We start from the raw sequence: 56,252 nt of genomic DNA on the forward strand, positions 1-56,252 counted from the left end.
TATGCCTCAAAAGCATGGAATCACAAAGCAAGCATCATGGGAATCCTGAATCTGATCAGGGGCGACACGCTCTAGTGTTCAGCACCTGACACAGGAATCCCATTGGTGGGCAGGCTTGTGGTCAGGAGGCAAGTATTCCAAGTGGACATGTCAGATCACAGCAGTCCGCCCATTGCAGACGGTGGCAGATCAGCATCGTCTTCGCGTGACCTCCATGTAGACCTGCGCTTGCGAACGGCTCGTCAATCAAATGCAGCAACCGATCGCCCGCGAACCGCAGTCGCAACCCTGTCCATCTGGCCGGTTTGCAGCAGTCGTGACCCTGTCCGTCCGGTCAGTTTACAGCAGCCGTGCAACATGACCAAACTTAGCACCGATAATAAAATTCAGACCTGCGTATTTTTCTCAGCCTCAACATAGCAAAAATAATAAATCAAGGAACCCGTCATGATGGTCTCCAACCCCCATGCGCGCCGGCACTGGACGATGTTCAGAACCGCAGGGATTCTGTGTGCTCGAAATGCTCTGAAATGACATCTCAGTATCTCATATCGATACTGAACCTGGCCGGATTGATGGCGTTAATAGCCGTAGCCTTTTATGGGGCGTTCAAACTCACGCTCCACAGCATCGTTCAACAAATAACCTTTGGCTTGATCCTTGGTGGAGGTGCAATATTCGTTTCCCTTCAACCGATTATGCACGTGAGCGGGGTCCAAAACGATCCACGCAACATTTTTGTTGGCATTTCCGCGGCGATCTTTGGCCCGTGGGCTGGCCTCGTTACTTTTCTTATTGCTGCAGTCACCAGATATTATGAAGCAGCGCCATCGGCCAACGTGTGCGTTTTTTCGCTTTTTGTCGCTGGATGTGCAGGACTCGTCTGGAGGCATTATACGCGGAATTTGGTGCGCAAGCGTCAAGTGCACTTCATAATTCTTGGTTTGACCATCAGCCTGTCTTACCTCTCTACGTTCTTACTGCCTCGTGATCATTGGCTGGATATTTTCACCACAGCAGTTCCAATCTTGATTTTGACGAATGTAATAGGCGCGATGATTCTGGGTGGCTTGCTTGAACGTCACCACAACCAAGAAGAACGAGAGCGTGAACTGCTCAATCATGCTTTCTTAGATCCGTTGACTGGCGCGATGAACCGTCGCGCTTTTGAGAAGGAGTACGAGACCTCTATTTTGTCTCAGACATCTTCATGCATAGCATTCATAATTATTGACTTGGACGACTTCAAAAACGTCAACGATACTTACGGGCATACCGTTGGCGACAAAGTCTTGGTTGGCGTTTGCAAAATCCTTCAGCGCAGCATTCGTGATGGCGATCTTTCCGCCCGCTTTGGAGGAGACGAGTTTGTCCTCTGCCTGCCTGATATAAGTGTCGGCGATGTGGCACCGATACTGGATCGAATCCGCCGCTCCGTTTCCAAGTTTGGGAAAGAAGAATTCGATCTTGATTTGAATTTAACAGTGAGCATCGGCGTGAGCTGGCGTCGGAAGCCGCAGAGGTTGAGAGCTGCGTTCGAGTCTGCTGACAAATCATTGTACCAAGCCAAAGCGAATGGAAAGAACCAGTCAATGTCCGATGATAGAACCATTGTTGCGCGCGACGTGGTGAATGACGTCTAACAGGTATCGTCTGATCAATGGCTCCGTCACCGCGAGGACAGCGGCCTGATGGCGCTTCGGAGAAAACGGCGCGCCATTTCTGGCTGATTTTACGGCCATCGGGCCACCATGGCAGCGATTGGATGGAGCTCGCCTTGCTCGGCCTTGTGAGACCTTGCCCATCACGCCACAGACCTTACCGTCCCCGGCCCGGCGCATCACGAAGGGCGGATGGACACCAGAGGCGATCTGGGAAACTCTCGTCAGGCGCAGAGCGTTAGTATCCCTTGTCCCGGTCGACGAGGTGCAAAAACGGCTCGCCCGCCTCGCCGCGCCGGATGTTTTCGGCGATCACCCGCGCGGCCGAGGCCGGGCGCGTTTCGGACGCGATATGCGGTGTCACTGTGACATTGGGATGGGCCCAATAGGGGTGATCTTTGGGGAGGGGTTCGGTGCGGAACACGTCCAGCGTGGCCTGCGCGATCTGCCCGCTATCCAAAGCCGCCAACAAGGCTGCGTCGTCAATCAGCGACCCGCGCCCCGGATTTATAATAACCGCCCCTTGCGGCATCATCGCCAATGTTTCGGCGTTCAAAATGTTTGCAGTGTCTGGCGTGGAAGGCAGCAAAAGGATCACGATGGCGGCGTCTGCCAAGGCATCGTGCAGGCCCGTATCACCCGACAGGCAGGTGACGCCGTCGACAGTTTTGGGTGATCGGCTCCAGCCGGTGACGGAAAAGCCTAAATGCGCAAGCGCCTGTGCGCAGGCCTGTCCCAAGGCCCCAAGCCCAAGCACGGTAACCGGGCGGTCGCAGGCCAGCGGCGGTATATCCTTGCGCCATACCCCGTCCTGATTGAGCACATGCACATCAGTATTGAGATGATGGCGCAGGGTGTGTCCTGTGACCCATTCGACCATGCCCCGCGTCAGACCTTCGTCAACCATGCGTGCCAAGGGCTGTGTCAGGGTCGGGTTGTCAACCACGTCTTCCACACCGGCCCAAAGGTTGAGCACCGCTTTTGTGCGGGTGTAGTCGGTGAAATCCTGCACCTCGCTGTTAGGGGCATAAACGATGTAATCCACCTGATCGGCGGGCATATCCATCGCCAATCGTGCATCCACCCCGGCATCGGACAGGGCGTTTCTGAGGGGTGTTTCGTAAGCGTCCCACCGGTCGGGGCGGGCGGCGAATAATACATTGACGGACATCAGTCTCACCTTGGTTTGTGGATATGGGCGCTTTGAACCAGACCAAAGCCAATCATCAGAACCATCATGGCGGACCCGCCATAACTGACCAGTGGCAGCGGAACACCCACCACCGGCGCCAACCCCATGACCATCGACATGTTCACGGCTAAGAACAGGAAAAACGTGACTGCGATACCAAGGGTCAGCAAGGATGAAAACCTGTCGCGGTTGCTAAGGGCCGTTGCCACACAGAACACAAGGATCAGGGTGTAAAGCCCCAGCAAGGACACGCCGCCGATAAAGCCGAATTCCTCGGCCAGTGTGGTGAATATGAAATCGGTATGTTTTTCCGGCAGGAAGTTCAGCCGCGATTGCGTGCCCTGCATGAAGCCGCGCCCTGTCCAGCCGCCAGAGCCAAGGGCAATCTTGGATTGCGTGATATGATATCCGGCGCCCAGTGGGTCAGAGGATGGATCAAGAAAGGTGTCGATCCGGCGGTATTGGTAATTGGCCAGCAACTGCCAATCGGTGCCGCGACTTTGGAACACAGCCGTGACCAGCGAAATGCCAAAGGCGATGACAGCGGCGAAATACGCCCAATTCACCCCGGCCACGAACATCATGACCCCGCCGCCGGTGAGCAGCAGAATCGCAGTGCCAAGATCGGGCTGGCCCAACACAAGTGTGACTGGCAGCAGTATCATGGCAATCGGAACCATGACCCATACCGGCCGCGACACCCGGTTCATCGGCAACCAATCGTAATAGGCGGCCAGGATCATGATCAGGCTGATTTTCATAAGCTCTGATGGCTGAAGACGCATAAAGCCCAGATCAATCCAGCGTTGCGCCCCCATGCCGACGCTTCCGAAAAACTCGACAGCCAGCAGCAATAGCATCGACGTTGCATAGGCCAGAGCCGCCATGTTGCGCCAAAACCAGATTGGGATCATTGCGACGATCAACATCATCACAAAGCCAAGGATATAGCGTTTCATTTGCGGCTCGGCCCAAGGCGAAAACGATCCGCCCGCGACCGAATACAGCATCAAGAAGCCAACCCCGGCCACGGCTGTCAGCAAAAGGGCCAGTGGCCAGTTCAGGAACAAGATCTTGCGCAGCCCGGTGGGTGTGGTTTTGACTGTATATTCAAGATAGCTCATGCGCGGTCGCTTCCGTCACCGTCACGCGTGGGCCGGGCGCGGCGCAGGCGCTCTTGCTGCGATTGTATGCGGCCCCGGTCCTTTGCGGGATAGGCGCTGAGCGGGGGATCTTCGCCATAAAGCGCCTGCAGGGTGATATCGCGCGCAACCGGCGCGGCCGCGGTTGATCCGCCGCCGCCGTGTTCGACCACCACAGCCACGGCAATCTTGGGGGCATCAAAGGGGGCAAAGTTGACAAACAACGCGTGATCACGGCGTTCCCACGGCAAATCCGAATTACGGGTCACGCCGCGCGCACGCTCGGCGGCAGTAATGTTTCGAACTTGGCTGGTGCCGGTTTTGCCAGCCATGCGAAACGCGTCTTCGATGATGCGGCTGGAATAGGCGGTGCCCCGGCGGTTGTTCGATACCGCGTGCATGGCTTTGCGCACCTCGCGCAGATTGTTTTCACTCAGCCCAAGCTCGTCGCCATGGCCGTTTGGTTGTTCGACCCCGTCGATGGATTTGATCAGGCGGGGTGTGACGCTGCGGTTGGTGGCCAGCCGCGCCGTCATGATGGCCAGCTGAAGCGGTGATGTCAGAACAAAGCCCTGACCGATGGCCGCGTTCACGCTGTCGCCAATGACCCAGCTTTGGCTTTTGTTGATCAGCTTCCAGTCTTTGGTTGGTGTCAGTCCCGCCGCAACCGAGGTCAGCGGCAAGTCATGTTCAAGCCCCAGACCCAGACGGCGCGCCATATCGCTGATGTTCTCGATGCCGATCCGCAGCGCCATCTCATAGTAGTAGACATCGCAACTGTTGCGCAATGATTGGTGCAGATCGACATTGCCATGCCCGCCCCGTTTCCAACAGTGGAACCGGCGACCGCTGACTTCCAGATGGCCGGGGCAGTAGACGGTTTCACTTGGATCGACCAAACCGGCCTCGAGCGCGGCGAGGGCCGTGACCATCTTGAAGGTCGAGCCCGGCGGGTAGATGCCCTGAACCGCCTTGTTGGGCAGCGGGCGGTATTTGTTGTCCAATAGTGACTTGTATTCGTTGACCGAAATACCCCGCACAAACAGGTTCGGGTCAAAACTGGGAGACGAGGCACAGGCCAGCAAGTCGCCTGTTTCGCAGTCCATAACAACGGCGGCGGCGCTGTCCTCGGCCAGACGGGCATGGGCGTAGGATTGCAACTCGTTGTCGATGGTGATTTGCATGTCGGCCCCGGCTTGCCCCTCGCGGCGGTCCAGCTCGCGGATGACGCGCCCCGAGGCGTTGACCTCGATCCGTTTGTTGCCCGCCGTGCCGCGCAACACGTCTTCGCGTTGTGCCTCAAGCCCGATCTTGCCGATCTGAAAGCGTGGGATCAAAAGCAATTGGTCCGGCGCGTCTATGCGTTCAAGGTCGCGTTCGCTGACCGGCCCGACATAGCCGACCAGATGCGCATAGTCGGCCCCGCGCGGATAGCGCCGCGACAGGCCAACCTCGGGGGTGACCCCGGGCAGGGCGGGGGTGTTCGCCGCAACCCGACTGATATCGCCCCAACTGACGCGATCGGCCACTGTGACCGGGGTATCGCCGCGCAGGTCTTGCAGGTCACGGCGCGCACGGTCCAGCTCATCAGGGTCCAGTTCGACCAGCTTGGCCAGCCGCGCGATAACCGCGTCAACATCGCCTGCCTCTTCGCGGACCATGGTAATCCGGTAGCTTGGCACGTTTTCGGCCACAACAGCGCCGTTCCGGTCGAAGATACGCCCGCGCGCTGGTGGGATCAGGCGGATTTTGATCCGGTTTTCCTCGGCCAGCAGGCGAAATTGATCGGCTTGTTCGACCTGCATGAAGCGCATTCGCAGACCCAGCACACCGATAAAAGCCGCCTGTGCACCGCCAAGGATCAGGGCGCGCCGTGTGATCCGGCGCAGGCTGTCGGCATTGTCACGCGGCAAACGTTTCACGGGCGGCCTCCAAGTGCATCAACGTCACCCGGCGCAATTTTGCGGACCCGCGTCACCACCTGCGAGAACACCGCGACGATTGGATAGACCAACAGTGTCGCAACCAATTGCATGAGGCTAAGCCCAAGGGGCACCTGATCTACGAACAGCACTGCAAGAATAAGCCGATACCCAAGCGTCAGGGCAATCAGCGTTGTGGCCACGTTCAACCATTCCATGGCAAATGTCAGGTCTCTTAATCCGGCCTCGCGGGTGCGCAGGGTTTGGGATGCGATCACAACAAGCGCCGCCCACAAGCCGGGAGGCCGCTGAAACAGCAAATCCGCCAACAAAAACACACCCGCAATCAGCAATGGCGGCACATAATCGGGACGGCGCAAGACCCAAGCAAAGGTCAGGGCCAGCATGACATCCGGGCCGGCCCATCCGCGTGGAAGCGTATCAAGCGGTAAAAGGTGTAGAAAAATCAGAACCATGCACAGCATCAGGTACACGGCCCGCATGACCCATTTGTTTGGTGTTCGCAGCTCAGCCATTGCCGGCCTCGTTTGGAATCATGTTCTCGGGCGCGGGTTGGCCGGAACTGTCGGGCAATTCCTTGGGGGCGATCAAGCGGCCCGGCTGGTCCAGCTTTTCGGTGCTGTAGCTGCGCAGAACTCGCAGAAATTCCAGCCTTTCATAATCAGCCGAAAGCCTGACGCGCATACGCCCACCGGGTTTTTGGGCCACTTGACCCACCAATAGTCCAGCCGGAAAGACATTGCCGTCGCCCGAGGTCATAACCCGATCTCCGGGGCGGATGGTTTCAGGGGCTTCGATGAAATCCACAAACGGCGCGGCGGAATTGTCGCCGATCAACAGGGCGCGTTGACCCGCGGGTTGGATCGTCACCGGAACGCGGCTGGACGTGTCTGTCAGCAAAACCACCCGTGACGTGTTATTGCCAACGCCTGATATCCGCCCGACCAGCCCAAGCCCGTCCATCGCTGCCCAGCCATCCATGATGCCATCACGACTGCCCACGTTGATCAAAACCGATTGCCGAAAAGGCGAGCCGCTATCGGCCATGACAACGCCGGTGACATAGGTCAGGCGTGGGTCAAGCTGCACATTGTTCAAGTCCAGCAAGCGGGCGTTTTCCTGCTCCAATTGCAAAGCGGCTTCTTTCCACGCTTTCATTTGCTGCAATTCGCGGCGCAATTCCTGATTTTGTTGGTAGATGCGCTGATAGCTTTGGAAATCGCGCACGATGTTGACGGTCGCCGTCACCGGCGCCATTGCCCAGTCAAAGCTTGGCACGACGCGGTCAACCACTTGGGCGCGAAAGCGTTCCACCCGCGGGCTGTCGATCCGCCAAAGCAGGAACAGCCCAAGCAGGCACAACAGGACCACACCCAGCAACAACCGCTTAAGCGGGCCGGTAAAGTCCTCGGACTGTGCGCGGTCCTTTGCCAATCGTGTCCCCTTTTAGGAAAAGGGTGGTGGGTTCAGCTGTCGTAGTCAATCGCGTGGCGCAGCTGTTTTTCAAACTCCAACGCCTTGCCCGTGCCAAGGGCGACGCAATTCAGGCTGCCATCGGCAATTGAAACGGCCAGCCCGGTTTGTTCGCGCAGGGCAAGGTCCAGATCGCCCAACAGCGCCCCACCACCTGTCAGCATAACGCCACGATCGACGATATCGGCCGCCAGATCCGGCGGTGTCGCTTCCAATGCGGTCATGACCGCCTCGCAAATCGCCTGAACGGGTTCAGACAAGGCTTCGGCCACTTGGGCCTGACTTATTTCTGTTTCCTTGGGCACACCGTTCAACAGGTCGCGCCCCCGGATTTTCATCGAGGTGCCGCGCCCGTCATCGGGCATGCGCGCCGTCCCGATTGAGGTTTTGATGCGTTCGGCCGTCGCTTCGCCAACCAACAGGTTTTGCTGGCGGCGCAGGTAGTTGATGATCGCCTCGTCCATGCGGTCGCCGCCCACCCGGACCGAGCGCGCGTAAACGATATCGCCCAAAGACAGCACCGCCACTTCGGTTGTGCCGCCCCCGATATCCACCACCATCGACCCGGTCGGATCGGTGATCGGCATCCCCGCGCCGATGGCTGCGGCAATCGGTTCGGCAATCAGGCCCGCGCGCCGCGCGCCCGCCGACAACACCGATTGACGAATGGCGCGTTTTTCCACGGGTGTCGCCCCGTGCGGGACACAGACGATGATCTTGGGCTTGGAAAAGGTCGACCGCTTGTGCACTTTGCGAATGAAGTGCTTGATCATGGCTTCGGCGGTGTCGAAATCGGCGATGACCCCTTCGCGCATCGGGCGGATTGCCTCGATGCTGCCCGGTGTCCGGCCCAGCATCAGTTTGGCATCTTCGCCCACCGCCAGCACCTTTTTGATCCCGTCTTTGACGTGGTAGGCCACAACCGAGGGTTCCGACAGGATGATGCCGCGCCCTTTCACGTAGACCAGCGTATTCGCAGTCCCCAGATCAATGGCCATATCAGAAGAGAAAAGACCTGGGATGTTTTGAAAGATTGGCATTGGCGCATTCGTCCTGTCATCGAATAGATACTAGGGCCCGCGACTCGGGTGTCCGGACCAGATTTTCTTATAGAACGGGGCAACCACCGGTTAAAGGGCCACTTTCAACGGCTAAGCGCCAATCTGCCGGGATGAAAATGGTGCTGCTGGAGAGAATCGAACTCTCGACCTCTCCCTTACCAAGGGAGTGCTCTACCTCTGAGCTACAGCAGCACATCGTGGCGCGCTGATTAGACGCTTCTGTGCACCGGTGCAAGCGTAATCTGGACGCTTTTTTGCGCCTGCTGTAGAGAAGGGGCATGAAAGAAAAACAGCCCGGCAAAAAGCCCGACAAAAAGGCATCTGATCGCGAGGATCGTTTAAAGGCGGCCTTGAAGGCCAATCTTGCGCGCCGTAAGGCGCAAACGCGCGGTCGCACCCCAGATGATACGGCAGACCCCCCTGAGAACGAGGACTAGAGTAGATGGATTCGATTGTAGTGACGGGCAATGGCCCATTGAGGGGCCAAATTCCCATCGCGGGGGCCAAGAACGCCTGTCTGACGCTGATGCCAGCCACCTTGTTGAGCGAAGAACCGCTGACGCTGACCAACGCGCCGCGGCTGAGTGACATCAAGACCATGTCGGCTTTGTTGCAGTCACTGGGCGCCGAGGTGACGCAGTTGCAAGATGGTCAGGTTTTGGCCATGTCCAGCCATGCCTTGGACAATCACGTTGCCGATTATGAAATCGTGCGAAAGATGCGCGCGTCGATCCTTGTGCTAGGGCCGCTTCTGGCGCGTGATGGGCATGCGGTTGTGTCGCTTCCCGGCGGCTGCGCGATTGGCGCGCGTCCGGTCGATCTGCATTTGCGCGCGCTTGAGGCCATGGGCGCGGAGCTTGAGTTGAAAGACGGCTATGTGCACGCCAAGGCCCCCGGTGGCCTGAAGGGGGGCACGGTCGACTTTCCGCTTGTGTCGGTCGGGGCGACAGAAAACGCGCTGATGGCCGCGACATTGGCCAAGGGCACCACCGTTCTGAAAAACGCCGCGCGCGAGCCGGAAATCGTGGATTTGGCCGATTGCCTGCGGCGCATGGGCGCGCAGATTGATGGCGATGGGACAGACACAATCACCATTCAGGGCGTTGATCGTCTTGGCGGGGCGACCCATCCGGTGGTGACCGACCGCATTGAACTGGGCACCTACATGCTGGCCCCTGCGATTTGCGGTGGTGAAGTGGAATGCCTTGGCGGCCGGATTGATCTTGTCGGCGCGTTTTGCGAAAAACTCGACGCCGCCGGGATCGAGGTGACGGAAACCGACAAGGGCCTGAAGGTCGCGCGCCACAATGGCCGCGTTAAGGCCGTTGATGTCACGACCGAGCCGTTCCCCGGCTTCCCGACCGATTTGCAGGCCCAAATGATGGCCCTGATGTGCACTGCCGAGGGTGTCAGCGTGCTTGAGGAAAAGATTTTCGAGAACCGCTTCATGCACGCCCCCGAACTCATGCGGATGGGTGCCAAGATTGATGTGCACGGCGGCATCGCCAAAGTCACCGGCGTTGAGCGTCTGAAAGGGGCCCCCGTCATGGCGACCGACCTGCGCGCCAGCGTCTCGCTGATCCTTGCGGGGCTGGCGGCAGAGGGGGAAACTATTGTAAACCGTGTCTATCATCTTGATCGTGGCTATGAGCGGGTTGAGGAAAAGCTAAGCAACGTCGGCGCAAAAATTGAACGGGTGTCAGGCCAGTGACGGACGACGCAACATTCGAAGACGGCCGTGAGGCACCGCTAAATCTTGGGGCGTTCGACCCTGATGATTTGCAGGTGATATCTGCATTGACGCAGGATGCGGTGTTTCCGATCACGGAAATGAGCTGGCAGGCCGGTCAGCGGCGCTTTGCCATCCTGCTCAATCGCTTTCGGTGGGAGGATCAGGGCCGCGAGCGGCACGCCCCGGAACGTGTGCAATCGGTGTTGGTGATCGACAATGTGTTGCGGGTGTCCAGCCAAGGTGTTGAGAGGTCAGAGGCCGACACCATCCTGTCGCTGTTGTCGATCTCTTTCCACCCCGGCGAAGAGGGCACCGGCCACCTGTTGCTGACGCTTGCGGGCGACGGCGCTCTGCGGCTTGAGGTCGAGGCACTGGAAGTGACCCTGAAAGACGTGACGCGGCCCTATATTGCGCCCTCCGGAAAAACGCCGGATCACGGCTGAATGCCGCTTGTGCCGTCTGGTGGTGCGGTGGCAGTTTTTGCTGAACCGGCCTTAGATACAGCACATCATAGAAGGCCCCCGCGCAGGATCGCCTTGGCGCCTTATGGGCGGGCATCACAAGCCTGGCCGGCAGTGTTTTCGGCATTGGCCAAATGCGGGGCAGGGGCTATTCATCCGCGATGACCGGCGCATATATCGCAAATGGCCCACCGGATCGTGGGTTGAGGCGCGGCGGCCCACGTTCTAAAGCTGCCCCAACAAGGAGAGTCGTGATGCCCGTATTCTTGGATGCACAAGCGCCTGATTTCGAAACGGCCTTTGCCCAGCTTCTGACCGCCAAGCGTGAAGAGTCGCCCGATGTCGACGACACGGTTGCCGCGATCATCGCCGATGTGCGCAGCCGCGGCGATGCCGCGCTGATCGAGCTGACCGCCAAGTTCGACCGTTTGGAGCTACGCCCCGAAACCCTGCGGTTCAGCCGCGAAGAGGTGGACGCGCTGATCGCTGATGTGCCCTCGCACGAACGCCACGCCCTGCAAATCGCCGCCGACCGCATACGCGCCTACCACGAACGCCAATTGCCCGAAGATGCCAGTTGGACCGATGAGGCGGGCGCCACCCTTGGCTGGCGCTGGACGCCGGTCAGTGCGGCGGGGCTTTATGTGCCGGGTGGTCTGGCCTCTTACCCGTCATCGGTTTTGATGAACGCGATTCCGGCCAAAGTCGCCGGGGTTGAACGGCTGGCCATCACCGTTCCTACACCGGACGGGCAGGCTAACCCGCTGGTTTTGCTGGCCGCGCGTCTGGCCGGGGTGGACGAGATTTACCGCATCGGCGGCGCGCAAGCGATCGCCGCGCTGGCCTACGGCACCGAAACGATTGCGCCGGTCGACAAGATCACCGGGCCGGGCAACGCCTTTGTCGCCGCCGCCAAGCGGCGCGTGTTCGGGCGTGTCGGCATTGACATGATCGCCGGGCCGTCGGAAATTCTGGTGATCGCGGATCGCGACAACAACCCCGATTGGATCGCGCTTGATATGCTCAGCCAAGCCGAACATGACGAAAGCGCGCAATCGATCCTGATCACCGATGATCCGGCCATGGCCAAGGCGGTTGCGGCGGCGATTGAGCGCCACCTGCATACCTTGGAACGGCGCGAGATTGCTGGCGCAAGCTGGCGCGATTTTGGGGCCATCATCACCGTGCCGGATCTGGACCGTGCCGCCGAATTGTCGAACCGCATCGCGCCGGAACACCTTGAACTGTGCGTCGGGGATGCCGATGGGCTGGCCGAAAAAATCACCCATGCCGGGGCGATTTTCCTTGGGGCGTGGACGCCGGAGGCAATCGGCGATTACGTGGGCGGGCCCAATCACGTGCTGCCAACGGCGCGTTCTGCGCGCTTTTCGTCGGGTCTGAGCGTGCTGGATTTCGTCAAGCGCACGACCATGGCCCGGATGACGCCGGCCGCGCTGCGTGCAATCGGCCCCGCCGCCGAGACATTGGCCACGTCCGAAAGCCTGCAAGCCCATGGCCTGTCGGTGACAGCCCGCCTTAACCATCTCAACGAGCAATCATAAAATGTCGCGTATCAGTCATATCCAGTTGGACGACGCCAACCTGCCGCCGCCCACCCCCGAGATCGAACAAGAGCGCAAAGTTGCCATGTTCGACCTGATCGAAGAAAACTCTTTTGTGCTGCCCAAGCGGGATGACCGGATGGCACCTGATGGACCGTATCGGGTGGGCCTGTCGATCCGCGACAAGCGGCTGGTGTTCGATATCCGCACCGAGGATGACAGCCCGGCGGCTGAATTTCACCTGTCCTTGTCGCCGTTTCGGCAGGTTGTGAAAGATTACTGGCAAATCTGCGAAAGCTATTTTGACGCGGTGAAAAACATGCCACCGGCGCAGATCGAAACCATCGACATGGCCCGCCGGGGTATTCACAACGAAGGCGCGCGCATTCTGGAAGAACGGCTGGAGGGCAAGGCCGAGATCGACAACGACACCGCCCGCCGCCTGTTCACGCTGATCTGCGTGCTGCATTTCGGAGGCTGAGCGCGGTGGTCGGCCCACTTCCTCAGTCGGTCTTGTTTTGCTGCGATCATAACGCGGTGCGCTCGCCCATGGCCGAGGGCATCATGAAGAAATTCTATGGCGCTGACACTTATGTGCAATCGGCCGGTGTCAAAAGCGACATGGAAGTGGACGGGTTCTCCATCGCTGTCTGTGACGAGATCGGTGTTGAACTGGCGCGCCATCGCACTCGCAGTTTCGATGAAATGGAACAATGGGGCGATGATCTGTCATCGTTCGACCTGATCGTGGCGCTTAGCCCGGCCAGCCAGCGTAAGGCGCTGGAATTGACGCGGGTGTTTCATCTGGACGTGATTTACTGGCCAATCATGGACCCGTCGGGCCTTGGTAAAACCCGCGAGGCCAAACTGGCCGCTTATAGACAAACACGCGATCAGATCATTTCACACCTCAAGGATCGTTGGGGCGAACCGAAGGACATGCCATGACCCAAACAGTCAAAGCTTATTTCGATGCGTTCAACACTGGCGATGTGGCAGGAATGTTGGCCTGTCTTAGTGATGACGTGGCGCATCATGTGAACGAGGGGCAGGTTCGGGCGGGCAAAGAGGCGTTCCGCGCCTTTTGCGAACATATGAACCACTGCTATCGCGAAAACCTGACCGACATGGTGATTTTCGAGGCCGAGGGCGGCACGCGGGCTGCCGCTGAATACGTTGTGAATGGCACCTATCTGAACACCGATGACGGGCTGCCAGAGGCCAGCGGCCAGACTTATCGTTTGCCGGCGGGATCGTTTTTCTCGCTGGAAAACGGTCTGATCACACGGGTGGTCACCTATTACAATCTGGCCGACTGGATGCGGCAGGTCAAAGGATGATCCGGGTTGCGCGGCTGACGGGGGCCGATCTGACCGCGGCGCTGCCGGATGTGGCGCGGCTGCGGATTCAAGTGTTTCGGGATTGGCCCTATCTATATGACGGCGACGAGGCCTATGAACGGGACTACCTGCAAACCTATCGCGATAGCCCCGATGCCATCCTTGTAGGGGCCTTCGATGGTGACCGTTTGGTGGGGGCCTCGACCGGCACCCCGATGGAAGACCACGCCGAGGATTTCGCGGCGGCGTTTGACGGGCAGGGGATCGACCTGAGCGATATCTTTTATTGTGCCGAAAGCGTTTTGTTGCCCGAGTATCGCGGGCAGGGCATTGGGCATGCGTTTTTTGATGCACGCGAAGACCATGCCCGCGCAATGGGCCGCCGCTATGTGGCCTTTTGCGGCGTGGTGCGCCCCGATGACCACCCGCTCAGGCCCGCAGGCTATCAACCGCTTGATCCGTTCTGGCGCAAGCGGGGCTATACCCCTGTTGACGGGGCGGTTGCGCAGTTTCGGTGGAAAGACATTGATCAGCCAAGCGACACCGCGCATGCGCTGCAATTCTGGATGCGGCAAATTTTGCCCGTGGCCTGACACTGTTCAATGGCCAAAGGCGCGGGACACCTTCGCGGCTGTGGACGTTGCGTGACGCTGCCGGAAAAAGTGCACTGAAAACTCTTTGCGCCACTTCCCAGGGTGATTCGCCTCTGTTAGCCTGTAATCAATAAAAAATAAGAGGCAGGTATACAGGCAATGAAAACGGGCTTTAAAGGCGCGTTTGTCATCTCCTGGTCGCAGACAGAAGTGGACGGTTTGGGTGCCGCTCCTGTACAGGCATTGAATGTTGGGGCCGCATGGTCTTGGCAGGGTGATATTGTGCGGGTGGACGGCCCAAGTGAGGTTCTGCGCCTTGAGCAGGCAGACGGAGGACTGAATTGCCGCAAGCGCGCGGCGCGGTTGGTGCGGCGCTTGGTGGGCGCGGCGAGGGCCAATAAACGTGAGCTTTGCGCAATTGATGTGGACGAGCCGTTGATGGACAGTGGCTTTGTTGTCACCGATGGCGCACGCAGTTTCACCATAACCTTGATCGAGGTCGGCAAAGATGCCCCCCCATTGCTGATGTTTTTCGATGAGATTCCCCCGGCCAATACAGAAATGTGGGTGGTGCATCACTCGGTCGAGGCCAACCGCCATCCGGCCTCCACCGGGCCGGAAACCGGCGGTGTGATTTGTTTTACACCGGGAACCCGGATCGAAACCCCCCAAGGCCCGCGCCTTGTGGAAGAGTTGCGCGAAGGCGACCGGGTGCAAACCAAAGACAACGGCGCCCAAGAGGTGCAATGGATCGGCAGCCGCCGCATGTCCGGGGCGCGTCTTTTCGCGATGCCGCATCTGCGGCCTGTGCGCATTCGCGCCGGAGCATTGGGGATCGAGCGGCCCGATCAAGAATTGCTGGTGTCGCCCGAACACCGGATGCTGATCAAAGGCGATGTTGCGCGTGCGTTGTTCAACACACCCGAGGTTTTGGTCACGGCGCGGGATCTGATCAACAACGGCTCTATCGCGGTGGATGCGCAAATGCGCGAGGTGACCTATTATCACCTGCTTTTGCCCGATCATCAGATTCTATGGGCCAACGGTGTCGAAACCGAAAGCTTTCACCCGGCCAGCACGGCACTGTCCACGCTGGACCCGGAGGACCGCGCACGCCTTCTGGGCCTTGATCCCGCTCTTGAACAAGAGCCGCAACGCTATGGCGGGTTTGCGCGCCGCAGCCTCAGCGCGTCAGAGGCTGCGCTTTTGACGCATGAAGCGGCGTAACCAACGGCGTCTGCGGGTTTAGCGTCAGGGCCGGTTGACATCGCCGGGATGAGGCGTATAAGCGCGACTTCATTGGTGTTGGTGGCCCCCGCAAGGGAATGCCTGTCATCCCGGCAACATCCGGGAAGAGGACAACGCCCTTCGAAACCTGAACGAAGGAGATCAGCCGTGACAAAACGCACGTCTGCCAAGTACAAAATTGACCGCCGGATGGGTGAAAACATCTGGGGTCGTCCGAAATCCCCGGTCAACCGTCGTGAATATGGCCCCGGCCAGCACGGTCAGCGCCGCAAGGGCAAGTTGTCTGACTTTGGTCTGCAGTTGCGCGCCAAGCAGAAGCTTAAGGGCTATTATGGCGACCTGACGGAAAAACAGTTCCGCCGCATTTACCGCGAAGCCGAGCGTCTGCGCGGTGACACCGGTGAATTGCTGATCGGTCTGCTGGAGCGTCGTCTGGATGCCGTCGTGTATCGCGCCAAGTTCGTTCCGACCGTGTTTGCCGCGCGTCAGTTCGTCAACCACGGCCATGTCCGTGTGAACGGCAAGAAGGTCAACATCCCTTCCTACCGCGTGAAAGAGGGTGACGTGATCGAAGTGCGTGACCGCTCCAAGCAAATGGCCGCCCTGCTGGAAGCCACACAACTGCCCGAGCGTGACGTGCCCGACTACATCGAGGCCGATCACTCCAAGATGACCGCAACATTCACCCGCACTCCGGGCTTGGGCGATGTGCCCTATCCGGTGATGATGGAACCAAACCTCGTCATCGAATTCTACGCTCAGAACTAAGCGTTCTGAACGGGTTTTGAAAAGGCCGCGACGGGGGACCGCCGCGGCCTTTTTGCGTGCGCCCTGCGGTTTGAACTGAGGCAAGCGTGCCACGGTTGCCCATCACCCGGACGGGCTGGTTTTTGATACTGGTCAAGACCAAGGGGCAAAGCTAGAACGTCGACCAAGGAGTATGCGTCATGACCAAGATCAAGCCACGACCCGGCATTCTGGAGATCGACCTGTATCAGGGCGGCGCGGCACATATCGAAGGGATGTCCAACGTGGTCAAGCTCAGCTCGAACGAAAACCCGTTCGGGCCAAGCGAAGCAGCCAAGGAGGCCTTTCGCAAGACCGGCTTTGACCTGCATCGCTACCCGTCCACCGATCACCGCGCCCTGCGCGAGGCCATTGGTGACGTGCACAATGTTGATCCGGCGCGGGTGATTTGTGGCGCCGGCAGTGACGAGATCATTGCCTTTCTGTGTCAGGCCTATGCCGGGCCGGGCGACGAGGTGATTCATACCGAGCACGGCTTTGCCATGTATCGGATCGGGGCTTTGGCCAATGGCGCCACCCCCGTCGAGGTGCCCGAGCGTGAACGCGTCACCGACGTGGATGCTATTCTGGCGGCCTGCACAGATGCCACCCGGTTGGTGTTTATCGCCAACCCCAACAACCCCACCGGCACCATGATCGGTGAAGGGGAATTGACGCGACTGGCCGATGGGCTGCCCGACCATGTGTTGCTGGTGATTGATGGCGCTTATGCGGAATATGTCGAAGGCTACGATGGCGGCGCGCGTCTGGTGGACAGCCGTGAAAACGTGGTGATGACACGCACCTTCTCCAAGCTCTATGGTCTGGGCGGTCTGCGCGTTGGCTGGGGCTATGGCCCGCAGCATGTGATCGACGTGCTCAATCGCATTCGTGGCCCGTTCAACCTTGGTCAGCCCGCACTGGTCACCGCCGAAGCGGCGGTGCGCGATACTGCTTGGGCCGAAAAATGCCGCAACGACAACACCCGCCTGCGCGCATGGCTGGCCGAAGCCTTGGCAGGCCATGGCGTGCCATCAGATACGTCGATGGCCAATTTCATTCTGGCGCGCTTTGGCTCGCAACAAGAGGCCGAGGCCTGCGATACCTACCTCAAATCTGAAGGCCTGATCGTGCGCCGCGTGCATGGCTACAAGCTGCCCAATTGCCTGCGCATCACCGTGGGCGACGAGCCAAGCTGCCGCCGCGTGGCCCATGCCGTGGGGCAGTTCATGGGGGATGAGTGATGGCGCAGGTATATGACCGCGTCGCACTGGTCGGGCTTGGGCTGATTGCGTCCTCCATGTTCTGGGCGATCAAGCGCGCAGGGCTGGCGGGCGAGGTTACCGGTTATGCCCGATCTGCGCAAACGCGCGCCACGGCCCGCCAGATCGGCCTGTGTGACCGGGTGTGCGAGACCGCCGCAGAGGCGGTCACAGGGGCCGACCTTGTGGTTCTGTGCGTGCCGGTCGGCGCCATGGGCCCTGTGGCTGCCGAGATTGGCCCGGCGCTGAAACCCGGCGCCACGGTCAGCGATGTCGGCTCTGTCAAAAAGGCCGTGATCGAGGCCGTCGCGCCGCATTTGCCCGACAATGTGCATTTCGTGCCCGCTCACCCCTTGGCCGGGACCGAACATTCCGGCCCGCAATCGGGGTTTGCCGAACTCTTTGACAATCGCTGGTGTCTTATTGTCCCGGTCGAGGGCAGCAATCGCGACGCCGTGGCGCGGATCGAGGCGCTGTGGCAGGGCATGGGCGCGCAAACCGATGAAATGGACGCCGAGCATCACGATCTGGTGTTGGCTGTCACCAGTCACGCCCCGCATTTGATCGCCTACACAATGGTCGGTGTGGCCGACGATCTGCGCCGCGTGACCGATAGCGAGGTGATCAAGTATTCTGCTGCGGGGTTTCGGGATTTTACCCGCATCGCCGCCAGTGACCCCACGATGTGGCGCGACGTGTTTTTGAACAACAAAGAGGCGACGCTGGAAATCCTTGGCCGCTTCACCGAAGAACTGTTTGCGCTGCAACGCGCCATTCGCACCGGTGACGGGGACCATCTGTTCGAGTATTTTACCCGCACCCGCGCCATTCGGCGCGGCATTATCGAGGCTGGTCAAGATACCGATGCCCCGGATTTCGGGCGGGTCAAAAAAGGGTAACGATATGCGTAAGGTTTTGCTTATTCCATTGCTTTTAATGGGATGTTCCATGATTCCCGGCGCAGGCAAAAATGACAGGGACCAACCTGTGGTGTCCAGCCGGGGATCGGTCTGCGGCGATCCGTCCATCAAGGGCGAGGTCGTGGGCGCGCTGCCCGGTCCCGGCGGCTGTGGCGTTACGGCGGCCGTGCGTGTGCGCCAGATCGGCGGGATCGCGCTCAGCCAGCCGTCGGTGATGGAATGCAACACGGCCCGCACCCTGAAAACGTGGGTTGATCGCGACATGACCCCGACGGTCGGTTCTTTTGGTGGCGGCGCGACGGCGCTTCAGGTGCCCGCACATTACGCCTGCCGCACCCGCAACCATCGCCCCGGCGCGCGCCTGTCTGAGCACGCAAAAGGCAAGGCGATCGACATTTCCGCCATCACACTGGCTGACGGGTCGGAAATTTCCGTGCTGAACGATTGGGGCCAAGGCAAAAAAGGCCGAATCCTGCGCCAGTTGCACAGCGCGGCTTGTGGGCCGTTTGGCACGGTGCTGGGTCCGAACTCTGATCGCCACCACAAGGACCATTTCCACTTCGATACGGCCGACCACGGCTATGGGCCCTATTGCCGCTAAACTGGCCTTTCATTGTTCGTGAAATACTCCGGGGGTGAGGCCGCAGGCCGAGGGGGCAGCGCCCCCTCAATCCCGGCCTTACCGTAAGCGCAGGCTTGGGGCGGGGCCAATCGGCACAGGCCCCAAAAACACCCGCCCGTTACGCAGCCCAAGCGGGATATCCAGCGTTTTAGGATTGCCCGCCATTTGTGCGATCAGGCCAAGCCCATCCCCAACCGTATCCGCCATGCCCTTTGGCATGGCCCCGGCATTGACCGCCAAGTCCAGAATATCGCGCCAGTTGCGGGCCTTGATCATGATCTCGCCGGTGGGCTGCCCGCTGCTGTTCACACTCATCGCGCCCGCCATTTGCAGCTCCAACTGGCCCCAACGGGCTTCGGCCAGCCGGATGTCGATCTGGCGCGGTTGCGGGCGGGCGTCCTCAATCGCGGTGCGATCCCACGGTTTGTCGAATTCCACGGTCATATCCACGCTCAGCGCGTCGAAGGTTTCGGGCAGGCGTCCGGTCGGGTCAACGCTTTCACGCCATGACAGGGCCGGGGCCAACCCATCTGCGGCCAGCCCCAGCCGGTAGGTTTCAAGGTTTTTCAACGGCACGTGATCGGCGGCCAGTCGCAGCGCCTGCATTGAAGTCGACCCGGCCTCGGCCTCGGCCTCAGGTTGGATCACCAGTTCTTGTGCGGTCAAGGTCGCGCGCTGCACCGTCAGGGCGGTACTGCCTTCCAGCATCAAGCTGGCGCGCATGTCTTGACTGTCGATGCTGAATTTCTCCAGCGGGGTCGACAGGCGCTGCGTGTCGGGCCAGACGGCGATCACATGATTGGGCCGATAGCTTAGCGCGTTGATCTGGAAACGTGGCGCGTCCCATGCCAGCCCGGTGTCCGGGTCGGCCAGTGTCAGGCCGGTGACCACGGTATCGAACCGATTGGGAAATCCCTGAACTCTTAGGTCGCTGTAATCGGCCACCCAGCCTTCGGCGCGGCGCTGTTCAAACCATGTGCTAAACCCGGTCTGAACGCCGGATTGACCGATAAACCAGTACCCCGCCCATGCCGCTGCTGCAATCGTGATGACGGTGATCAGAAATCTCAGCATTGCGCGCCCTTTCATGCCGTTGCGTGATGGTGTTTAAGACCTCAAAAGCGCAAGGAACAGTAAAATGACGATGTGGGTCTTTGGCTATGGATCTTTGGTGTGGAATCCGGGCTTTGACGTGCAGGATCGGGTGATCGCCACGTTGCCGGGATATCACCGGTCTTTTTGTATGCGCTCGATCCACCATCGCGGCACGCCTCAGGTGCCCGGCCTTGTTTTGGCGTTGGATGCCGCTGACCAAGCGCGCTGTCACGGGGTGGCCCTGTCGGTGGCCGATCACGAACAGGATCAGGTTTTGACCTATCTGCGCGACCGTGAATTGGTCTCGTCGGCCTATCTGGAAAAGCGCTTGACGGTTCATCTGTCCGATGGCCGCGAGGTTGAGGCGGTGACCTATGTGATCGACCCCGATCACGTGCAATATTGCGGCGGTCTGGACCTTGAGGAACAGGCGCAAATCATCGCGCGCGCCATTGGCGGGCGCGGCCCCAACACCGAATATCTGTTCAACACCGCCGATCATTTGGATCAGTTGGGAATCTCTGACCGCGATCTGGCGTGGTTGGCGCAAAGGGTGCATGCGATTGCTGCATAAGCCCTTGGCTTGAAAGGCCGGGACGCGTAGGGTTACGTCAACAAAAACCAGTGCCGGGAGCCGTCCAGATGGACCAGCCGGACCGCGAGGTCGAGCCGCAGTTTTCACGCCCTGTTCGCCAGATCGTTCTGATGCTGGCGGCGTTGGGATTGACCATGGCCGGCGCCTTTCTGGCGCTGCCACGAGTCATGCCGATTTTCGAGGCCAACCCATGGCTGAACGGGTTTATCGTCTTCGTGTTCGCGATCGGCGTGGTCGCCTGTTTCTGGCAGGTCTTTCAACTGATCGGGTCGGTTCGCTGGATCGAAGGCTTTGCCGCGCAGCATCCGGGCCATGAATTGACCAAGGCGCCGCTTTTGTTGGCGCCTTTGGCCACATTGTTGCGCCAGCGCGGCAAGCGGATGCAAATCGCCTCGACTTCGGCGCGCTCAATCCTTGATTCCGTCGCGCAGCGTATCGACGAGGCACGCGAAATCACGCGCTATATCGTCAACATGCTGATTTTCCTTGGCCTTTTGGGGACGTTCTATGGCCTTGCCACCACGGTTCCGGCGGTGGTCGACACCATCCGAAGCCTTGCCCCGCAAGAGGGCGAAGGCGGGGTTGAGGTGTTCAACCGGCTGATGACCGGGCTTGAGGCGCAGCTTGGCGGTATGGGGGTGGCCTTTGCCTCGTCGCTGTTGGGCTTGGCCGGATCGCTGGTGGTGGGCTTGCTGGAACTGTTCGCCAGCCATGGGCAAAACCGGTTTTACCGCGAGTTGGAAGAGTGGATGTCCACGATCACGCGGGTGGGCTTTGCATCGGGCGATAGCGATGGTGGCGGCGAAGCCGGGGCCGTGGCGCATGTGCTGGAACACATGGCCGAGCAGATGGACAGCCTGCAAACCGTGATGACCCAATCCGATGTCAGCCGGGCCATGGTGGATGAAAAACTTGGGAGCCTTGCGGATTCCATTGAACGGCTGACCCACCGGATGAGTGATACCAATCCCATCAACACCGCGCTGACCCGTGTGGCCGAGGGGCAGGAACGTCTGATCGACATCATGCAAGAGCGGGGCACGCCACGGGCAGACACCGGGCTGGACGCCGAAAGCCGCATGCGCCTGCGGTCAATTGACGTGCAGATGCTGCGCATTCTTGAAGAAATCAGCGCGGGCCGTCAGGAAACCATGACCGAATTGCGCACTGATTTGGCTGCGCTGACCCGTGTGTTGCACCAGACGCGCAGCGCGCGTCGGGAGCCGCCGCCGATCCAGTTTGACCCTGACGATAGGCAGGGGGGCTAGCCATGGCACTGTCGCGGCGGACAGGGGCGCGGTTTCAGGCCTCGATCTGGCCGGGGTTCGTGGATGCGATGACGGGCCTGTTGCTGGTGCTGATGTTTGTGCTGACCATTTTCATGGTGGTGCAGTTCGCGTTGCGCGAGACCATCACCGGGCAGGCCAGCCAACTGGATGAATTGTCGGCCGAGGTGGATGCGCTGGCCCAAGCCCTTGGGCTTGAGCGTGACCGCAATGCCACTCTCAGCGATCGGGTCGGCGAGTTGACTGCCACATTGGGGGATGCCCGCGCCCGCCAAGACGAACAGGCGGCGCTGATTGACACCCTGCGCAGCCAGACCCGCGCTCAGGCTGCCGAACTGGACGTGGCGCAATCCCGGATTGCCAGTTTCGAAGAACAAGTGGCGGGCTTGCTGGCCGAACGCGACGAGGCCTTGGGCCAAGTGTCCGCGTTGGAAGACGAGCGCGACACGCTGATATCCGAACAAGAGGCGATGCAATTGGCCCTGTCGGATCTGCGCGGTGAAATCGACGAACAGGAAGAGGCCGCGCGCTTGGCCGCGGCCCGGCGCGAGGCTCTTGACGCGCTGGTGGCCGATTTGCGTGCCGAGGCCGAGGACAGCGAGGCGGCGCAGGCCGCCTTGGCGCAGCAGGTTGATACGCTGGAAACCGAACTAAGCGAAGAAGAACAGGCCCGCTTGGCCGAGGCGGCCGCCGCCGAAGCCCTGCGCGAAAGGCTGCAAGACGCGGATGCAGAATTGACCGCGATGACCTTGGCGCTTGAAGAACAACGCAAGCGCGCCGAAGAAACCCTGACCTTACTGGCCGCCTCCGAGGCCGCGCAGGACGATCTGGATGCGCGTCTGGCCGCCGCCTTGGCTGTGCGGGAAGAGGCCGAGCAAGAGCTGTCTACGCAAGGGGAACAGTTGGCCGAAGTGCAGTCGCAACTGGCCGAGATGGACGATATCGGTGATCTGCGGGCTCGTCTGGCGGCGGCTTTGGCGGCCAAGGCCGTGGCCGAAACCCGCGCCGAAGATCAACTGACCGAAGCCGAACAGCGCGCTGCCCTGCTGGCGCAAGCGCGCGAGAAGCTTTCGGAGCAACAAGACATCGCCAGCGAGGCGCAAAAACAACAAGCCCTGTTGAACCGTCAGGTCGCGGCGCTGCGGGATCAGTTGTCACAGCTTCAGGGGCTGCTGGATGATGCCAAGGCGCGCGAGGCGGCGGCGGATATTCAGCTACAATCATTGGGCAATGAACTGAACACCGCGCTGGCGCGTGTCGCCGCCGAAGAACGCCGCCGCCGCGAGGCTGAAGAGGCCCGCGCGCGCCTGCTGGAAGCCCAAAATGAGGATCTGGAACGCTATCGGTCCGAATTTTTCGGGCGATTGCGCGATGTTCTGGGCACCCGCGAAGGGATCCGGATCGAAGGCGACCGATTTGTATTCTCGTCCGAAGTTCTTTTCGCCCCCGGCGAGGCCGACCTGTCCGCCGCAGGACAGCGCGAAATTGCAAACGTCGCCGGAATTCTGAGGGATGTCATTGATGAAATTCCATCGGGCATCGACTGGGTGTTGCAGGTGGATGGCCATACCGATGATGTGCCGGTGCGGCCCGGTGCGGCCTTTGCGGATAATTGGGAGCTTAGTCAGGCGCGGGCCTTGTCGGTGGTGCGCTACATGGTCAACACGCTTGGTCTGCCCCCCGCGCAGCTTTCGGCCAATGGATTTGGCGAATACCAGCCGGTCAATCCCGCGGACACCGCCGAAGCGCGCGCGCAAAATCGGCGGATCGAATTGAAATTTACCGGGAAGTGATGGTGATATCAGCGTGGCGGACCGCGATCACGCGGCCCTCGCGCGTCAGGTGCACGTAGCCGCGATAGGCCCCTTCGGGCCATCCGTCCTGTGGTGCGCGCCGGCCAAACGCGCGGAACAACTGCGCTTGCGGGTTTTCCAAGATGACGTCATGGCGGAAAATCTCGCCCTCGGGGCCGGTGGCGCTGAGGCTCAGGGCATCGCCCGGCTTGGCGTAAAACGCATGTCCGTACAGAACCAAGGGTTGATCCGGTGCCGTGTCGCGCACCCGCGCCGCGCCTGATTTCACGGCGTCAAAGTCCGGAACCGCGGTTGCAAACCCGGCGGTGAACAGGCCCGCGCGGTCATAGCCCGGTGCCTCTTTCCACATGCCGTTGCCGGTGGCGGTGCCACAGGTATCGCGGTTTTCAGGGTTGAAGGGATCGACGATTTCCCCGTCTTTCAAAACCCCCAGATGCACATGCGGCACGTTTGTCAGCCCGCTAAGGCCAACCAACCCCAAGACATCGCCGGCTTGCACGCGATCACCTTGTTTGACGCGTATGCTGTTTTGTTTTAGGTGGCAATATAGTGTCTGCCAGCCGCTTCCATGGTCGATGCGCACCGCGTTACCGCATTCGCGCCCTTCGATATCGGCGCGGTTTTTGGGGGTAATCGCCACGTCCTGCACGCCATCGCGCGTTGCGGCAACTCGACCGGGCGCCGCTGCCAGCACGTTAACACCGGCCTCCATGGCGTCGAATGACAACAGGACAATGTCGGTTCCGCGATGATTGTCGCGGCTTTTCAGGCCGCAGGCATAATCGCGCTGCCCGCTGCCCGGATCGGTATCGACATAATCCTCGACGTAGCAAGATGTCCCAAGGGTGCAGTCAATTGGCAGGCCCAAGACGGGCATTTCGGCCGCCACAGGTGCGGCGACCGAAACAAGAAACCCACAAAGCGCCAACCATGGCCGGGGCATTATTCAGCCGTCAGAAGCGGCGGCTTTTTTCCGGACAGGCGCGGGCGATCTGGCCCATCAAGCTGCAGATCAATCTGCCCGTCCTTGATACCAACCTTGACAACACCACCTTTGGCCAGTTTGCCAAACAGCAATTCTTCGGCCAGCGGCTTTTTGATGTGCTCTTGGATGACGCGCGCCAAAGGCCGTGCCCCCATCTTGTCGTCATAGCCCTTGTCGGCCAGCCACTCGGCCGCGGCTTTGGTCAATTCGATGGTCACGTTGCGATCCATCAATTGCGCCTCAAGCTGCAACACGAATTTCTCGACGACTTGCAAAATCACCGCTTTCGGCAGCGGGCCGAAGGAAATCACAGCATCCAGACGGTTGCGGAATTCCGGCGTAAAGGTGCGTTCGATTGCTGCGGTATCCTCGCCCTCGCGGCGGTCGCGGCCAAAGCCAACGGCAGATTGTGCCTGCTCTGTCGCGCCCGCGTTCGAGGTCATGATCAAGACCACGTTGCGGAAATCCACCGTGCGCCCGTTGTGATCGGTCAGCGAACCATGGTCCATCACCTGCAACAGGATGTTGTAGACATCCGGGTGCGCCTTTTCGATCTCATCCAGCAGCAACACGCAATGTGGGTGCTGGTCGACACCATCTGTCAACAGGCCACCCTGATCAAAACCCACATAGCCCGGAGGCGCACCGATCAGGCGTGAAACCGCGTGTTTCTCCATGTATTCGGACATGTCAAAGCGCAGCAGTTCAACACCCAGACTGTCGGACAATTGCTTGGCCACCTCGGTCTTGCCGACGCCTGTGGGGCCGGCGAACAGGTAGTTGCCGATGGGTTTGTCAGGCTCACGCAGGCCGGCACGCGACAGTTTGATCGCGCTCGACAGTGCCTCGATCGCCTTGTCCTGCCCGAACACCACGCGTTTGAGGGTTTTCTCAAGATCCTTGAGCACCTCGGCATCGTCCTTAGAGACATTCTTGGGCGGAATGCGCGCAATCTTGGCGACGACGGCTTCGATCTCTTTCGTGCCGATGGACTTGCGCCGTTTGGAGGCGGCGACAAGATGCTGGGCTGCGCCCGCCTCGTCGATCACGTCGATGGCCTTGTCGGGCAATTTGCGATCATTGATGTAGCGTGCCGACAGATCAACAGCGGTTTTGATCGCATCGTTGGTGTATTTCACGCTGTGATGCTCTTCGAAATAGGGCTTGAGGCCCTTGAGGATCTTGATCGCGTCATCGGTTGTGGGTTCAACCACGTCTATTTTCTGGAACCGGCGAGATAGGGCGCGATCTTTTTCGAAGTGCTGGCGGAATTCTTTGTAGGTGGTCGACCCCATGCAGCGCAGCTTGCCACCCTGCAATGCAGGTTTCAGCAGGTTTGAGGCGTCCATCGCCCCACCTGATGTGGCCCCGGCACCGATCACCGTGTGAATTTCGTCGATGAACAGCACGGCGTCGGGGTGATCCTCCAGTTCGGTCACCACCGCCTTGAGGCGCTCTTCGAAATCGCCGCGATAGCGTGTTCCGGCCAGCAGCGCGCCCATATCCAGCGAATAGATCGTCGTGTTGGCCAAGACTTTGGGTGTTTCGCCTTTGACGACTTTGTGTGCAAGACCTTCGGCGATGGCGGTTTTGCCAACACCCGGATCGCCGACCAACAGCGGGTTGTTCTTACGCCGACGGCACAGCACCTGAATGCAGCGCTCAACCTCTGTGTCGCGGCCGATCAACGGGTCAATGTCACCCTTGCGGGCCTTTTCGTTCAGGTCCACGCAGTATTTGGCCAATGCGGATTCCCCGGCTTCGACAGCGTCGGATTCGGACTGCTTGTGCGCACCGTCATTGTCGCCTTCATCGGCGCCAGATACGGGGCGCGCTTCGCCAAAGGCGGGATCCTTGGCGACGCCATGGGCGATGAAATTTACCGCATCATAGCGCGTCATGTCTTGTTCTTGCAGGAAAAAGGCTGCATTCGACTCGCGCTCGGCGAAGATCGCGACCAGCACATTGGCCCCGGTCACTTCGGTCCGGCCCGATGATTGCACATGGATCGCCGCGCGTTGAATGACCCGCTGGAACGCAGCGGTTGGCACAGCTTCGGACCCTTCGATGTCGGTCACCAGGTTTGCTAGGTCTTCATCAATGAATTCAACCAATGTGCCGCGTAAATCTTCGGTGTCCACGCTGCATGCTTTCAGCACGCGCGTGGCGTCGGGTTCGTCAATCAACGCCAAAAGAAGGTGTTCCAGCGTCGCGAATTCATGTTGGCGGGCATTGGCCAAGGCCAGTGCCGAGTGAATTGCCTGTTCCAGCGTGTTTGAGAATGAAGGCACGTCGGTGCTCCTTCTGATCTGGGTCGAAGTGGTTACTCCGACCGTGGCCTCTTAGTATTAAAGTTTGGTCGATATGGCCGTGGCTTCAAGTTTTTTTTGGTCAAATCTTGTCACTTTCCGTCTCAGGGGCGAGATTCTTGGCATATCGGCGTTAGAAGTTATCTTTACGGCGGCGGATTTCTGCGAACACGTCCGCAGGGTCTTGGCCGGTCATGTCCAAGTTGGCCTGCACCGCCGGGTCGGCGGCGCGCAAAAACGGATTGGTGGCCAATTCTTCGGACAGTTTAGAGGGAACGGTTGGATGCCCCTTTGTTCGTGCAGCATCAACCGCGGCTGCACGAGATGTAAGCGCCGCGTTGTCAGGATCAATGGTCAGCGCGAATTTTGCGTTCGCTTGAGTATATTCGTGGCCCGAATATACCACAGTTTCAGGGGGCAGGGCGGCCAGTTTTGACAGGCTGGTCCACATTTGATCCATCGTCCCTTCAAAAACCCGCCCGCATCCAAGCGCCATCAGGCTGTCTGCCGTGAACACGGCGGCACTTTCGGGAAAATAAAAGGCGATATGGCCGACGGTATGTCCTGATACATCCATCACCTCGCCGGTGGCATTGCCGATGATGATGGTGTCGCCATCCTCGACGGCAATATCCAGCGGCGGCAAACGGTGCGCGTCAGCGGCCGCGCCGATCACTTTGGCGAAACTGTTTTCCAAAAGTTCGGGCAGGCCATCCACGTGGTCGGCATGATGATGCGTAATCAGCACATGGCTAAGTTCCCAATCGTTTTCCTCAAGCTTGGCAAGGATCGGTGCCGCTTCGGGCACGTCAACAGCAGCCGTCATGCCGGTGTCGGGATCATGCGCCAGATAGGCGTAGTTATCCGACAGGCAGGGGATGATTTCGATCTCAAGGGTCATGGTGTTTTCCCGTTCGCCAGTTAATGGTAGCATCAAGAGTGACCGATCATGGGCTTGGCTGCAATGCATCTGGACGTTCAAGACCTGAGGAATTTCTATTATCGCAGCCGTTTGGGCCGTGCGGCGCAGAAGGCCGTCCGCGAAGAAGTGTTGCGTTTCTGGCCCGAGGCACAGGGCCAGACCGTGGTCGGCTATGGATTCGCGGTGCCGTTCTTGCGGCCGTATCTGGCCGATGCGCGGCGCGTGATCGGATTAATGCCCGGACCGCAAGGGGTTATCGGGTGGCCGCAGGGGATGCCGAATGTATCGGTGCTGTGCGAAGAAACCTGTTGGCCGCTGGATACGGGGCGGGTGGACAAGCTGTTGGTGATGCATGGGCTGGAAACCAGCGAAAACCCCGGTGCGCTGCTTGAGGAGTGCTGGCGCGTCCTTGGGCCGGGGGGCTCGGCGCTGTTCATGGTGCCCAACCGGGCCGGGCTGTGGTCACGGTCGGACAAAACGCCGTTCGGATATGGTCGCCCCTATTCGCAAAGCCAACTGGAAAGCCAGTTAAGATTGCATAGCTTTTTGCCAATTGGTCATGCGACCACCCTCTATCAACCGCCGTCGCAGCTCCGCTTTTGGCGTCGAACGGCGGGCATGTGGGAAAGCTTGGGGGGACGGTTTTCCATGGTCGTGGCGGGCGGTGTGCTGCTTGTGGAGGCCACCAAACGCGTGCAAGCCCCTTCGGGGCCGGGCCTGCGCGAGACGGTGCGCCGACCGTTGCAAGTTCTTAAACCCGCGGGCAAGCCCGAGGCCAAACCGGTGTGAGGTTTGCGCAAAGCTTGCGGAAATGATCCGCAATTTGCACAAAGCACTCAGTCACGCACTGACCTTGAAGGCGTGCGGGCACATCAATTGATTCTATGGCGGCGGCGCACGCTGTCGGGACGGTCCGGCAGGGTCAGTGTGGCATCCTCGCGCGGCATGCGGCTGATCACCTTGCCGTTCGAGACGACTGCCAAACGCGATGGGCGCAGGCGCAGGGCTTCGATCGGGTTGCCCGCATCCAGAACCACAAGCGAGGCGCGGTTGCCGGGGGCAAGGCCGTAATCCGCAAGGCCCAGTATCTGCGCGTTCTGATGTGTCACCATGTCAAAGCAGCGGGCCATTTCCTCGGGGCTGGTCATCTGGGCCACGTGCAGGCCCATAAAGGCGACATCCAGCATGTCGGCGGTGCCAAGGGAATACCAAGGGTCCAGCACGCAGTCCTGACCCCAGCCCACGGTGATGCCATGCGCCTGCATCTCTTTCACGCGGGTCAGGCCGCGGCGTTTGGGGTATGCGTCGTGACGGCCCTGAAGCATGATGTTGATCAGCGGGTTGGGAATGGCCGCCAAACCTGCCTCGGCCATGAGCGGCAACAGTTTCGAGACATAATAGCTGTCCATCGAATGCATCGATGTCAGATGACTGCCCGTCACACGGCCTTGCAGCCCAAGGCGCTGGGCCTCGAAGGCAAGGGTTTCAACGTGACGGCTCAGCGGGTCGTCGGTTTCGTCGCAATGCATGTCGACCATCAGACCCCGGTCTGCCGCGATCTGGCACAATTCCCGCACCGAGGCCGCGCCATCGGCCATGGTGCGTTCAAAATGCGGAATACCGCCCACCACATCGACGCCTATATCAAGCGCGCGGATGGTGTTGGCCCGTGCGGTCGGGTCGCGGTATAACCCGTCTTGCGGGAAGGCCACCAGTTGCAGGTCGATATAGTCGCGCACACGCTCGCGCACTTCCAGCATGGCCTCGACCCCCAAAAGCCGGTCATCGCAGGTGTCGACATGGCTGCGGATCGCCAACAGGCCCATGCTGGCCGCCCAATCGCAATAGGCCAGTGCGCGTTCTACCATTTCGTCTTGGGTGACGACCTGTTTCAATTCACCCCACAGCCCGATGCCCTCCAGCAAGGTGCCCGAGGCGTTGATGCGCGGCAGGCCATAGGACAGCGTTGCATCAAGGTGAAAATGCGGATCGACAAACGGCGGGCTGACCAGATCGCCGCTGGCCTCGATCACCTCGGCCGCTTCGGCGCCGGACAGGTCATCGACCGCAGCAATGGTTTTCCCGCGCATGCCAATGTCGGCCACACGCCCGTCGGGCAGTGTTCCGCCCTTTACAATCAGATCGAACATCAGCGTTCCCCTTTGTTGAACGGCACCATCAGCGCCGCCGGAACCTCGGCCCGGCGCGACATGACGATAAGCGCGAGGATGGACAGGATATAGGGCGTCATCAAGAACACCTGATAGGGGATGTCGGTCCCAAGCGGCGTTTGCTGCACCCGGATTTGCAGCGCGTCAAAGGCGGCGAACAGGATTGCGCCCAACAGCGCCTTGCCCGGCTTCCATGCGCCAAACACCACCAAAGCGATGCAAATCCAGCCGCGCCCATTGACCATTTCGAAAAAGAAGCTGTCAAAGGCCGACATGGTCAGGAACGCACCGCCAACCGCCATGAAGCCGCTGCCGACAATCACCGCCCCCATGCGGATACCTGTCACCGAAAGCCCCTGTGCGGCCACCGCCGAAGGGTTTTCCCCCGCCGCGCGCAGCGCAAGGCCAAGCGGTGTGCGATACAGCACCAGCGTCACCACCCCGACCGACAGGAAGGCCAGATAGGTCAGTGGCGTTTGCGAGAACAGCGCGGGGCCAATCAGGGGGATGTCGGACAGCAGCGGAATTTCGAACGGCTGGAACGCGTCGATCTTGGGCGGGCTTGTGACCTCGGGCAGGGCAAGGCGGTAGGCGTAATAGGTCAGCGATGTGGCCAGAAGTGTGACACCCAGCCCGACCACGTGCTGCGACAGGCCAAACGGCACGGTCAGCAGGCTGTGCACCAAGCCAAACAGCATCCCCACGGCCATGGCCACGGCCACACCCATCCAAAGCCCGGTGCCGGAATAGACCGCCATCCAACCCGCGAAAGCGCCGGCAACCATGATCCCCTCGATCCCAAGGTTCAGGATACCCGCACGTTCGCAGATCAATTCGCCCAAGGTGGCAAAGATCAGCGGGCTGGCAATGCGTATGGCCGCAGTCCAGAAGCTGGCCGAAAGCAGGATTTCAAGCATGTCCATCGGCTTACTCCCTCACCACGCGGAAACGGGTCAGCAAAATCGCCAGCACCATCAGCAAAAGCGCCGTGGCCAGCATGATATCGGCCAGATAGCTGGGCACGCTTGCGGCGCGGCTCATGCTGTCGGCGCCGACGAATATACCGGCCACGAACAGGGCCGCCGCGACCACTGCCAGCGGGTTCAGCAAGGCCAGCATCGCCACGATGATGCCGGTGTAGCCAAAGCCGGGGCTAAGATCGAGCGTCAGGTTCCCTTTCAGGCCCGCCACCTCGGAAAACCCGGCAAGAGCGGCAAGACCACCGGCCAGAAGCGCGGTTTTGATCAGCACGCGATTGACCGGGATCCCGGCAAAGCCCGCCGCCTCGCGGTTCAGGCCCACGGCGCGCATTTCATAGCCAAGCGTCGTGCGCCGTTCGATCACCCAAACCAGTGCCGCCGCGATCAGCGCAAGGCCAAAGCCCCAATGCAGGCGCAGCCCGTCGACGATGCGGGGCAGGCGGGCTTCGGCGATCAGCCGTTCGGATTTTGGCCAGCCCATGCCCATTGGATCCTTGAGCGGGCCTTCCAAAAGCATCGAGATAAACAGCAGGAAGATGAAGTTGAACAGCAGTGTGGTCACTACCTCGTCCACGCCGAACCGCACCTTCAGAAGCGCAGGCACCAGCAAGACCAGCGCCCCGGCCAGCATCGACGCGATAGCCAGTGCGGGCAATAGGGCAAAGGCCCCCCATTGCAGCATCCCGGTGCCCAAAACCACCGTGATCAACGCCCCGGCATAAAGCTGAGCCTCGGCCCCGATGTTCCACAGCCGCGCGCGAAAGGCCACGGCCACGGACAGCCCGGTGAAAATCAGCGGCGTGGCGCGGTTGAGCGTTTCCAGCAGCGCAAACTTCGATCCGAACGCCCCCTTGAGGATCAGCCCGAGCACGGAAAACGGATTGGCCCCGGCGGCCATGGCCAGCAAAGACGCGACCACCACGGTTGATCCGATGGCGATGGCCGGTGGCACGGTGGTGCGCCAGATCGACGGGTTGGCAACGGGTTCAAGACGCATCGGCGGTCTCCGGTTCAAAGCCATGGCCAGCCATCCAAACCCCTAGTTCGGCGGGTGTTTTGGTGCCGCGGGCAAAGCCGGGCGACAGGCGGCCTTCGGAAATGACGTGGATGACATCGGACAAAGCCATGATTTCGTCCAGATCCTCCGAGATCAAAAGCACAGCCGCGCCTCTGTCGCGCGCGGCCAGAAGCTGCGAGTGGACATAGTTCACCGCGCCGATATCCAGCCCGCGCACCGGCTGATTGGCAAGGATGATGCGTGGGTTGGCCTCAAGCACGCGCCCAAGGATCAGTTTTTGCATGTTGCCGCCTGACAAAAGGCGAATGCGGGTGGCAGGGCCGGGGCATCGCACATCATAGGTGTCGATCACCTCGCGGGTGAAGGCCTCGGCCCGGCGCCAGTTCATCCAGCCCGAGCGGCTGTAGGGGGGCTGATTGTAGGCCTCTAGGATCGCGTTTTCGGTCAGGTCGAATTCGGCGATGGTGCCGGTTTTGTGCCGGTCTTCGGGAATGCGGGCAATCCCGGCATGAACGGCCTCACGCGGGGACCAAGTGTTGAGGTGGGCCTCGTCCAGTTCCAACCGTCCGGTCGCCGGGCCGATCAGCCCTCCGACCAGATCGGCCAGCGCACCTTGGCCGTTGCCCGACACACCGGCAAGGCCGATCACTTGCCCGGCGCGCAGCGACAGCGACACGCGCTTAAGGCCCGGCGCGCTGCCCCGGTCAGGGGTCGAAACCTCGTGCAGGCGCATCAGCGTCTTGCCGGGCTGACCGGGGGCCACAGTGGGGGCTTTGACCTCTGAGCCGACCATCAGCGAGGCCAGCGTTTCCTTGGTGACCTCTGCAATCGGGCGTTCGGCCACCAGACGGCCATGCCGCAGGATCAGGACGCGATCAGAAATCGCCATGACCTCGTGCAACTTGTGGGAAATAAAGACCACCGACAGGCCCAGTTTGACCGCCTTGCGCAGCGTTGCAAACAGATCGTCGGTTTCCTGCGGGGTCAAAACCGCCGTCGGCTCATCCAGAATCAGGATGCGCGCATCGCGATACAGCGCCTTGAGAATCTCGACCCGCTGGCGTTCGCCAACCGTCAAGCTGCCGACCTTGGCGTCGGGGTGAACCTGCAACCCGAAATCGGTGGCCAGCTGCGCCAGTTTGGCCCGCGCCGCCGCGCGATCTTGCCGCAATGACAGCAAGCCTTGCGTGCCAAGTGTCACGTTTTCCAAAACGGTCATGTTGTCGGCCAGCGTGAAATGCTGGTGCACCATGCCAACACCGGCATCAAGGGCGGCGCGCGGATTGCCCGGCGGCAAGGCGTCTCCGAACACCTCGACGGTCCCCTCGTCGGCTGTGTATTGGCCGAAAAGGATATTCATCAGCGTGGTTTTGCCCGCGCCGTTCTCGCCCAACAGGGCGATGACCTCACCTTGCTGCAAAGACAAGCTGATCGCATCATTCGCGACCAGCTTGCCAAAGCGTTTTGTAATGGAATCGAGGCGCAGGACGACCTGCGCCGCCTTTGCATTTTTCATTTACGACGACTTGGGTTCTTCGTCGTTGATCTCGACGGTGAAGTCCCCGGATTTGATCTGCTCGCGCCGCTTGTTAACAAGGTCCAACGCCTCTTGCGGCACTTTGTCTTCAAAGGTGCCGAGCGGGGCCAAAGAACATCCACCTTCTTTCATGAACGAATAGACGCCGTAATCGGCGGCTGAGAAGGTGCCCGCCTGAACTTCGGCAATCGCCTTGTCCAAGGTCGGCTCGAAATGCCAGATCGCAGATGCGACGACCGTATCGGGGTAATCGGCCTGTGTGTCGATCACGTTGCCGATGGCCAGAATGTCCTTTTCCTGCGCGGCATCCGAAACGCCGAAGCGTTCGGCATAGAGCATGTCAGCGCCGTTTTCGATCATGGCAAAGGCGGTTTCCTTGGCTTTGGGCGGATCGAACCAGCTGCCGATAAAGCTGACTTGGAAGGTAATGTCGGGGTTCATCTCGCGGGCGCCGGCCATAAAGGCGTGCATCAGGCGGTTCACCTCGGGGATCGGGAAGCCGCCGACCATGCCGATATTGCCGGTTTCGGTCATCGACCCTGCAATGATGCCCGTCAGATACGAGGCGTCCTGAATATAGTTGTCGAACACCGCGAAATTGGGCAGCGCGTCATCTTGTTTGAAGCTGGAGCCCATAAGGAACGCGATGTCGGGATATTCCGCCGCCACTTCGCGGGCTTCTTGTTCAACGGCGAACACCTCGCCGATGATAAGCTGATAGCCCTGTTCGGCATATTCACGCATGACGCGGGCGTAATCGGTGTTCGATACGTTTTCCGAGAACACATACTCGATATCGCCGCGCTCTTGTGCCGTGCCTGCGGCCTTGTGAATGCGGCTGACCCATTGCTGTTCGACCGGCACCGTATAGATGCCCGCCACTTTCAGCGGCTCTGCGGCGCGCAAGGCACCGGGTGCACCAGCGGCCACGACCAGTGCGGTGGCGGCGGTTGTGCCAAGAAAGCCACGCCGTGTCAGGCCGTGGTATTTGGTGGTATTCGAATGATCCATTGAACTGATCCCCCTGTTGGACGAGGTATGCCTCGCGTGTTTGACCATTTGGTAAACATGATTTTGAGTTCTGCCAATAAAAGGCTGCCCCGCGGGCAGAGTCCAGAACCAAGCGCTCATAAAATGTGCAAAACTAGGCAACCGCTATAAATTACAGCATTCAGACGTTTTGCCGGCGCGCGCTGAACTTGGGTTCAAAGGCGGTTGCGCCGCCTTGCCCGGAATAAACCGGGCAGGCAGCCAAGAGCAACCCCGATCCCGTCGGCCCAAAAATCCGCCCATTCGGCTGTACGGCCAAAACCCGGTTGGATCAGTTCGATGACGCCGCCATACAGCAATGCCAGCGGCACGCCCCACAGCAAGGCGCGGGGGCGTTGCCATGCCATGGGCGCAATCAGTACGGCAAAGGCAACGGCGTGGCCAACCTTGTCGACATAAGGCACCGGCGGTCCGGGTGGGCCCGGTGGGCTAAGTGTGGCCCATGCGATCACCCCTGCGATTGCCAGTGTCAGGACGACAACGAATTTCCAGCGTTTATCAGGGGTAGGGTGTAGATGCACGGTGGGGCAATCCTTTGCGTCGTGTGTCTTGACCGGGGATATACCGCATGACGGCAGGCTGAAACAGTGGTTTGCGCTGATAGCGTTAACGATTTCGGGCGCGCGTCGTGGCCCAGCCGGGCGCGGCTTGCGTGAAGGAATCGCGAAAAGCTGTAAAAATCATAACTTTTTTGATCGGTAAAAAAGGTGCAATCGGTCGCACTTGGGGCAAGTCTATGAAAACATGTAGTATTCAATCGTATACAACCGGTTTCCAGTAGCTTGCTAGGTGCGCAAGGCTCTGCTACACCGCGTTCAAATTTCGGTGTTTTGAAAATCTGAATGCCTGTCAACGCCCCCGGACGCATGGATCACCTGTGCGTGGGAACCGGGGCCAGAAAACCGGAAGGGTGGACGTGTCCGAACCTGCTTCGATTTCCTCCGGCATTGCCGAGCGCTATGCCACCGCCATTTTCGAGATTGCGAAAGAGAGCAACTCTCTGGCCAAGCTTGAACCCAACATCACCGACCTAGCCGCCGCTTTGGACGGCAGTGACGAGTTGCGCGATGTGATTGCATCGCCTGTTTTGTCGCGGGCCGAACAGGGCAAGGTCATGGCCGCGCTGGCCAAAAAAATGAAGCTGCAGCCCGAGATGGCGAACGGTCTGGCCGTGATGGCCCAGAAGCGTCGCCTGTTCGTGCTGCCGCAACTGCTGCGCCAATTGTCCGATATGATCGCCGACGACAAAGGCGAAGTGACAGCGGATGTCGCCAGCGCCAAGGCGCTGACCAAAACGCAGTCGGACAAGCTGGCAAAGACGCTGAAGGCGCGCGTCGGCAAAGACGTCAAGATCAATGCGACCGTCGATGAAAGCCTCATTGGCGGTCTTGTCGTAAAGGTGGGCTCGAAAATGATCGATACCTCGATCCGCTCGCGCCTCAATTCCCTACAGAATGCAATGAAAGAGGTCGGATAAATGGGTATCCAAGCTGCAGAAATTTCTGCGATCCTGAAGGACCAGATCAAGAACTTCGGCCAAGAGGCCGAGGTGGCCGAAGTTGGCCGGGTTCTGTCGGTTGGTGACGGTATCGCGCGTGTGCATGGTCTGGACAATGTTCAGGCCGGCGAATTGGTGGAATTCCCCGGCGGTATCATGGGCATGGCCCTGAACCTTGAAGCCGACAACGTGGGTATCGTGATCTTCGGGTCTGACCGCGCGATCAAGGAAGGCGACACCGTCAAGCGCACCAAGTCCATCGTGGACGTGCCGATCGGCGACGAACTGCTGGGCCGCGTTGTGGATGGCTTGGGCAACCCGCTGGATGGCAAGGGCCCGATCAAAACCAAAAATCGCGGTCTGGCCGATGTGAAAGCCCCCGGCATCATCCCGCGTAAATCGGTGCACGAGCCGATGGCGACCGGCCTGAAATCGGTTGACGCGATGATCCCGATTGGCCGTGGCCAGCGAGAACTGATCATTGGCGACCGCCAGACTGGCAAGACCGCCGTGGCGCTGGACGCGATCCTTAACCAGAAGTCCTATAACGAGGCCGCTGGCGACGACGAAGGCAAGAAACTTTACTGCGTTTACGTTGCTGTTGGCCAAAAGCGGTCGACAGTGGCGCAGCTGGTGAAGAAGCTGGAAGAATCCGGCGCGATTGAATATTCCATCGTTGTGGCCGCCACCGCGTCGGACCCCGCACCGATGCAGTTCCTTGCGCCCTATGCCGCCACCGCGATGGCCGAGCATTTCCGCGACAACGGCCGTCACGCGTTGATCGTGTATGATGACCTGTCCAAGCAGGCCGTCGCCTATCGTCAGATGTCGCTGTTGCTGCGCCGTCCGCCGGGGCGTGAAGCCTATCCGGGTGACGTGTTCTACCTTCACTCCCGCCTGTTGGAGCGTTCGGCCAAGCTGAATGAAGACAATGGCTCGGGCTCGCTGACGGCGCTGCCGATCATCGAAACCCAAGGCGGCGACGTGTCGGCGTTTATTCCGACCAACGTGATCTCGATCACCGATGGTCAGATCTTCCTTGAAACGGAACTGTTCTATCAGGGCATTCGCCCGGCTGTGAACACCGGTCTGTCGGTGTCGCGTGTGGGCTCTTCGGCCCAGACAAACGCGATGAAATCGGTTGCTGGCCCGGTCAAACTGGAACTGGCGCAGTATCGCGAAATGGCGGCCTTTGCACAGTTCGGCTCGGACCTTGACGCCGCAACCCAGCAATTGCTGAACCGTGGTGCACGTCTGACCGAACTGATGAAGCAGCCGCAGTATTCGCCGCTGACCAACGCCGAGATCGTCTGTGTGATCTATGCGGGCACGCATGGTTACTTGGACAAGATCGGCGTGGATCAGGTGGGCCGTTTTGAACAGGGCCTGTTGAACCACTTGCGCGGCAAGCATCAGGATCTGCTGGATTTCATCACCAAGGAAGACCCCAAAGTGAAGGGTGACGCCGAGGACAAGATCAAGGCTGCGCTAGACGAATTCGCCGCCGACTTCGCGTAAGGGGGAGATAAGGCAATGCCGAATCTCAAGGACCTGAAAAATCGGATCGCGTCGGTCAAATCGACCCGCAAGATCACCAAAGCCATGCAAATGGTTGCCGCGGCGAAACTTCGCCGCGCGCAGGACGCTGCCGAGCAGTCGCGCCCCTATACTGAGCGTTTCAACGCGGTCATGGGCAAGCTGGCCGCGTCGGTCGGTGACAGTGACAGCGCGCCCAAGCTGCTGCGCGGCACTGGTTCCGATGACGTTCAACTGCTTGTCGTCATGACTGCCGAACGCGGGCTTTGCGGGGGCTTCAACGCGAATATTGCCAAACTGGCACGCATTGAGGCCAACGAATTGCTGGCGAAAGGCAAAACCGTCAAGATCGTGACGGTGGGCAAAAAGGGCCGGGATGCGCTAAAGCGCGATCTGGGCGATCATTTTGTGCACCATGTCGATCTGAGCGACGTGAAGAACATCAGCTATGCAGACGCGCAAGCGATTGCCGCCGATGTTCTGGCGCGGTTCGACGCGGGCGAGTTTGACGTGGCCAAGATCTTCTATTCGAAGTTCCAGAACGTGGTCAGTCAGATCCCGACGATGCAGCAAGTTATCCCGTTCCAAGTGGATGAGGACGTCGCCGCCGAAGCCGCCGAGGCAAATGTGGTGTATGACTATGAGCCGGACGAAGAGGCCATTCTGGCCGATCTTCTGCCGCGCGGCGTGGCCACGGCCATTTTCAGTGCGCTGCTGGAAAACGGCGCATCCGAGCAGGGCGCGCGGATGTCCGCGATGGACAACGCAACGCGCAACGCTGGCGATATGATCGACAAGCTGACCATCGAATACAACCGTTCGCGTCAGGCCGTCATCACCAACGAGCTTATTGAAATTATTTCGGGCGCCGAGGCGCTCTAACCGAGACCGGAGACAAGACATGGCAAACGCAAAAGGCACAATCACTCAGGTGATCGGCGCCGTGGTGGACGTTCACTTTGACGACCACCTGCCCGAGATTCTGAACGCCCTGGAAACCGACAACAACGGCAAGCGTCTGGTACTGGAAGTTGCCCAGCACCTTGGGGAAAACACCGTGCGGACCATCGCGATGGACGCCACCGAAGGTCTGGTGCGCGGCCAAGAGGTTGGCGATACCGGCGGCCCGATCACCATTCCCGTGGGCGACGTCACCCTTGGCCGGATCCTGAACGTCATCGGTGAGCCGGTGGACGAAGGCGAGCCGATCAAAGCCAAAGAAACCCGCCCGATTCACGCCGAAGCGCCCGAGTTTCAGGAACAGTCGACCGAGTCGGAAATTCTTGTGACCGGCATCAAGGTGATCGACCTGTTGGCGCCCTACTCCAAAGGCGGTAAAATCGGCCTGTTTGGCGGTGCCGGTGTGGGCAAAACGGTTTTGATCATGGAACTGATCAACAACATCGCCAAGGTGCACTCGGGCTACTCAGTGTTCGCCGGTGTTGGGGAACGGACCCGTGAAGGCAACGACCTGTATCACGAGATGATTGAATCCAACGTGATCAAGCCTGACAATCTGGAAGAAAGCCAAGTGGCCTTGGTGTACGGCCAGATGAACGAACCGCCGGGAGCGCGTGCGCGTGTTGCCTTGACCGGTCTGACATTGGCGGAACAGTTCCGCGACCAGTCGGGGACAGACGTTTTGTTCTTCGTCGATAACATCTTCCGCTTTACGCAGGCGGGTTCCGAGGTCTCGGCTCTGCTTGGTCGTATTCCTTCGGCTGTGGGCTATCAGCCGACGCTGGCCACCGACATGGGCCAGATGCAGGAGCGGATCACCTCGACCAAGAAAGGCTCGATCACATCGATTCAGGCCGTTTACGTGCCTGCGGACGACTTGACCGACCCGGCCCCGGCGACAACCTTTGCCCACTTGGACGCAACCACGGTTCTGAACCGCGCGATCTCGGAAAAAGGGATTTACCCGGCTGTTGACCCGCTCGACAGTAACTCGCGCCTGATGGACCCGCAGATTGTGGGTGAAGAGCACTATCAAGTTGCCCGCGACGTTCAGGGTGTTTTGCAACGCTACAAGGCGCTTCAAGACATCATCGCCATTCTGGGGATGGACGAACTGAGCGAGGACGACAAGCTGACCGTGGCACGCGCCCGTAAAATCGAGCGTTTCCTGTCGCAGCCCTTCGACGTTGCGAAAGTGTTCACAGGGTCGGACGGTGTGCAGGTGCCGCTGGAAGACACCATAACATCGTTCAAGGCGGTTGTGGCCGGTGAATACGACCACCTGCCCGAAGGTGCCTTCTATATGGTGGGCGGCATCGATGATGTGATCGCCAAAGCCGAAAAGATGGCTGCTGACGCGGCGTGATGAATGCCTGCCCAACCCCGGTCCGTCCTTTTGGGGCCGGGGGAGGGCATGACAAGGAGGCCCGAGAATGGCTGAAACAGTGCAATTCGATCTGGTGTCGCCCGAGCGGCGCTTGGTCTCGGTTCAGGCCGAAGAAGTGCGGATTCCCGGTGCTGAAGGGGATCTGACGGCCATGGCGCAGCACAGCCCGCTGATCACCACGCTGCGCCCCGGTATCCTGACGGTGTCAGGCCCCGAGGGTGAGGCCGAGTATATCGTCACAGGTGGCTTCGCCGAAATCGGCGCCGAAAGCGTGTCGGTTCTGGCCGAAAAGGCGATTGCCCGCGCGGACATCACGCAAGAGCAGTTCAAGACGCTGGTGGATGAAGCGACCGACAGGCTGAACAAGGCCCAAGAGACCTTCGTCAACGAGCCCGGCCCGGTGGACGACGCGGCCAAGCTGCTGTCAGACATGGTGGCGATGGGTGATCATATTGGCCTGTCGGCCAACTAAGACCCCGGCATCAAGACAATCCTGAGAGGCCCGCCTATATCGGCGGGCTTTTTGCTGTTTGCGGGGTATCAAACGTGCTGCGCGCCGTTGACTTCGATCTCGGTGCCCGACACGTAAGAACTGCCGTCGGAGCACAGGAAATAGATCACGTCGGCCACTTCGGCGGGCTGGCCAAGGCGACGCATAGGCAGGCCCTGCACGATCTTGTCCGTCCCTTCGCTGAGAATGCTGGTTTCCACCTCACCCGGCGCGATGGCGTTGACGCGCACGCCGGAGGGGCCGAAATCATGCGCCATTTCGCGCGTCAATGCCGCCAGCGCCGCCTTGGACGTGGCATAGGCGGCCCCGGCAAACGGGTGCACACGTGCCCCGGCGATCGAGGTGATGTTGACCACCGCGCCCTGCGCGGCGGACAATTCGGTGATCAACCCGCGCGCGAGAACGACCGGCGCAAAGAAATTGACGTGAAACACCTGCCCCCAGACGTCCAGCCCGGTGTCTATGGTGTTCAGACGCGCCCCATCCGGGCCTTTTGGTGACACGCCGGCATTGTTGACCAGCGCGTGCAGCTTTCCGTCGGGCAGGCGCGCGCGTATCTGGTCGATGGCGGCCATTGTTTGCCGCGGATCGGACAGATCGACCTGAATGTGATCCTGCTCGCCACTGGGCCACGGGCAATCGTCGGAAAAGGGCTGTCGCGAACAACTGAGCACGCGCCAGCCTTTGGCGGCGAATTTGCGCACGGTTGCGTGCCCGATACCGCGGCTTGCCCCGGTTAAAAGAAGTGTCTTGCGCGGGTCTGTGTCTGACATCTGAATGGTCCTGAAGACGTGTTGCGCGGGGACTGTGGGGCCGAAGACAGGCCAGATGCAACCGTGATTTTCATAGGTCAGGCGGGCGGGCAATGGCCGTGGCCAAGGTTTTACCTTTTCACCTTCTCAATCTTGACCAAAACGCGTAATAAAATGGGCCGGAACAGCAAGGTTGCGCCATGAAATTAATCACCAGTCAATCCATCGGGATCGAACAGGGCGATGACGTTTTGTTTTCGGATTACGAAGATGGCGGCGTCATGTGGACAGGTGAAGGCGCGCGTGAGCGGCGCAAGGGTCTGATCTTTGGGCAATCGTTCAAGTCCGCCCCGGCAGTGCATGTCACCCTGTCGATGTGGGATATGGACAGCGCCGCCAATGTGCGCGCCGATGTGACCGCCGAAAATGTGACCACCACCGGGTTTGACGTGGTGTTTCGCACATGGGGCGACACCCGCGTGGCACGGGCGCGCATCCGGTGGATGGCGATTGGCGAAGCCTATCACGAGGATGACTGGCAGCTTTATTGACCGGCCGCTTGTCGCCCCGGAAACCGGGGCGTCGCGCGCATACGTTCAGCCTTTGAACTTGCCTTCATAGATCGGCTCAAGCGTCGGTGTGTCAAACAGCGACGACACCGAGGTGCCGTTCCAGATGTTCAAAATGGCCTGCGCGAACATCGGGGCCGTGGGTATGATACGAATGTTGGGGGCGGCTTTGACCGGCTCGGTGGGTTGGATCGTGTCGGTGATGACCAGCGACTTCATGACCGAGTTCGTGATCCGCTCAACCGCGGGGCCGGACAACACACCATGGGTGATATAGGCGTGCACCTCGGCAGCGCCTTCATCAAGCAGCACCTGAGCCGCCTTGCAAAGCGTTCCGGCGGTATCGCAGATATCGTCGACGATGATGCATTTTTTGCCGGTCACATCACCGATCACGGTCATTTCGGACACTTCGCCAGCTTTCTCGCGACGTTTGTCGACGATCGCAAGCGGCGCTTCGATCCGCTTGGCCAATTCGCGGGCACGCGCCACACCGCCCACGTCAGGTGAAACGACCATAACTTGGTCAAGCGAGTCCTTGAACTGTTCCTTGATATCCAGCGAAAAGATCGGTGCCGCATAAAGGTTGTCGACGGGGATGTCGAAAAACCCCTGAATTTGCGTGGCGTGCAGGTCCATCGTCAGAACGCGTTCGATACCCGAGCCGACCAACATGTTGGCCACCAATTTTGCCGAGATCGGCGTGCGCGCCTTTGAGCGGCGGTCTTGCCTTGCATAGCCGAAATAGGGGATCACGGCGGTGATGCGCTTGGCCGAGGATCGGCGCAGGGCATCGGACATGATCAGCAATTCCATCAGGTTGTCATTGGCCGGGTTCGAGGTGGACTGGATGATGAACATATCCTCGCCGCGGACGTTCTCGTAAACCTCGACGAAAACCTCTTGATCGTTGAACCGTTCGACACGGGCATCGACAAGCCCGACATTAACGCCGCGATGCATGGACATGCGGCGGGCAATCGCCGTGGCAAGCGGTTTGTTGGCGTTGCCTGTGATCAGTTTTGGCTCTGGCGTGGTTGGCATTTCAAAGATCCCCGGGGTGGTCTGTGATGACAGATTCGTGACGTTGATCTTCGCTTAGCATGCGCGTAGCGTCGGGCAAAGCTATGCCAAGGGGGAAGCCGCGAAAATGGCCCATCACATCGACTATTATCTCTCAACATTGTCGCCCTATGCCTATCTGGCGGGCAATCGTCTGGAGCAGATCGCGGCAAAGTATGGGGCCGGCGTGACCTATAAGCCTCTGGATGTATTGCAGCTGTTCGCGCGTACAGGCGGGCAGGCCCCCAAGGACCGGCACCCGTCACGGATGGCCTATCGCGCGCAGGAATTGCCGCGTCAGGCCAAAAAGACGGGGCTGCCTTTCAATTTTCAACCCGCGCATTGGCCGACAAATGCCGCGCCGTCCTCGTATGCGGTCATCGCCGCGCAAAACGCGGGCGGTGGTGATCTGGGCGGGCTGGTGCAGGCGATCCTGCGGGCGTGTTGGGCCGAAGACCGCGACATCGCCGAGGATGATGTGATCAAGGACTGTCTTGAGCAAAGCGGCTTTGACCCCAAGCTGGCTGATAGTGGCCTGCTGAGCGGGGCTGAGACCTATGCCGCCAATCTGGAACAGGCGGTGGCCGCCAATGTGTTCGGCGTGCCGTTTTACGTGGTGGACAGCGGCCAGAGCTTTTGGGGCCAAGACCGGCTGGACGATCTGGACCAGCATCTGGCAGGTCATCTGTAGCCTATGCCGCAAGATCTGCGGGCGGGATTTTCGACCTATTGGACCAGCTTTGGGCAGGGGCCGCGCCGGGCATTGGCAATCCATTGCTCGCTGGCGCATTCCGGCAGTTGGGGCGGCATGGCGCGGCATCTGTCCGGCGCGTTGACCCTCCGGGCGTGCGACATGCCGGGCCACGGGCGCAGCGCGCCTTGGGACAAGCGTGGCGAGATCCAAGAGGTGACGGCACGAATCGCGGCGGATCTGTGCGACGGCCCAACCGACCTGATCGGTCATTCCTTTGGCGCGACGGTGGCCTTGCGGCTGGCGGTGATGCGGCCCGATCTGGTGCGGTCGCTGGTTTTGATCGAACCGGTTTTTTTCGCGGCAGGCTTTGCCGCGGACCCCGGCGCGCGGGCCGCGTTCGACGTGGCCATGGGGGGCTTTGCAAAGGCGATGGCGGCAGGGGATACGCAGGACGCAGCGCGCGCCTTTACCGCCGTGTGGGGGGCAGGGGCCGCTTGGGGTGATGTGCCGGAACCGCAGCGCCGCGCCATGGCTGCGCAGATGCCATTGATCGACGCCGCGCAACCGGTGTTATACGAGGATGCCGCGGGGCTGCTAGTGGACGGCGTATTGCAGGCCGTGACCGTGCCGGCGCTGCTGATTGAGGGCAGCCAGTCACCCGCGATTATCCCGGCAATCAACGCCGGGCTGGCCGCGCGACTGCCGCAGGCGGAGCGGGCGGTGATCTTGGGCGCGGGACATATGGCACCGATCACGCACCCCGCGCAGGTCAGTGCCGAGATCCTGCGTTTTTTGCGTTCAGCTTGAAAACTTGTCCGCCTTGTCTGGCGGTCTCGTCCATCTTGGGAGCTATGCGCCTTGCAAAATGGCGATAAATCGGTCGATTTCGTCTTCGGTGATCGACCAGTCGCAGACAAGGCGCATGGGCAGGGGCGCATCCGGGTCGCCATGATCCAGTGGGCCACCGTTCAGGCCATAGACCGCACCCGCCGCGTGCAGGCGTTGATGCAGGCGGCGCGGCAGGGTGGCGAAAATCATGTTGGCCTGCGGCTCGGCCAGAAAATGGCAGTCTGGCACAGCGCGCAGCCCGTCGGCCAACCGGGCGGCCTTGGCATTGGCTTGGCTTGCGGAAGTGAGCCACAGATCGTTTTCGAGGTAACCAAGCATTTGTGCTGCAAGGTAGCGGTTTTTCGACATCAAATGCCCGGCGCGTTTGCGGCGCAGCTCAAACTCCCAGCCGTGCTTGGGCTGGAAGAAAATCACCGCCTCAACCCCAAGACAGCCGTTCTTGGTGGCCCCAAAGCTGACCGCATCAATGCCGGCCTTCCATGTCATCTCAGCCGGGCTGCAGCCAAGCGCGACAAGCGCATTGGCAAAGCGCGCGCCGTCAAGATGCACAGGCAGGTCATGGGCGGCGGCGGTTTTGGTCAGGGCCGCCAGCTCGTCCAGCGAATAGAGCCGGCCCATTTCCGTGACTTGGGTCAAAGACAGCGGCCCCGGCTGTGCAACATGCACGACACCGGGCCCGGACGCGGCCAATGTGGCTGAAAGATCGGCGGCGGTCATCTTGTCGGCTGTGCCGACAAGGGTCAGCTTTGTGCCGCCTGTATAGAATTCGGGGGCATTGCATTCATCGCAATGGATATGCGCCAGCGGTGTGCAATAAATGGTTTGCCAAGGCTGGGTCAGGGTCGACAGGGCCAAAGCGTTGGCCGCTGTGCCGGTGGTGACAAGGTGCACACTGGCCTCGGGGGCTTCGAAAAGGTCGCGCAAATGGTCACGGACCTGATGCATCAGCTCATCGGCGCCGTATGAGGCGGCAAAGCCGGTATTGGCCTGCGATATCGCCTCGATCACCTGAGGATGCGCGGGGCCGCAATTGTCGGATTTGAAATTCATGTGCCGGGTTCCTCGATCAGGTGGTCTTCCCAGTCGTCGTCTGAGACTTCGAATTCCGGCACGGTGCGGCTTAGCATGGATACGCCCGCATCATGCACGGATTGCGGATCGCCTGAAATCAGCGGGTGCCAATCATAGAGCGGCTTGCCGTTGTGCAGCAGCTTGTAGGCGCAGGTTTCGGGCATCCAGTAGAGGTGGCCCTGAAGGTTGCGCGCCGTTAGTGTGATGCATTCGGGGACGAATTGATGGCGGGTCTCATATTGCGCGCAGCGGCAGGTGGTATCGTCGAACAGGCGACAGGCAACGCGGGTCAGCGCGACCTCGCCGGTGTCTTCGTCCTCCAGCTTGTTGAGGCAGCATTTGCCGCAGCCGTCGCACAGCGCTTCCCACTCTTTGCGGGTCATTTTATCAAGCGGGGTGGTTTCCCAATAGCGCGGGCGCAGGCCACTGCGGTCGATGGGATCATCTGTTGTCATAGCGATTCAAGTATCTCGCGGGCCTTGGCACAGTCGGCGTCCATCTGGGCGATGAACGCGTCGAGGCTGTCAAAGGTTTCTTCAGGGCGCAGGTAATCGACAAGGGCCACCGATAATTCGGTGCCATACAGATCGCCCGAGAAATCAAACAGGAAGGTTTCCAGATTGGGCAAGTCGCCGTTGAACATGGGCCGCACACCCAATGACGCCGCGCCATGGTAATGGCCCGCATGGGGACCATCCAGCACATCGACCAGCACGGCGTAGACCCCAAACCGTGGCGGGTGCAGCCCGGCGATTGACATGTTGGCGGTGGGATAACCCAGTTCGCGGCCGCGTTGTTCGCCACCTTCGACGGGCCCGTCAATGCGGTGCCAATGGCCCAGCATGGCGGCGGCATCACGCGGGCGACCATCGCTAAGCGCCTGACGAATGGCGGTCGAGGAGACCTGACCTTTTCGCCCAGCCAAAAGGTCGGCGATGGTGACGCCAAAGCCCATGTCGTGGCCAAACCGTTCAAGATCGCGGGCGTTCCCGGCCCGGCCTTTGCCAAAGCAGAAATCGGACCCGACAACGACGTGGCGCAAGCCAAGCCCGCTTGCAATGACATTGTGGGCGAAATCGTAGGGGGACAGCGCGGCCATGGCGGCGTTGAAATTCAACTCGTATAGCGTGTCGATCCCCAGCTTTTCCAGCCGATGGGCGCGGGCCTCAGGGCTCATCAGGCGAAACGGGGGCGCGTCGGGGGCGAAATACTCGCGCGGGTGCGGCTCGAACGTCAGCACGCCCAACGGCGCGTTCAGCGCTTCGGCGTGGCGGCGTGCGATCGTGATCACGGATTGATGGCCCAGATGCACGCCGTCAAAGTTTCCGATGGCGACAGAGGCGCCCCGGTTGGCTTGATCCAGATAGTCGAAGTCGCGAACAATTTGCATGGCGCAGGCCTAGCCCCAACTGCGGTGCGGTGCAAGCGGGACGCGGCGATGATCAGCCTGTCAACGCGCGCGGCACGATGAAATCAACGGCCTGCCCGCTCCCGGGGGTCAGGTCGCCCCAGTCTGTGATGGGAAAATCGGCGACCAGCGTCGCGCCGGTGGGGTAATCATCAAAGCGGTCATGCGTGGGGGGCGTGGCAACAAGGCTACGTGCAAAAGCGGAAATGCCGGGATGATGGCCCAGCATCAGAACGGTTTGTCCGCTGGCGGTGCGCAAAGCCTTGAGCATGATGGCGGGGCTGGCGTGATACAGCGCGTCGGAAAACTGCGCGGGCGCGTCCAGCCCCAGCCTGTCAAACGTGTCGCGCGTGCGCACCGATGAAGAACTGAGAACCCGATCGGGCAGGTAACCCTGCGTGCGCAGCCAATCCCCCAAGGCGGTGGCCGAACGTTGGCCACGGCCATTCAGCGGGCGGGCGTGATCGGGCTGTGCGGGGTCGCCCCAACTTGATTTCGCGTGCCGCATGAGAATCAGTCGACGGGTCATTTGAACGCTCGCATATGGAAGGCCGATTGCGCCTCGAGCCTGCCATGGGTCTGGCTGACGGGGCAAGCGCGGCGCACCGCACAGCCGCGCGACACGCAATCATTGCCGACACGATCAAGATCAACTTTGCAAGCGGCCACGTCATAGCCTTGCGGCGACAACGCATTGACCGGGCAGGCCGATAGGCAGGGGCGTGATGTGCAACTGTCGCAAGGGTTGGGCGGGGGTGGCGGCACCTCGACGTTGTGGGCAAAACCAAGCGCGCCGCGATACGACACCATCAGCCCTGCCGCATCGTGCACCATCAGCCCCACGGGTGAGACATGCGCGCGCCCGCTGTCCAAGGCCCATTGCAGAAAAGGCTGCCATGGCGGGCCGCCAAAGGGGTAATACGCCTGCGCGCCAAGGTCTTGGGCCAGCCCGTTGATCACGCGCGTTGACCAACGGTCCAGCGGGTCGGGCTGGCTGTCTTGGTATTCGGGGGTGGCGGTGAACCGTGGCCAGAAGCCCGGCTCATGCGGGCCAAGCAAGATCAGGGTTTCGATGCCCTCTGGCAGGCTGTTGGCCTGTGTCACACCCCCGAAAATATCCAGCCCTGCGGCATGGGCGGCTTGGGTGATCTGGGGCAGGCTGACGGTGGTCATTTTGAACGGATCAAAGATCCGGCGCCGTGTTCGGTGTAAAGTTCCAGCAGCACGGCATTGGGCGCGCGGCCATCAAGGATGACCACAGCGCGCACCCCGCCTTCGATTGCGGCAAGGGCGGTTTCGGTCTTGGGAATCATGCCGCCGGCGATGGTTCCGTTCATGGTCATTTCGCGAATCTGGTCGTCGGTCAGTTCTGTCACCACCTCGCCCGAGGCATCGCGCACGCCGTCGATATCGGTCAGCAGCAGCAGCCGGTCGGCCTTGAGTGCGGCAGCCACGGCCCCGGCAGCGGTATCGCCGTTGATGTTGTAGGTTTCCCCGTCGTGGCCCGTGCCCAAGGGGGCGATCACCGGGATTGCATCGTCACGGAACAGGGTATGCAGGATGGCAGGATCAACCTGTGAAGGATGACCGACAAGGCCCAATGCGGGATCGGCAGGCTCACATTTGATCAGGTTGGCGTCTTTCCCCGACAAGCCCACCGCGCGGCCGCCTTGTGCGTTGATCGCCTGTACGATGCGCTTGTTCACCCGGCCCGACAGGACCATTTCCACAACCTCCATCGTTGCGGCGTCGGTCACGCGCTTGCCGCCGACGAAGTCCGACTTGATGTTCAGCTTTTCCAGCATCTCGTTGATCATCGGCCCGCCGCCATGGACGATCACCGGGTTCACACCCACTTGCCGCAGCAGCACCACATCACGCGCAAAGGTTTCCATTGCCTCGTCGCTGCCCATGGCGTGACCGCCGAACTTGATGACAACGACAGCGCCATCATAGCGCTGCAGATAGGGCAAAGCCTCGGAGAGGGTTCGGGCGGTGGCGATCCAATCGCGGTTCATTTCACGTTTCTTCATCATGGCTGTCCTTCGGGTCCGTCCGGTTATGGGTGCAACCGCAGTGGCCTTCAAGGGGGGATTGAGTGGCGCGCCTCAGACCTTGGTGGCTGACACGGGCGGGGTGACGGCGCGGCGCTTCAGGCGGGCCTCGCGCCAACTGATGAAACTGACCGACCCGACGATCACCAGACCGCCCAAGACAACGAACAGGTCAAAGCCTTCGTCGAACACCAGCGCGCCCAAAAGCACCGCCCAGACAAGTTGCAAGAAGGTGATGGGCTGCGTCACCGCCAGCGGTGCCGCGCGGAACGCAAGCGTCATGGTATAATGCCCGGCGGTCGCGAAACAGGCGACGCCCGCCAGAATGGCCAGCTCAGGCCATGTGGGCGTGACCCAGTTCATCGCCGCCAGCGGTGCAAGGCCGATGGTGACCGTGATCGACAGCATCGCCACCACGATCCCGGCGCTGGACTGGGCCGAGGCGCGTTTGGCGATCAGGTAGGACGCGCCGAAGAAAACGGCGGTGAACAGCATCGCCAGATGGCCGGGGCCAACCTCGCGAAAGCCGGGGCGCAGGGTGATCAGCGCCCCGATCAACGCCGCGACCACCGCCATGATGCGCCGCAGCGCCAGCGTTTCGCCCAGAAACAACGCCGCGCCAAGCGTGACATAAACCGGCGACAGGTAGTTCATCGCGGTCACATCGGCGATGGGAATGCGTGCCATGGCATAAAACCACAGCGCCACCGCCACGGTATGCGCAACGCCACGGCCTAGAAACAACGTCCATGTCGTGCGGTCAAACTGGGCGCGGCGCAATTGCCCAAGCACCGGCAGCAGAAAAACAAGGCCCAGAGAATAGCGTAGAAACGCCGCCTGTGGGGCGGGAATGCGAGTGCCCAAGACTTTGACCATGGCCGTCACGCCGACAAACATAACGCCGGTGACCACCATCCAGAAAATGCCCCATCCGGGGCGGGTTGTTTGTGCTTCCATGCCCGCATTAACACTGCCCTTTCCGGGAATGTCGAGCAGGTTTGCGGCATGCGCGCTATCGGTTGCGCAAATGGGTCAACAGGGTTTGTGACGGGTAGCCATCAGCAGCCACGCCAATGGATTTCTGAAAGGCCCGGATCGCGTTGACCGTATTGGGCCCGGCGATTCCGTCGATTTTTTCCAGCGGATAGCCCTTGCGCCGCAACAGGCGCTGCATCTGCTTGCGCTCGTCAAAGCTGAGCGGCTCGTATCCGCGCGGCCAACTGGCCTGAATTGGCGGGCCACCGGCAATGCGATCGGCAAGGTGGCCCACGCCAAGCGCATAGGAATCGGCGTTGTTGTAGCGTTTGATCACGTCAAAATTGGCAAACACCATGAACGACCCGCCTTGCGGCCCGGCCGGTTGCAGGATGCGCGCCGCGCCAAAATCGCGCACGGGCTGACCGTTTGTCCCGACAACACCCCGCGCCGCCCAGTCCGAGGGCATGCGCTTGGTGTTGCCAAAGGATGCACCGCTTGGCACCCGCACCTCAACGCCCCAAGGCATGCCTGTGCGCCAGCCGAACCGTTTCAGATAGGCCGCCGTCGAGGCCAGCGAATCGGTCGGATCGTCCGACCAGACATCGCGTTTGCCATCGCCGGTGAAATCCACCGCATAGGCCTGATAGGAGGTTGGAATAAACTGTGTATGGCCCATCGCCCCGGCCCATGAGCCTTTCATGTCGCGTGGGGCCACATCGCCGTTTTGAAGGATTTTCAACGCCGCGATCAGTTGTTTTTCGAAAAACGCGCCGCGCCGTCCATCATAGGCCAGCGTAGCCAGCGCGTCGATCAGCGGGATATCGCCGCGCCGTTCGCCATAGGTGCTTTCCATGCCCCACACGGCGGTGACCACCTCTTTTTCGACGCCGTAATGCGACTCGATCCGGTTCAGGGCGCGGCGATAGCGGCGCAGCGCCTTTTTGCCGTTGTCCACGCGCACCGGGCTGGCCGCGTTGTCCAGATAATCCCAGATTTCGGATTTGAATTCCGATTGGTTGCGATCCTTGTGCACCACATCAGGCCGGTATTGTGCGTTGCGAAACGCCGCATCAAAAACGCGCGCGTTGATGCCTTGTGACACCGCGCGACCGCGAAAGCCGTTGATCCATTTGTCAAACGCCGCGTTCGAGGTCGAGACCCGTTCAACCGGCGCAGTGCCGACACGGGCCAGATCCTCTGGGCGCAAAACAGGGCGCAGGCTGCGGATAGGTCGATCTATCGAGATGACGGCAACATCTGGCCCCATGGTGCCGGGCCGCACCTGCGGCCTAAGCGACGTTTCAACCGCCGCGGCATGGGCTGTGGCCCCGATCACCATACCTGCGATCGCTGTGCAGAAACCCCTGATACGCATTGCTCGATCCTGCTTTTATTTTTCCATATCCTAGCCCGAATGGATGAAATTCAAAAGCAATGATGCAACGATGCAGGCGGTGATGTGCCGATTGTTTCGGAAATGACAGCAATCAGCGGCGCTTGCGCTCGATCTTGCGCTTGGTCTTGGCAGCTTTGTGTTTCGCCTGTGCCTGTTTGCGGCGCGGGGGGCTGCCGCGTCCACGCGACCCGCCTTTCGGCAGGGTCTTGCCGTCGATGCTGACCAGTTCCAGCGCGATCCCGCCCGTCACCGGCGCGGCCTGCGACAGTTTGACTGTCACCCGTTGGCCAAGGGCGATGGTCAGCCCGGTGTCCGAGCCCATCAGCGTGCCGGCGTCGCGGTCGAAATGGAAAAACTCGCGCCCAAGGCTGCGCACCGGGATCAGCCCGTCGGCCCCGGTTTCATCCAGCCGCACGAACGCGCCGAACTTGGCGATGCCGTTGATCCGTCCGGTGAATTCCTCGCCCACGCGTTCCGACAGGAAGGCGGCAAGGTAGCGGTCGTTGGTGTCGCGCTCGGCGGTCATCGACCGGCGCTCGGTGTCCGAGATATGCTGCGCCGTGTTATCCAGCCGTTCAATGTCTTGGGGGCGTAACCCGTCATCGCCCCAGCCATGCGCCGAAATCAGCGCGCGATGCACCACCAGATCGGCATAGCGCCGAATGGGCGAGGTGAAATGCGCATAGGCCTGCAAGGCCAGCCCGAAATGCCCAAAATTGCTGGGGGCGTAATAGGCCTGTGTCATGGCGCGCAGCGTCGATATGTTGATGACTTCGGCGTGATCGGTATCCCCCGCCGCATTCAAAAGCGCATTGAGATGTGCAGTTTTCAGAACCTGACCCTTGGCCAGCGTCAGGCCCGCGGCCTCGGCCACGTCACGCAGGGTTTCCAGTTTTTCCGGCGATGGTTCTTCGTGAACCCGGAACAACAGGGGGGATTTCTTGGCGATCAGGGTTTCGGCGGCGGCCACATTGGCCAGCACCATGCATTCCTCGATCAGTTTGTGCGCGTCCAGCCGTTCGGTAAAATTGACCGACAGCACTTTGCCCTCGTCGCTCAGCACCACCTTGCGTTCCGGCAAATCCAGATTCAGTGGCTGGCGGCGTTTGCGGGCGCTTTCAAGCGCGGCATAGGCGGCATACAGCGGGCGGATCACGTCCTCCATCAGCGGGCCGCACTTGTCGTCGGGCGCGCCGTCGATCGCCGCTTGCACCTGCTGGTAATTCAACGACGCGGCCGAGCGCATCAGCCCGCGCACGAAATAATGCCCGATCTTGTCGCCTTGTGCGTTGATCTGCATGCGCAGCGCAAGGCAGGCGCGCGGCACGCCTTCGTGCAGGGAACACAGATCGCCTGACAAACGGTCGGGCAGCATCGGCACCACACGGTCCGGGAAATAGCTGGAATTGCCACGCTTGCGCGCCTCGCCGTCCAGCGCGCTGCCGGGGGTCACGTAATGGGCGACATCGGCAATCGCCACCCAGATCACATGCCCGCCGTCGTTCTTGGGGTCGTCATCGGCATGCGCCCAGACCGCATCGTCGTGGTCGCGGGCATCCCACGGGTCGATGGTGACAAGGGGCAGATCGCGCAGGTCTTCGCGGCCCTTGAGGCCTGCGGGCTTCATGCGGTCGGCCTCGGCGATCACATCGTCGGGGAATTCATCGGGAATGCCGTGCTGGTGAATGGCAATCAGCGACACCGCCTTGGGGGCAGACGGGTCGCCCAGACGTTCAAGGATACGCGCACGCGGCAGGCCCATGCGACCCTTGGGCCCGGATTGTTCGGCCTCGACCAGCTCGCCATCCTTGGCACCGCCGGTGGCATCAGAGGGCACATGCCATTCCTTGCCGTCGCCTTTGTCGATGGGCACGATCCGCCCGCCTTCTTCGCGTTTGCGGAAAATGCCCAGCACCTTGCGGGGGTTGGTGCCGATCCGGCGGATCAGGCGGGCGTCGTAATGGTGATCCTCGCCCTTCACTTCTTGCAGGCGGGCCAGAATGCGGTCGCCCTCGCCCAAGGCCGGATCGCTGGCGCGTGGGATCAGCAGAACGACGGGTTCCACCCCTTCGCCGTGCCATTCCAGTGGCTTGGCCAGCAATTCACCATCCGATGTCTGACCAGATACCTGCAAAACACTGACCGGCGGCAGCTTTTCGGGGTCGCGATAGGTTTTCTTGCGCTTTTCCAGATGCCCTTCGGCCTCAAGCTCTTTGAGCACACGTTTCAGATCGATCCGCGCAGCGCCCTTGATGCCAAAGGCCTTGGCGATGTCGCGTTTCGAGGTGAGGGTCGGGTTATCGGAAATCCATTGCAGGATTTCGTCTTTGGACGGCATCTGGCTCATGCGCGTGCCCTAGCACGAATACAAATCGTGTGCCATGTCGGAAAACACCCGCATCGCAGGATCGTGCGCTTCTTCTGTTCATAAATATCCCGGGGGAGGCGCCGCATCGCGGCGGCGGGGGCAGCGCCCCCTGCAACAGCGATTTCAGGTGACCCCGCTCAGGGCAGATCGGCGGCGCTGTCCACGTCGTTCAGCGTGTCGGTCAGCCCGATGCGCAGGCCCGGCAGGCTGGCGATACTGTCGGCCAGCGTGTGCTCGCTTGACCAGCGCACGTCGCGGAACAAACCGGCGGGCGGCGGGGCGGTGCGTTTCATCCCAACCAGCCAAAAACCCCCATCCGGGGCCGGGCCAAACACCGCGTCATTGGCCCCTAGCATGGCAAAGGCCCGCGCCACATGCGCCGGGCCAAGGCCGGGGATATCGCCGCCCACGATACAGACCGGGCCGGGTGGCAGAATGCGCAGAAGGCGGCCCATCCGATCGCCCAGATCGCCGGGCCCTTGCGCGATGCGCGGCAGATGCGCGGGCCAGACCCGACTGCGTAGCCCGGCCTGATCAGGCGCTACGGCCAGCACCAGATGCCAGCGCGGATCGTCCAGCCGCCGCAGCAGCCCGGCCACCTGATGGCGAAACCACCACGCCGCGTTTGTCATGCCGATATCGCGGCCCAGCCGGGTTTTGACCCGGCCGGGTTTTGGCTCTTTCACCATCACGACAAGCTGGCGGCGTGCGGGTGTCAAAGCGCGCGCTCCATGTCGCGATGCGGAATGCCGGCGTCAAGATACTCTGGCCCGAAGGCGCGAAACCCCAGTTTTTCATAAAATCCGATGGCATGGGTTTGTGACCCAAGGCGCGCGCAGGTGATCCCCGGCTGTTGCGCTGCATGGGCAAGGCAAGCGCGGATCAGCCCCGCGCCAAGCCCCGTGCCGCGCATCTTTGGCAGAACGCAAACTCGGCCAATCTTGGCGATATCGCCCTTGTAAAGGATGCGGGCACAGCCCATCGGTTGCCCGTCTTGTCGTGCAAGAATATGGCTGGCCTGATCGTCAAGCCCGTCTTGTTCTTCGGCCATGCTGACGCCTTGTTCGCGGATGAACACCGCCGCGCGCAGCGCCAGACAGGCGGCGATGTCATCTGTCGGGCCGATATCCGTGGTCATGCGAAATAGTCGTGCAAAATGCGCGTGTAGATGTCTTTCAGGCGCGGGATCAGGGCGACTTCGACCCGTTCATCGACCTGATGCATCGTGCGCCCGACAAGGCCGAACTCGACCACCGGGCAGTGATCCTTGACGAACCGCGCGTCAGATGTGCCGCCGGTCGTGGACAGTGCGGGCGTCAGGCCGGTTTCGGCCTGCACGGCGTGCGCGACCAGATCCGACAAGGGCCCCGGCGGGGTCAGGAAACTTTCGCCCGAGACTTTAACCGACATCTCGCCCGCGATACCGAATTCCTGTGCGACGTTGTCCAGTTCCGATTGCAACCAGTTGATCAGCGTGGCGCTGTCATGGGCATCGTTGAACCGGATGTTCACCGTGGCCCGGCATTGCGCGGGGATCACGTTGGTGGCCGGATTGCCGGTGTCGATGGTCACCACGGCCAGTGTCGAGGGGTCGAAATGGTCGGTGCCGTCGTCCAGCGTGTGGCTGGACAGGCGGTCCATCAGCCGCGCCATGGCAGGCAGGGGGTTGCGGGCGCGGTGCGGATAGGCAGCGTGGCCCTGTTCGCCGGTCAGGGTGACCCATGCCGTCAGTGACCCGCGCCGCCCGATCTTGATCATCTCGCCCAGAGTGTCGGGGCAGGTGGGTTCGCCCACAAGGCAGGCATCCATTGCCTCGCCCTGATCGGCCATCCAATCCAGCAGGGCGGCGGTGCCGTCTATGGCGTCGCCTTCCTCATCCCCGGTGATGGTCAGGATCAACGCGCCGTTTTCGGGCGGAGTGTTGGTGACAAAATCAATGGCCGCCGCCACAAAAGCCGCAACGCCCGATTTCATGTCGGTTGCGCCGCGGCCCCACAAAAAGCCGTCTTTCTGGTCAGCGCCGAACGGCGGCACTGTCCACGCCGCCTTGTCGCCAAGCGGTACGACATCGGTATGGCCATTGAAGCCAAAGGTTTTCGCCGCGTCCTTGCGGCCCCATCTTGCGAACAGATTGCTGACCTCGCCGCGATCGACGCGGGTGCATTCAAACCCCGCGGCGCGCAGGCGCTCCTCAAGCAACACAAGTGCGCCGCCCTCGTCGGGTGTGACCGACGGGCAGCGAACCAGTTCGGCGGTCAGGGCGATAGGGTCTGTGACAGAGTGGGGCATTGGGGCCTCGGCGCGGTTGGCGATCAAATCTTTGGGCTTGCCTAGCGCGCTTTGCGGGCAAGCGCAAATACCACAAGATGAAGGGCACCGCATAAGCCACTGGCGAAACA

Annotated in this window: 56 protein-coding genes and 1 tRNA gene; 26 read left to right on the forward strand and 31 right to left on the reverse strand. The window is 60.7% G+C overall.

The window, feature by feature from the left end:
* Window positions 1-530 precede the first annotated feature (530 nt).
* On the forward strand, window positions 531-1,643 hold the full coding sequence (locus HAT86_RS08925) for a GGDEF domain-containing protein (protein ID WP_167196069.1): 1,113 nt from the start codon (window positions 531-533) through the stop codon (window positions 1,641-1,643).
* 256 nt (window positions 1,644-1,899) lie between these two features.
* On the opposite strand, the gene HAT86_RS08930 is transcribed toward HAT86_RS08925, so the two are convergent.
* The 7 genes from HAT86_RS08930 to HAT86_RS08960 form a co-directional block, all read right to left on the reverse strand.
* Window positions 1,900-2,832: a 2-hydroxyacid dehydrogenase gene (locus tag HAT86_RS08930; protein ID WP_167196072.1), complete on the reverse strand. Its 933-nt coding sequence runs from the start codon at window positions 2,830-2,832 to the stop codon at window positions 1,900-1,902.
* Window positions 2,833-2,837: 5 nt separating this feature from the next.
* The gene (gene rodA / locus HAT86_RS08935; RefSeq protein ID WP_167196075.1) at window positions 2,838-3,977 is read right to left on the reverse strand and encodes a rod shape-determining protein RodA; all 1,140 of its coding nucleotides are present in this window, start codon (window positions 3,975-3,977) and stop codon (window positions 2,838-2,840) included.
* The gene (gene mrdA / locus HAT86_RS08940) at window positions 3,974-5,917 is read right to left on the reverse strand and encodes a penicillin-binding protein 2 (protein ID WP_167196078.1); all 1,944 of its coding nucleotides are present in this window, start codon (window positions 5,915-5,917) and stop codon (window positions 3,974-3,976) included. The genes rodA and mrdA overlap by 4 nt, the downstream gene beginning before the upstream one ends.
* Window positions 5,914-6,453, reverse strand: a complete 540-nt coding sequence (locus tag HAT86_RS08945; protein ID WP_167196081.1) for a rod shape-determining protein MreD — start codon at window positions 6,451-6,453, stop codon at window positions 5,914-5,916. The genes mrdA and HAT86_RS08945 overlap by 4 nt, the downstream gene beginning before the upstream one ends.
* A complete protein-coding gene (gene mreC / locus HAT86_RS08950; RefSeq protein WP_167196084.1) occupies window positions 6,446-7,372 on the reverse strand; it encodes a rod shape-determining protein MreC in 927 nt (308 codons plus the stop codon). The genes HAT86_RS08945 and mreC overlap by 8 nt, the downstream gene beginning before the upstream one ends.
* A 32-nt stretch (window positions 7,373-7,404) precedes the next feature.
* Window positions 7,405-8,451 carry a rod shape-determining protein gene (locus HAT86_RS08955; protein ID WP_167196087.1) on the reverse strand — a complete coding sequence of 349 codons (1,047 nt, stop codon included), beginning with the start codon at window positions 8,449-8,451 and terminating at the stop codon, window positions 7,405-7,407.
* A 138-nt stretch (window positions 8,452-8,589) separates the two neighbouring features.
* Window positions 8,590-8,664: transfer RNA gene (locus HAT86_RS08960), tRNA-Thr, on the reverse strand.
* Between the two features lie 86 nt (window positions 8,665-8,750).
* Between HAT86_RS08960 and HAT86_RS08965 the strand changes: the two genes are divergently transcribed.
* The 13 genes from HAT86_RS08965 to HAT86_RS09025 all read left to right on the forward strand — a co-directional run bounded on the left by HAT86_RS08965 (window position 8,751) and on the right by HAT86_RS09025 (window position 18,977).
* Window positions 8,751-8,909: a hypothetical protein gene (locus HAT86_RS08965; RefSeq protein WP_167196091.1), complete on the forward strand. Its 159-nt coding sequence runs from the start codon at window positions 8,751-8,753 to the stop codon at window positions 8,907-8,909.
* A 5-nt stretch (window positions 8,910-8,914) separates the two neighbouring features.
* Window positions 8,915-10,183 (forward strand): UDP-N-acetylglucosamine 1-carboxyvinyltransferase, encoded by a 1,269-nt coding sequence (gene murA, locus HAT86_RS08970; protein WP_167196094.1) that lies wholly within the window; start codon window positions 8,915-8,917, stop codon window positions 10,181-10,183.
* Window positions 10,180-10,647 carry a DUF2948 family protein gene (locus HAT86_RS08975; protein WP_167196097.1) on the forward strand — a complete coding sequence of 156 codons (468 nt, stop codon included), beginning with the start codon at window positions 10,180-10,182 and terminating at the stop codon, window positions 10,645-10,647. The genes murA and HAT86_RS08975 overlap by 4 nt, the downstream gene beginning before the upstream one ends.
* 272 nt (window positions 10,648-10,919) lie before the next feature.
* Complete coding sequence (gene hisD / locus HAT86_RS08980; RefSeq protein ID WP_167196100.1) at window positions 10,920-12,227, forward strand: histidinol dehydrogenase; 1,308 nt, start codon at window positions 10,920-10,922, stop codon at window positions 12,225-12,227.
* A gap of 1 nt (window position 12,228) precedes the next feature.
* Window positions 12,229-12,708: a UPF0262 family protein gene (locus HAT86_RS08985; protein ID WP_167196103.1), complete on the forward strand. Its 480-nt coding sequence runs from the start codon at window positions 12,229-12,231 to the stop codon at window positions 12,706-12,708.
* A gap of 5 nt (window positions 12,709-12,713) precedes the next feature.
* On the forward strand, window positions 12,714-13,175 hold the full coding sequence (locus HAT86_RS08990) for an arsenate-mycothiol transferase ArsC (protein WP_167196106.1): 462 nt from the start codon (window positions 12,714-12,716) through the stop codon (window positions 13,173-13,175).
* Window positions 13,172-13,567 carry a ketosteroid isomerase-related protein gene (locus HAT86_RS08995; RefSeq protein ID WP_167196109.1) on the forward strand — a complete coding sequence of 132 codons (396 nt, stop codon included), beginning with the start codon at window positions 13,172-13,174 and terminating at the stop codon, window positions 13,565-13,567. The genes HAT86_RS08990 and HAT86_RS08995 overlap by 4 nt, the downstream gene beginning before the upstream one ends.
* On the forward strand, window positions 13,564-14,160 hold the full coding sequence (locus tag HAT86_RS09000; protein WP_167196112.1) for a GNAT family N-acetyltransferase: 597 nt from the start codon (window positions 13,564-13,566) through the stop codon (window positions 14,158-14,160). The genes HAT86_RS08995 and HAT86_RS09000 overlap by 4 nt, the downstream gene beginning before the upstream one ends.
* Before the next feature lie 159 nt (window positions 14,161-14,319).
* Complete coding sequence (locus HAT86_RS09005; RefSeq protein ID WP_167196115.1) at window positions 14,320-15,387, forward strand: Hint domain-containing protein; 1,068 nt, start codon at window positions 14,320-14,322, stop codon at window positions 15,385-15,387.
* Window positions 15,388-15,555: 168 nt separating this feature from the next.
* Window positions 15,556-16,176, forward strand: a complete 621-nt coding sequence (gene rpsD, locus HAT86_RS09010; protein ID WP_167196119.1) for a 30S ribosomal protein S4 — start codon at window positions 15,556-15,558, stop codon at window positions 16,174-16,176.
* A gap of 179 nt (window positions 16,177-16,355) precedes the next feature.
* Window positions 16,356-17,438: a histidinol-phosphate transaminase gene (gene hisC / locus HAT86_RS09015; RefSeq protein ID WP_167196123.1), complete on the forward strand. Its 1,083-nt coding sequence runs from the start codon at window positions 16,356-16,358 to the stop codon at window positions 17,436-17,438.
* On the forward strand, window positions 17,438-18,355 hold the full coding sequence (locus tag HAT86_RS09020; protein ID WP_167196125.1) for a prephenate/arogenate dehydrogenase family protein: 918 nt from the start codon (window positions 17,438-17,440) through the stop codon (window positions 18,353-18,355). Before hisC ends, HAT86_RS09020 begins: the two co-directional genes overlap by 1 nt.
* A gap of 4 nt (window positions 18,356-18,359) precedes the next feature.
* A complete protein-coding gene (locus HAT86_RS09025) occupies window positions 18,360-18,977 on the forward strand; it encodes an extensin-like domain-containing protein (protein WP_167196128.1) in 618 nt (205 codons plus the stop codon).
* Between the two features lie 78 nt (window positions 18,978-19,055).
* On the opposite strand, the gene HAT86_RS09030 is transcribed toward HAT86_RS09025, so the two are convergent.
* Window positions 19,056-20,072 (reverse strand): DUF2125 domain-containing protein, encoded by a 1,017-nt coding sequence (locus HAT86_RS09030; RefSeq protein WP_231125863.1) that lies wholly within the window; start codon window positions 20,070-20,072, stop codon window positions 19,056-19,058.
* 64 nt (window positions 20,073-20,136) lie between these two features.
* Here HAT86_RS09030 and HAT86_RS09035 point away from each other — a divergent pair, with 64 nt between their 5' ends.
* The 3 genes from HAT86_RS09035 to HAT86_RS09045 all read left to right on the forward strand — a co-directional run bounded on the left by HAT86_RS09035 (window position 20,137) and on the right by HAT86_RS09045 (window position 23,767).
* Window positions 20,137-20,667: a gamma-glutamylcyclotransferase gene (locus HAT86_RS09035; protein WP_167196134.1), complete on the forward strand. Its 531-nt coding sequence runs from the start codon at window positions 20,137-20,139 to the stop codon at window positions 20,665-20,667.
* 68 nt (window positions 20,668-20,735) lie between these two features.
* Window positions 20,736-21,956 (forward strand): biopolymer transporter ExbB, encoded by a 1,221-nt coding sequence (locus HAT86_RS09040; protein ID WP_167196137.1) that lies wholly within the window; start codon window positions 20,736-20,738, stop codon window positions 21,954-21,956.
* A 2-nt stretch (window positions 21,957-21,958) separates the two neighbouring features.
* Window positions 21,959-23,767, forward strand: coding sequence for a peptidoglycan -binding protein (locus HAT86_RS09045; protein WP_167196139.1), 1,809 nt, complete (start codon window positions 21,959-21,961; stop codon window positions 23,765-23,767).
* Here the strand turns inward: HAT86_RS09045 and HAT86_RS09050 are convergent.
* From HAT86_RS09050 to gloB, 3 genes are all read right to left on the reverse strand, one after another.
* Window positions 23,754-24,731 (reverse strand): M23 family metallopeptidase, encoded by a 978-nt coding sequence (locus HAT86_RS09050; RefSeq protein ID WP_167196142.1) that lies wholly within the window; start codon window positions 24,729-24,731, stop codon window positions 23,754-23,756. The genes HAT86_RS09045 and HAT86_RS09050 overlap by 14 nt on opposite strands.
* The gene (gene clpA, locus HAT86_RS09055; protein ID WP_167196147.1) at window positions 24,731-27,064 is read right to left on the reverse strand and encodes an ATP-dependent Clp protease ATP-binding subunit ClpA; all 2,334 of its coding nucleotides are present in this window, start codon (window positions 27,062-27,064) and stop codon (window positions 24,731-24,733) included. Before clpA ends, HAT86_RS09050 begins: the two co-directional genes overlap by 1 nt.
* Window positions 27,065-27,215: 151 nt before the next feature.
* The gene (gene gloB / locus HAT86_RS09060) at window positions 27,216-27,983 is read right to left on the reverse strand and encodes a hydroxyacylglutathione hydrolase (protein WP_196780564.1); all 768 of its coding nucleotides are present in this window, start codon (window positions 27,981-27,983) and stop codon (window positions 27,216-27,218) included.
* Window positions 27,984-28,046: 63 nt separating this feature from the next.
* Here gloB and HAT86_RS09065 point away from each other — a divergent pair, with 63 nt between their 5' ends.
* Window positions 28,047-28,793 (forward strand): methyltransferase domain-containing protein, encoded by a 747-nt coding sequence (locus HAT86_RS09065; protein WP_167196238.1) that lies wholly within the window; start codon window positions 28,047-28,049, stop codon window positions 28,791-28,793.
* 83 nt (window positions 28,794-28,876) lie between these two features.
* Here the strand turns inward: HAT86_RS09065 and HAT86_RS09070 are convergent, their stop codons facing one another.
* From HAT86_RS09070 to HAT86_RS09095, 6 genes are all read right to left on the reverse strand, one after another.
* Window positions 28,877-30,154 carry an amidohydrolase family protein gene (locus HAT86_RS09070; RefSeq protein WP_167196153.1) on the reverse strand — a complete coding sequence of 426 codons (1,278 nt, stop codon included), beginning with the start codon at window positions 30,152-30,154 and terminating at the stop codon, window positions 28,877-28,879.
* Window positions 30,154-31,098, reverse strand: a complete 945-nt coding sequence (locus HAT86_RS09075; RefSeq protein ID WP_167196156.1) for an ABC transporter permease — start codon at window positions 31,096-31,098, stop codon at window positions 30,154-30,156. The genes HAT86_RS09070 and HAT86_RS09075 overlap by 1 nt, the downstream gene beginning before the upstream one ends.
* Window positions 31,099-31,102: 4 nt before the next feature.
* Entirely contained in the window at window positions 31,103-32,152 is a 1,050-nt protein-coding gene (locus HAT86_RS09080) for an ABC transporter permease (protein ID WP_167196159.1), read from the reverse strand.
* Window positions 32,142-33,689 (reverse strand): ABC transporter ATP-binding protein, encoded by a 1,548-nt coding sequence (locus HAT86_RS09085; protein ID WP_167196162.1) that lies wholly within the window; start codon window positions 33,687-33,689, stop codon window positions 32,142-32,144. Before HAT86_RS09085 ends, HAT86_RS09080 begins: the two co-directional genes overlap by 11 nt.
* A complete protein-coding gene (locus tag HAT86_RS09090; RefSeq protein WP_167196165.1) occupies window positions 33,690-34,721 on the reverse strand; it encodes a BMP family protein in 1,032 nt (343 codons plus the stop codon). It abuts the gene before it with no gap.
* A gap of 194 nt (window positions 34,722-34,915) precedes the next feature.
* The gene (locus tag HAT86_RS09095) at window positions 34,916-35,281 is read right to left on the reverse strand and encodes a VanZ family protein (protein ID WP_167196168.1); all 366 of its coding nucleotides are present in this window, start codon (window positions 35,279-35,281) and stop codon (window positions 34,916-34,918) included.
* A gap of 395 nt (window positions 35,282-35,676) precedes the next feature.
* On the opposite strand from HAT86_RS09095, the gene HAT86_RS09100 reads away from it, so the two are divergent.
* From HAT86_RS09100 to HAT86_RS09120, 5 genes are all read left to right on the forward strand, one after another.
* Window positions 35,677-36,237, forward strand: a complete 561-nt coding sequence (locus tag HAT86_RS09100) for a F0F1 ATP synthase subunit delta (RefSeq protein WP_167196171.1) — start codon at window positions 35,677-35,679, stop codon at window positions 36,235-36,237.
* Window positions 36,238-37,776: a F0F1 ATP synthase subunit alpha gene (atpA, locus tag HAT86_RS09105; protein ID WP_167196175.1), complete on the forward strand. Its 1,539-nt coding sequence runs from the start codon at window positions 36,238-36,240 to the stop codon at window positions 37,774-37,776.
* 15 nt (window positions 37,777-37,791) lie between these two features.
* Window positions 37,792-38,676, forward strand: coding sequence for a F0F1 ATP synthase subunit gamma (locus HAT86_RS09110; RefSeq protein ID WP_167196179.1), 885 nt, complete (start codon window positions 37,792-37,794; stop codon window positions 38,674-38,676).
* A gap of 19 nt (window positions 38,677-38,695) precedes the next feature.
* On the forward strand, window positions 38,696-40,120 hold the full coding sequence (atpD, locus tag HAT86_RS09115; protein WP_167196182.1) for a F0F1 ATP synthase subunit beta: 1,425 nt from the start codon (window positions 38,696-38,698) through the stop codon (window positions 40,118-40,120).
* Window positions 40,121-40,187: 67 nt separating this feature from the next.
* The gene (locus HAT86_RS09120) at window positions 40,188-40,613 is read left to right on the forward strand and encodes a F0F1 ATP synthase subunit epsilon (RefSeq protein ID WP_167196185.1); all 426 of its coding nucleotides are present in this window, start codon (window positions 40,188-40,190) and stop codon (window positions 40,611-40,613) included.
* Window positions 40,614-40,681: 68 nt separating this feature from the next.
* Here the strand turns inward: HAT86_RS09120 and HAT86_RS09125 are convergent, their stop codons facing one another.
* On the reverse strand, window positions 40,682-41,425 hold the full coding sequence (locus tag HAT86_RS09125; protein ID WP_167196188.1) for an SDR family NAD(P)-dependent oxidoreductase: 744 nt from the start codon (window positions 41,423-41,425) through the stop codon (window positions 40,682-40,684).
* A 179-nt stretch (window positions 41,426-41,604) separates the two neighbouring features.
* On the opposite strand from HAT86_RS09125, the gene HAT86_RS09130 reads away from it, so the two are divergent.
* A complete protein-coding gene (locus HAT86_RS09130; RefSeq protein WP_167196191.1) occupies window positions 41,605-41,955 on the forward strand; it encodes an H-type lectin domain-containing protein in 351 nt (116 codons plus the stop codon).
* Window positions 41,956-42,000: 45 nt separating this feature from the next.
* Here HAT86_RS09130 and HAT86_RS09135 read toward each other — a convergent pair whose 3' ends face one another.
* A complete protein-coding gene (locus HAT86_RS09135) occupies window positions 42,001-43,017 on the reverse strand; it encodes a ribose-phosphate pyrophosphokinase (RefSeq protein WP_167196194.1) in 1,017 nt (338 codons plus the stop codon).
* Between the two features lie 106 nt (window positions 43,018-43,123).
* Here HAT86_RS09135 and HAT86_RS09140 point away from each other — a divergent pair, with 106 nt between their 5' ends.
* Entirely contained in the window at window positions 43,124-43,726 is a 603-nt protein-coding gene (locus HAT86_RS09140) for a 2-hydroxychromene-2-carboxylate isomerase (RefSeq protein ID WP_167196197.1), read from the forward strand.
* Window positions 43,727-43,729: 3 nt separating this feature from the next.
* Window positions 43,730-44,536, forward strand: coding sequence for an alpha/beta fold hydrolase (locus HAT86_RS09145; protein ID WP_167196200.1), 807 nt, complete (start codon window positions 43,730-43,732; stop codon window positions 44,534-44,536).
* A gap of 42 nt (window positions 44,537-44,578) precedes the next feature.
* Here the strand turns inward: HAT86_RS09145 and HAT86_RS09150 are convergent, their stop codons facing one another.
* The 12 genes from HAT86_RS09150 to dapE form a co-directional block, all read right to left on the reverse strand.
* Entirely contained in the window at window positions 44,579-45,628 is a 1,050-nt protein-coding gene (locus tag HAT86_RS09150; protein WP_167196203.1) for a threonine aldolase family protein, read from the reverse strand.
* Window positions 45,625-46,104 carry a YcgN family cysteine cluster protein gene (locus tag HAT86_RS09155; protein ID WP_167196206.1) on the reverse strand — a complete coding sequence of 160 codons (480 nt, stop codon included), beginning with the start codon at window positions 46,102-46,104 and terminating at the stop codon, window positions 45,625-45,627. The genes HAT86_RS09150 and HAT86_RS09155 overlap by 4 nt, the downstream gene beginning before the upstream one ends.
* Entirely contained in the window at window positions 46,101-47,039 is a 939-nt protein-coding gene (locus HAT86_RS09160; protein WP_167196209.1) for a bifunctional riboflavin kinase/FAD synthetase, read from the reverse strand. Before HAT86_RS09160 ends, HAT86_RS09155 begins: the two co-directional genes overlap by 4 nt.
* Before the next feature lie 52 nt (window positions 47,040-47,091).
* Window positions 47,092-47,586: a SixA phosphatase family protein gene (locus HAT86_RS09165; RefSeq protein ID WP_167196212.1), complete on the reverse strand. Its 495-nt coding sequence runs from the start codon at window positions 47,584-47,586 to the stop codon at window positions 47,092-47,094.
* The gene (locus HAT86_RS09170; RefSeq protein WP_167196214.1) at window positions 47,583-48,230 is read right to left on the reverse strand and encodes a ferredoxin; all 648 of its coding nucleotides are present in this window, start codon (window positions 48,228-48,230) and stop codon (window positions 47,583-47,585) included. Before HAT86_RS09170 ends, HAT86_RS09165 begins: the two co-directional genes overlap by 4 nt.
* Entirely contained in the window at window positions 48,227-49,090 is an 864-nt protein-coding gene (gene argB / locus HAT86_RS09175; RefSeq protein ID WP_167196217.1) for an acetylglutamate kinase, read from the reverse strand. Before argB ends, HAT86_RS09170 begins: the two co-directional genes overlap by 4 nt.
* 75 nt (window positions 49,091-49,165) lie before the next feature.
* A complete protein-coding gene (locus HAT86_RS09180; RefSeq protein WP_167196220.1) occupies window positions 49,166-50,068 on the reverse strand; it encodes a DMT family transporter in 903 nt (300 codons plus the stop codon).
* 55 nt (window positions 50,069-50,123) lie between these two features.
* A complete protein-coding gene (locus tag HAT86_RS09185; protein WP_196780565.1) occupies window positions 50,124-51,464 on the reverse strand; it encodes a lytic murein transglycosylase in 1,341 nt (446 codons plus the stop codon).
* 112 nt (window positions 51,465-51,576) lie between these two features.
* Window positions 51,577-53,832: a ribonuclease R gene (gene rnr / locus HAT86_RS09190; RefSeq protein WP_167196223.1), complete on the reverse strand. Its 2,256-nt coding sequence runs from the start codon at window positions 53,830-53,832 to the stop codon at window positions 51,577-51,579.
* 158 nt (window positions 53,833-53,990) lie between these two features.
* Window positions 53,991-54,542 carry a TIGR04282 family arsenosugar biosynthesis glycosyltransferase gene (locus HAT86_RS09195; RefSeq protein WP_167196244.1) on the reverse strand — a complete coding sequence of 184 codons (552 nt, stop codon included), beginning with the start codon at window positions 54,540-54,542 and terminating at the stop codon, window positions 53,991-53,993.
* 26 nt (window positions 54,543-54,568) lie between these two features.
* Complete coding sequence (locus tag HAT86_RS09200; RefSeq protein ID WP_167196226.1) at window positions 54,569-54,991, reverse strand: GNAT family N-acetyltransferase; 423 nt, start codon at window positions 54,989-54,991, stop codon at window positions 54,569-54,571.
* Window positions 54,988-56,142 (reverse strand): succinyl-diaminopimelate desuccinylase, encoded by a 1,155-nt coding sequence (dapE, locus tag HAT86_RS09205; RefSeq protein ID WP_167196229.1) that lies wholly within the window; start codon window positions 56,140-56,142, stop codon window positions 54,988-54,990. Before dapE ends, HAT86_RS09200 begins: the two co-directional genes overlap by 4 nt.
* Window positions 56,143-56,252: the final 110 nt, after the last annotated feature.

The sequence above is a fragment of the Roseovarius gahaiensis genome (assembly GCF_011601345.1).
GTDB lineage: Bacteria > Pseudomonadota > Alphaproteobacteria > Rhodobacterales > Rhodobacteraceae > Roseovarius > Roseovarius gahaiensis.

What these genes read in the sequence shown, in the direction of transcription:
- HAT86_RS09030 (WP_231125863.1), bottom strand. Translation starts at nt 20,072, where the DNA reads ATGCTGAGATTTCTGATCACCGTCATCACGATTGCAGCAGCGGCATGG.
- dapE (WP_167196229.1), bottom strand. Translation starts at nt 56,142, where the DNA reads ATGCCCCACTCTGTCACAGACCCTATCGCCCTGACCGCCGAACTGGTT.
- HAT86_RS09110 (WP_167196179.1), top strand. Translation starts at nt 37,792, where the DNA reads ATGCCGAATCTCAAGGACCTGAAAAATCGGATCGCGTCGGTCAAATCG.
- HAT86_RS09090 (WP_167196165.1), bottom strand. Translation starts at nt 34,721, where the DNA reads ATGGATCATTCGAATACCACCAAATACCACGGCCTGACACGGCGTGGC.
- HAT86_RS08955 (WP_167196087.1), bottom strand. Translation starts at nt 8,451, where the DNA reads ATGCCAATCTTTCAAAACATCCCAGGTCTTTTCTCTTCTGATATGGCC.
- HAT86_RS09080 (WP_167196159.1), bottom strand. Translation starts at nt 32,152, where the DNA reads ATGCGTCTTGAACCCGTTGCCAACCCGTCGATCTGGCGCACCACCGTG.
- argB (WP_167196217.1), bottom strand. Translation starts at nt 49,090, where the DNA reads ATGAAGAAACGTGAAATGAACCGCGATTGGATCGCCACCGCCCGAACC.
- HAT86_RS09160 (WP_167196209.1), bottom strand. Translation starts at nt 47,039, where the DNA reads ATGCAAATTGTTCGCGACTTCGACTATCTGGATCAAGCCAACCGGGGC.
- HAT86_RS09200 (WP_167196226.1), bottom strand. Translation starts at nt 54,991, where the DNA reads ATGACCACGGATATCGGCCCGACAGATGACATCGCCGCCTGTCTGGCG.
- HAT86_RS08945 (WP_167196081.1), bottom strand. Translation starts at nt 6,453, where the DNA reads ATGGCTGAGCTGCGAACACCAAACAAATGGGTCATGCGGGCCGTGTAC.
- HAT86_RS08985 (WP_167196103.1), top strand. Translation starts at nt 12,229, where the DNA reads ATGTCGCGTATCAGTCATATCCAGTTGGACGACGCCAACCTGCCGCCG.
- HAT86_RS09170 (WP_167196214.1), bottom strand. Translation starts at nt 48,230, where the DNA reads ATGACCACCGTCAGCCTGCCCCAGATCACCCAAGCCGCCCATGCCGCA.
- HAT86_RS09070 (WP_167196153.1), bottom strand. Translation starts at nt 30,154, where the DNA reads ATGTTCGATCTGATTGTAAAGGGCGGAACACTGCCCGACGGGCGTGTG.
- HAT86_RS09065 (WP_167196238.1), top strand. Translation starts at nt 28,047, where the DNA reads ATGCATCTGGACGTTCAAGACCTGAGGAATTTCTATTATCGCAGCCGT.
- HAT86_RS08925 (WP_167196069.1), top strand. Translation starts at nt 531, where the DNA reads ATGACATCTCAGTATCTCATATCGATACTGAACCTGGCCGGATTGATG.
- HAT86_RS09135 (WP_167196194.1), bottom strand. Translation starts at nt 43,017, where the DNA reads ATGCCAACCACGCCAGAGCCAAAACTGATCACAGGCAACGCCAACAAA.
- gloB (WP_196780564.1), bottom strand. Translation starts at nt 27,983, where the DNA reads ATGACCCTTGAGATCGAAATCATCCCCTGCCTGTCGGATAACTACGCC.
- HAT86_RS09000 (WP_167196112.1), top strand. Translation starts at nt 13,564, where the DNA reads ATGATCCGGGTTGCGCGGCTGACGGGGGCCGATCTGACCGCGGCGCTG.
- atpD (WP_167196182.1), top strand. Translation starts at nt 38,696, where the DNA reads ATGGCAAACGCAAAAGGCACAATCACTCAGGTGATCGGCGCCGTGGTG.
- HAT86_RS08930 (WP_167196072.1), bottom strand. Translation starts at nt 2,832, where the DNA reads ATGTCCGTCAATGTATTATTCGCCGCCCGCCCCGACCGGTGGGACGCT.
- rnr (WP_167196223.1), bottom strand. Translation starts at nt 53,832, where the DNA reads ATGAGCCAGATGCCGTCCAAAGACGAAATCCTGCAATGGATTTCCGAT.
- hisD (WP_167196100.1), top strand. Translation starts at nt 10,920, where the DNA reads ATGCCCGTATTCTTGGATGCACAAGCGCCTGATTTCGAAACGGCCTTT.
- hisC (WP_167196123.1), top strand. Translation starts at nt 16,356, where the DNA reads ATGACCAAGATCAAGCCACGACCCGGCATTCTGGAGATCGACCTGTAT.
- HAT86_RS09145 (WP_167196200.1), top strand. Translation starts at nt 43,730, where the DNA reads ATGCCGCAAGATCTGCGGGCGGGATTTTCGACCTATTGGACCAGCTTT.
- HAT86_RS09155 (WP_167196206.1), bottom strand. Translation starts at nt 46,104, where the DNA reads ATGACAACAGATGATCCCATCGACCGCAGTGGCCTGCGCCCGCGCTAT.
- HAT86_RS09140 (WP_167196197.1), top strand. Translation starts at nt 43,124, where the DNA reads ATGGCCCATCACATCGACTATTATCTCTCAACATTGTCGCCCTATGCC.
- HAT86_RS09165 (WP_167196212.1), bottom strand. Translation starts at nt 47,586, where the DNA reads ATGACCCGTCGACTGATTCTCATGCGGCACGCGAAATCAAGTTGGGGC.
- HAT86_RS09035 (WP_167196134.1), top strand. Translation starts at nt 20,137, where the DNA reads ATGACGATGTGGGTCTTTGGCTATGGATCTTTGGTGTGGAATCCGGGC.
- HAT86_RS09005 (WP_167196115.1), top strand. Translation starts at nt 14,320, where the DNA reads ATGAAAACGGGCTTTAAAGGCGCGTTTGTCATCTCCTGGTCGCAGACA.
- atpA (WP_167196175.1), top strand. Translation starts at nt 36,238, where the DNA reads ATGGGTATCCAAGCTGCAGAAATTTCTGCGATCCTGAAGGACCAGATC.
- HAT86_RS09125 (WP_167196188.1), bottom strand. Translation starts at nt 41,425, where the DNA reads ATGTCAGACACAGACCCGCGCAAGACACTTCTTTTAACCGGGGCAAGC.
- HAT86_RS09075 (WP_167196156.1), bottom strand. Translation starts at nt 31,098, where the DNA reads ATGGACATGCTTGAAATCCTGCTTTCGGCCAGCTTCTGGACTGCGGCC.
- HAT86_RS09120 (WP_167196185.1), top strand. Translation starts at nt 40,188, where the DNA reads ATGGCTGAAACAGTGCAATTCGATCTGGTGTCGCCCGAGCGGCGCTTG.
- HAT86_RS08995 (WP_167196109.1), top strand. Translation starts at nt 13,172, where the DNA reads ATGACCCAAACAGTCAAAGCTTATTTCGATGCGTTCAACACTGGCGAT.
- HAT86_RS09180 (WP_167196220.1), bottom strand. Translation starts at nt 50,068, where the DNA reads ATGGAAGCACAAACAACCCGCCCCGGATGGGGCATTTTCTGGATGGTG.
- HAT86_RS09085 (WP_167196162.1), bottom strand. Translation starts at nt 33,689, where the DNA reads ATGAAAAATGCAAAGGCGGCGCAGGTCGTCCTGCGCCTCGATTCCATT.
- HAT86_RS08965 (WP_167196091.1), top strand. Translation starts at nt 8,751, where the DNA reads ATGAAAGAAAAACAGCCCGGCAAAAAGCCCGACAAAAAGGCATCTGAT.
- HAT86_RS09040 (WP_167196137.1), top strand. Translation starts at nt 20,736, where the DNA reads ATGGACCAGCCGGACCGCGAGGTCGAGCCGCAGTTTTCACGCCCTGTT.
- murA (WP_167196094.1), top strand. Translation starts at nt 8,915, where the DNA reads ATGGATTCGATTGTAGTGACGGGCAATGGCCCATTGAGGGGCCAAATT.
- HAT86_RS09185 (WP_196780565.1), bottom strand. Translation starts at nt 51,464, where the DNA reads ATGCGTATCAGGGGTTTCTGCACAGCGATCGCAGGTATGGTGATCGGG.
- HAT86_RS09195 (WP_167196244.1), bottom strand. Translation starts at nt 54,542, where the DNA reads ATGGTGAAAGAGCCAAAACCCGGCCGGGTCAAAACCCGGCTGGGCCGC.
- HAT86_RS09020 (WP_167196125.1), top strand. Translation starts at nt 17,438, where the DNA reads ATGGCGCAGGTATATGACCGCGTCGCACTGGTCGGGCTTGGGCTGATT.
- HAT86_RS09050 (WP_167196142.1), bottom strand. Translation starts at nt 24,731, where the DNA reads ATGCCCCGGCCATGGTTGGCGCTTTGTGGGTTTCTTGTTTCGGTCGCC.
- HAT86_RS09045 (WP_167196139.1), top strand. Translation starts at nt 21,959, where the DNA reads ATGGCACTGTCGCGGCGGACAGGGGCGCGGTTTCAGGCCTCGATCTGG.
- rodA (WP_167196075.1), bottom strand. Translation starts at nt 3,977, where the DNA reads ATGAGCTATCTTGAATATACAGTCAAAACCACACCCACCGGGCTGCGC.
- HAT86_RS09150 (WP_167196203.1), bottom strand. Translation starts at nt 45,628, where the DNA reads ATGAATTTCAAATCCGACAATTGCGGCCCCGCGCATCCTCAGGTGATC.
- HAT86_RS09025 (WP_167196128.1), top strand. Translation starts at nt 18,360, where the DNA reads ATGCGTAAGGTTTTGCTTATTCCATTGCTTTTAATGGGATGTTCCATG.
- HAT86_RS09130 (WP_167196191.1), top strand. Translation starts at nt 41,605, where the DNA reads ATGAAATTAATCACCAGTCAATCCATCGGGATCGAACAGGGCGATGAC.